This window comes from Psychrobacter sp. N25K4-3-2 (genome assembly GCF_015351755.1).
In the GTDB taxonomy this organism is placed as follows: Bacteria; Pseudomonadota; Gammaproteobacteria; order Pseudomonadales; family Moraxellaceae; genus Psychrobacter; species Psychrobacter glaciei.
This window is the reverse complement of record NZ_JADKLX010000008.1, coordinates 1-57,671: the sequence shown is the minus strand read 5'-3', so window position 1 is coordinate 57,671 and position 57,671 is coordinate 1. Positions and strand designations below refer to the sequence as shown.

40 protein-coding genes and 1 pseudogene are annotated in these 57,671 nt (G+C 41.1%); 22 read left to right on the top strand and 19 right to left on the bottom strand.

All coding sequences use genetic code 11. The annotated features are described in order from the left end of the window. Positions 1-237 precede the first annotated feature (237 nt). On the bottom strand, positions 238-2,985 hold the full coding sequence (gene glnD, locus IOD06_RS12980; protein ID WP_194621206.1) for a [protein-PII] uridylyltransferase: 2,748 nt from the start codon (positions 2,983-2,985) through the stop codon (positions 238-240). Between the two features lie 215 nt (positions 2,986-3,200). Continuing rightward, positions 3,201-3,995 carry a type I methionyl aminopeptidase gene (gene map, locus IOD06_RS12975; RefSeq protein WP_189586849.1) on the bottom strand — a complete coding sequence of 265 codons (795 nt, stop codon included), beginning with the start codon at positions 3,993-3,995 and terminating at the stop codon, positions 3,201-3,203. A gap of 296 nt (positions 3,996-4,291) precedes the next feature. Here map and IOD06_RS12970 point away from each other — a divergent pair, with 296 nt between their 5' ends. From IOD06_RS12970 to IOD06_RS12920, 12 genes are all read left to right on the top strand, one after another. Beyond that, a complete protein-coding gene (locus IOD06_RS12970; protein ID WP_010196527.1) occupies positions 4,292-5,368 on the top strand; it encodes a triacylglycerol lipase in 1,077 nt (358 codons plus the stop codon). 29 nt (positions 5,369-5,397) lie between these two features. Then, positions 5,398-6,501 (top strand): lipase secretion chaperone, encoded by a 1,104-nt coding sequence (locus IOD06_RS12965; protein WP_194621205.1) that lies wholly within the window; start codon positions 5,398-5,400, stop codon positions 6,499-6,501. A gap of 173 nt (positions 6,502-6,674) precedes the next feature. Further along, a complete protein-coding gene (locus IOD06_RS13765; protein WP_264623034.1) occupies positions 6,675-6,806 on the top strand; it encodes a hypothetical protein in 132 nt (43 codons plus the stop codon). A gap of 606 nt (positions 6,807-7,412) precedes the next feature. Beyond that, a complete protein-coding gene (locus tag IOD06_RS12960; protein ID WP_194621204.1) occupies positions 7,413-7,901 on the top strand; it encodes an META domain-containing protein in 489 nt (162 codons plus the stop codon). A gap of 250 nt (positions 7,902-8,151) precedes the next feature. Next, positions 8,152-9,153, top strand: a complete 1,002-nt coding sequence (locus IOD06_RS12955) for a PD40 domain-containing protein (protein ID WP_194621203.1) — start codon at positions 8,152-8,154, stop codon at positions 9,151-9,153. A 199-nt stretch (positions 9,154-9,352) separates the two neighbouring features. Beyond that, on the top strand, positions 9,353-10,003 hold the full coding sequence (locus IOD06_RS12950) for a DUF1449 domain-containing protein (RefSeq protein WP_189586854.1): 651 nt from the start codon (positions 9,353-9,355) through the stop codon (positions 10,001-10,003). 336 nt (positions 10,004-10,339) lie between these two features. Continuing rightward, entirely contained in the window at positions 10,340-12,415 is a 2,076-nt protein-coding gene (locus IOD06_RS12945) for a flotillin family protein (RefSeq protein ID WP_194621202.1), read from the top strand. Between the two features lie 317 nt (positions 12,416-12,732). Next, the gene (locus IOD06_RS12940) at positions 12,733-18,948 is read left to right on the top strand and encodes a DNA repair ATPase (protein ID WP_194621201.1); all 6,216 of its coding nucleotides are present in this window, start codon (positions 12,733-12,735) and stop codon (positions 18,946-18,948) included. 238 nt (positions 18,949-19,186) lie between these two features. Beyond that, a complete protein-coding gene (locus IOD06_RS12935; RefSeq protein WP_010196547.1) occupies positions 19,187-19,357 on the top strand; it encodes a DUF2256 domain-containing protein in 171 nt (56 codons plus the stop codon). A 51-nt stretch (positions 19,358-19,408) separates the two neighbouring features. Then, positions 19,409-19,564 (top strand): DUF2256 domain-containing protein, encoded by a 156-nt coding sequence (locus tag IOD06_RS12930; protein WP_194621200.1) that lies wholly within the window; start codon positions 19,409-19,411, stop codon positions 19,562-19,564. 33 nt (positions 19,565-19,597) lie between these two features. Continuing rightward, positions 19,598-24,343 (top strand): ATP-binding protein, encoded by a 4,746-nt coding sequence (locus IOD06_RS12925; RefSeq protein ID WP_194621199.1) that lies wholly within the window; start codon positions 19,598-19,600, stop codon positions 24,341-24,343. Then, entirely contained in the window at positions 24,336-25,199 is an 864-nt protein-coding gene (locus tag IOD06_RS12920; RefSeq protein ID WP_194621198.1) for a hypothetical protein, read from the top strand. The genes IOD06_RS12925 and IOD06_RS12920 overlap by 8 nt, the downstream gene beginning before the upstream one ends. A gap of 118 nt (positions 25,200-25,317) precedes the next feature. Here IOD06_RS12920 and IOD06_RS12915 read toward each other — a convergent pair whose 3' ends face one another. Together IOD06_RS12915 and metH are read right to left on the bottom strand one after the other, a co-directional pair. Further along, a complete protein-coding gene (locus tag IOD06_RS12915; RefSeq protein WP_194621197.1) occupies positions 25,318-26,247 on the bottom strand; it encodes a bile acid:sodium symporter family protein in 930 nt (309 codons plus the stop codon). Between the two features lie 208 nt (positions 26,248-26,455). Then, positions 26,456-30,262: a methionine synthase gene (metH, locus tag IOD06_RS12910; RefSeq protein WP_194621196.1), complete on the bottom strand. Its 3,807-nt coding sequence runs from the start codon at positions 30,260-30,262 to the stop codon at positions 26,456-26,458. A 536-nt stretch (positions 30,263-30,798) separates the two neighbouring features. Here metH and IOD06_RS12905 point away from each other — a divergent pair. Together IOD06_RS12905 and IOD06_RS12900 are read left to right on the top strand one after the other, a co-directional pair. Continuing rightward, entirely contained in the window at positions 30,799-31,353 is a 555-nt protein-coding gene (locus IOD06_RS12905) for a fasciclin domain-containing protein (RefSeq protein ID WP_194621195.1), read from the top strand. Between the two features lie 415 nt (positions 31,354-31,768). Next, entirely contained in the window at positions 31,769-32,380 is a 612-nt protein-coding gene (locus tag IOD06_RS12900) for a fasciclin domain-containing protein (protein ID WP_194621194.1), read from the top strand. 216 nt (positions 32,381-32,596) lie between these two features. On the opposite strand, the gene IOD06_RS12895 is transcribed toward IOD06_RS12900, so the two are convergent. Beyond that, positions 32,597-34,144 (bottom strand): sodium:alanine symporter family protein, encoded by a 1,548-nt coding sequence (locus IOD06_RS12895; RefSeq protein WP_010196574.1) that lies wholly within the window; start codon positions 34,142-34,144, stop codon positions 32,597-32,599. A gap of 1,013 nt (positions 34,145-35,157) precedes the next feature. On the opposite strand from IOD06_RS12895, the gene IOD06_RS12890 reads away from it, so the two are divergent. The 4 genes from IOD06_RS12890 to IOD06_RS12875 all read left to right on the top strand — a co-directional run bounded on the left by IOD06_RS12890 (position 35,158) and on the right by IOD06_RS12875 (position 38,992). Next, complete coding sequence (locus tag IOD06_RS12890) at positions 35,158-35,790, top strand: LemA family protein (protein WP_189586868.1); 633 nt, start codon at positions 35,158-35,160, stop codon at positions 35,788-35,790. Positions 35,791-35,931: 141 nt separating this feature from the next. Continuing rightward, on the top strand, positions 35,932-37,134 hold the full coding sequence (locus IOD06_RS12885; protein WP_194621193.1) for a YgcG family protein: 1,203 nt from the start codon (positions 35,932-35,934) through the stop codon (positions 37,132-37,134). Between the two features lie 120 nt (positions 37,135-37,254). Beyond that, the gene (locus IOD06_RS12880; RefSeq protein WP_010196580.1) at positions 37,255-37,779 is read left to right on the top strand and encodes a TPM domain-containing protein; all 525 of its coding nucleotides are present in this window, start codon (positions 37,255-37,257) and stop codon (positions 37,777-37,779) included. Positions 37,780-37,993: 214 nt separating this feature from the next. Continuing rightward, positions 37,994-38,992, top strand: a complete 999-nt coding sequence (locus IOD06_RS12875; protein WP_194621192.1) for an adenosine deaminase — start codon at positions 37,994-37,996, stop codon at positions 38,990-38,992. Positions 38,993-39,080: 88 nt separating this feature from the next. On the opposite strand, the gene IOD06_RS12870 is transcribed toward IOD06_RS12875, so the two are convergent. Further along, positions 39,081-39,881 (bottom strand): NAD-dependent deacylase, encoded by an 801-nt coding sequence (locus IOD06_RS12870; protein ID WP_194621191.1) that lies wholly within the window; start codon positions 39,879-39,881, stop codon positions 39,081-39,083. A gap of 35 nt (positions 39,882-39,916) precedes the next feature. Here IOD06_RS12870 and IOD06_RS12865 point away from each other — a divergent pair, with 35 nt between their 5' ends. Continuing rightward, positions 39,917-40,279, top strand: coding sequence for a hypothetical protein (locus IOD06_RS12865; protein WP_189586878.1), 363 nt, complete (start codon positions 39,917-39,919; stop codon positions 40,277-40,279). Between the two features lie 511 nt (positions 40,280-40,790). On the opposite strand, the gene IOD06_RS12860 is transcribed toward IOD06_RS12865, so the two are convergent. The 7 genes from IOD06_RS12860 to IOD06_RS12830 form a co-directional block, all read right to left on the bottom strand. Then, positions 40,791-41,591, bottom strand: a complete 801-nt coding sequence (locus IOD06_RS12860; RefSeq protein ID WP_194621190.1) for a hypothetical protein — start codon at positions 41,589-41,591, stop codon at positions 40,791-40,793. A 128-nt stretch (positions 41,592-41,719) separates the two neighbouring features. Further along, positions 41,720-43,360, bottom strand: a complete 1,641-nt coding sequence (locus IOD06_RS12855) for a HAMP domain-containing sensor histidine kinase (RefSeq protein WP_194621189.1) — start codon at positions 43,358-43,360, stop codon at positions 41,720-41,722. Between the two features lie 52 nt (positions 43,361-43,412). After that, a complete protein-coding gene (locus IOD06_RS12850) occupies positions 43,413-44,072 on the bottom strand; it encodes a response regulator (protein ID WP_194621188.1) in 660 nt (219 codons plus the stop codon). A gap of 149 nt (positions 44,073-44,221) precedes the next feature. After that, on the bottom strand, positions 44,222-44,821 hold the full coding sequence (locus tag IOD06_RS12845) for a PepSY domain-containing protein (protein WP_194621187.1): 600 nt from the start codon (positions 44,819-44,821) through the stop codon (positions 44,222-44,224). Positions 44,822-45,030: 209 nt separating this feature from the next. Further along, positions 45,031-45,756 (bottom strand): PAP2 family lipid A phosphatase, encoded by a 726-nt coding sequence (locus tag IOD06_RS12840; protein WP_194621186.1) that lies wholly within the window; start codon positions 45,754-45,756, stop codon positions 45,031-45,033. Positions 45,757-45,799: 43 nt separating this feature from the next. Further along, positions 45,800-46,273, bottom strand: a complete 474-nt coding sequence (locus IOD06_RS12835; RefSeq protein ID WP_194621185.1) for a diacylglycerol kinase — start codon at positions 46,271-46,273, stop codon at positions 45,800-45,802. Between the two features lie 451 nt (positions 46,274-46,724). Next, entirely contained in the window at positions 46,725-47,315 is a 591-nt protein-coding gene (locus IOD06_RS12830; protein ID WP_194621184.1) for a PepSY domain-containing protein, read from the bottom strand. Between the two features lie 274 nt (positions 47,316-47,589). On the opposite strand from IOD06_RS12830, the gene IOD06_RS12825 reads away from it, so the two are divergent. From IOD06_RS12825 to IOD06_RS12815, 3 genes are all read left to right on the top strand, one after another. After that, positions 47,590-48,570 carry a CorA family divalent cation transporter gene (locus tag IOD06_RS12825; RefSeq protein ID WP_189586894.1) on the top strand — a complete coding sequence of 327 codons (981 nt, stop codon included), beginning with the start codon at positions 47,590-47,592 and terminating at the stop codon, positions 48,568-48,570. 215 nt (positions 48,571-48,785) lie between these two features. After that, positions 48,786-49,595 (top strand): hypothetical protein, encoded by an 810-nt coding sequence (locus IOD06_RS12820; RefSeq protein WP_265087682.1) that lies wholly within the window; start codon positions 48,786-48,788, stop codon positions 49,593-49,595. Between the two features lie 23 nt (positions 49,596-49,618). Beyond that, complete coding sequence (locus IOD06_RS12815; RefSeq protein WP_194621183.1) at positions 49,619-49,996, top strand: phosphatidylglycerol lysyltransferase domain-containing protein; 378 nt, start codon at positions 49,619-49,621, stop codon at positions 49,994-49,996. 69 nt (positions 49,997-50,065) lie between these two features. On the opposite strand, the pseudogene IOD06_RS12810 reads toward IOD06_RS12815, so the two are convergent. The 6 genes and pseudogenes from IOD06_RS12810 to IOD06_RS12785 form a co-directional block, all read right to left on the bottom strand. After that, positions 50,066-51,022: pseudogene (locus tag IOD06_RS12810) on the bottom strand (sensor histidine kinase). A 486-nt stretch (positions 51,023-51,508) separates the two neighbouring features. After that, the gene (locus IOD06_RS12805; protein WP_189586900.1) at positions 51,509-52,195 is read right to left on the bottom strand and encodes a response regulator transcription factor; all 687 of its coding nucleotides are present in this window, start codon (positions 52,193-52,195) and stop codon (positions 51,509-51,511) included. A gap of 188 nt (positions 52,196-52,383) precedes the next feature. Then, the gene (locus IOD06_RS12800; protein ID WP_194621182.1) at positions 52,384-54,084 is read right to left on the bottom strand and encodes a phosphoethanolamine transferase; all 1,701 of its coding nucleotides are present in this window, start codon (positions 54,082-54,084) and stop codon (positions 52,384-52,386) included. A gap of 70 nt (positions 54,085-54,154) precedes the next feature. Continuing rightward, entirely contained in the window at positions 54,155-54,787 is a 633-nt protein-coding gene (locus IOD06_RS12795) for a DedA family protein (protein ID WP_194621181.1), read from the bottom strand. 161 nt (positions 54,788-54,948) lie between these two features. Further along, positions 54,949-55,401 carry an alpha/beta hydrolase fold domain-containing protein gene (locus tag IOD06_RS12790; RefSeq protein ID WP_320157441.1) on the bottom strand — a complete coding sequence of 151 codons (453 nt, stop codon included), beginning with the start codon at positions 55,399-55,401 and terminating at the stop codon, positions 54,949-54,951. Positions 55,402-56,077: 676 nt separating this feature from the next. Further along, positions 56,078-57,544, bottom strand: coding sequence for an ATP-binding protein (locus tag IOD06_RS12785; RefSeq protein WP_194621179.1), 1,467 nt, complete (start codon positions 57,542-57,544; stop codon positions 56,078-56,080). Positions 57,545-57,671: the final 127 nt, after the last annotated feature.

The window sequence follows — 57,671 nt, the reverse complement described above, 5'->3', positions numbered from 1 at the left end:
CTGTATAAAAAATAGATTGGTGCTAAACGGCATGACCTGCGTATCTATAGTCAGAGCACTTTTAAACCGCTACGGTGTTACCCGCCCTAGATGTACTCAGTGTACTATCTGCGGTCGGTCGCCTTGTAGCGATTCTAAAATTCCTTGACTATAGCACGAATCTACTTTTTACGTTAAAGCGCCAATCCCAATCCACAATATTCGTTACTCGTTAAACTTCTTAATAGACCACACTGCTTAAGTTGCAGCACTATCGCTATGTAAGCTCAGACTCGTTGTCAATGCCGTTTTTAACGTTTCTAGCTTGTCGGCAGATAAAGGCTCGTCATTTTGATCACTGATATAAAACATATCCTCTGCACGCTCGCCTAGTGTGGTAATGCGAGCCGCATGTACCTCAATTTTCTCCTGCAAGAATACTTGTCCCACCCGTGCCAGTAGCCCTGGCTGATCGAGGGTTTCTAAGCTCATAATGTGCTGACCTGATGCTTCATTAAACTCAAAATTAATCACCGTCTTCACCTCAAAATGTCTGAGCTGACGCGGCATTCGTTTATTCGTAAGCTTCAGTACGGTGGGGTCTTTAAAGGCATTGATTAAGCGCTGCTTAAGCTCTTGCTGACTGTCTTCATCAACCAATAATGTGCCACTAGGATCTAGCAGTACATAAGAATCCAACGCAAAATCACGAGTGGCAGTAATGATGCGTGCGTCTAAAACATCTAGATTCATTTGATCAAATACGGCCATAGTGACGGCAAATAGGTTTGTCTGATCTTGGGTGTAAACAAAGACCTGCACAGCATCCAGTGCCAGCTCACGATGCTCTCGTAGTACCACTAATGGTGGACTATCGGCATTAGAGGCAAGTCCAATCGGTGGATGGTTCAAAATGGCTTCGGTATGCCATAAGATATCTTCAGCAATCTCACGCAAGAAGTACTCATCACCTAAGTCATCCCACAGTCTAAGTACCTCACTGCGGTTCATGTGCTGATTATCGACGTTATCCAACATGACCATTGCTTGCTTGTGCGTGGCACTGATCATGTCTTGACGATTGGTTGGCGCATCGATATCAGCACGTAAAATACGACGCGTTTGCGAGTATAACTGTTTCATCAAGGTCGCCCGCCAGCTGTTCCATAACTGTGGATTGGTCGCGTTCATATCGGCGACGGTCAGTACGTACAGATGATTCAGGTGGGTGACGTTGCCAACCAAATCAGCGAAAAGTGTCACCACTTCTGGATCTGAAATGTCTTTTTTCTGCGCGGTCATCGACATCAATAAATGATAGCGGGTCAGCCAACCAACCAAATTGGCATCTGCTTTACTCATGCCATGTGCCAAGCAAAACTCAATCGACTCAGTTTCACCAAGCAAGCTATGATTGCCACCGCGACCTTTCGCAATGTCATGGAACATGGCTGCTAATACTAAAATTTCTTTGCGCTCAATACGCTGAAAGAGGGAACTGACCAGTGGAAAGTCTTCATAAAAATTCGGATCGGTAAAGCGGTGCAAGATGCGGATCAAAAACAACGTATGGGCATCAACGGTATAACGATGGAATAAATCATACTGCATCAGACCGGTGACTTGGGAAAAAGCAGGAATATAATTGCCCAAAACGCCATAGCGATTCATGGTACGCAGGCGATGAAACAAGTAGTTTTGTTCTTTTAAATTGGCCAAAAATAGCGTTTGGTGATTAGGGTTGTCGCGGTAAGTTTGATCGATACCGCGCGCGGCGATTTTTAGTGCTCGTAATGTATGCGTCCGAACGTTTTTGATACCGTACTGACCCATGAGTAAAAACATCTCTAAAATCGACTCAGGATGCTGAGCAAAAACGCGATGATGCGCCATGGCGATTTGGTCGCCAACTTGGTTGAAACGCGCATTAATCGGCTGCTTTTTCGGGCGCTCATCATCAGGTAGATTGGGCTCTATGATTGTCTCATAATAGTGATTGGTCAGCATCTCAGATAGTGTTGATATCTGCATGGCACAGCGATAATAGTCGCGCATAAAGCGCTCAACAGCGGCATTGGGTTGATCATCCGGCTGTGCCTCATAACCCATCAGCTGGGCAATGTCACGTTGATAATCAAACAGTAGCTTGTTTTCGTTACGTCCAGTCAATTCGTGCAAGTAATGCCGTATTTGCCATAAATAACCTTCGGCAAAGCTCAGCTCGTCGAACTCTTTTTCGGTCAAAAAGTTCTGCTGTACCAGATCATAGAGCTTAGTGACCCGAAAATAACGTTTGGTTACCCAGCCGATAATATGAATGTCACGCAGGCCACCAGGCGCTGTTTTGATATTCGGTTCTAGATTATATTCCGTCGCATTATGCTGCAAGTAACGCGCTCTGGCTTCCTCGGTTTTTACCTCAAAAAAAGCGCGCGGCGACCATTGCTTATTGACAATTTGAGCCGGAAAATCTTGTAAAGTATCATTACCAATCAGGAGCCGAGCTTCTAACTGCGCACTAGCAATCGTATGATCAAGCGCAGCTTCCAAAGCATCATTCACGCTACGTACAGAGAGGGCGGGCTCCAGCCCTATATCCCACAACAGCGCCACCAATCGATCGATTTTCCCACTGGCATCAGTGCCAACCTCATCAGGAGAGAGTAGCAAAATATCAATATCTGAATAAAGCGACAGCTCACCGCGACCATAACCACCAGTGGCAAATAATGCCAAATCGGTCTTATCCAGCTCAAACCATTTAAACAAGGCGATGAGTAAGCCATCAATAGCACACGCGCGTGCTGCCACTAATTGACGAATATTGACACCACGCTCAAGCGCGCGGCTGATATCCAAATTTATTTGGGTTAACCATTCAGGAATACCGAGTAGGGTTTTTTCCGTTGCATTCGTCGCCGGTTGCAAGGAGTCGACAGTCGCGGTCTTAGATGAAAATGAAGGGAGCGGTGTCAGATCAATCGATGCGGCATCACAAGTAAACATGAGTGTTATCCCGTTAAGAGTTTAAAAATAAAACATTTCAGCTGAAAAGCGTAGAATCACCAGTGTGCTGGTAGCTGATAAAAGCCACAAATAGAAGTTACTAATATAAGTTATTAAGTCATCAGAGTATAAAGATAAAAAGCGGGTAAGCACAATACTCAATATGACCTAATTATTGGCCAAAAAAAAGACCGCCTAAGCGATCTTTTATGATGTTACTGTGTTAAAAAACTTAAATCTTCTTCAGGGCGGGCAGTAAACACCTCACAGCCATTGTCTGTGACGACCATGGTGTGCTCCCACTGTGCTGATAGCTTACGGTCTTTGGTGATTGCCGTCCATTCATCAGGTAAGATTTTGGTCTGCCACTTACCTTCATTAATCATGGGTTCGATGGTGAAGGTCATACCTGTTTTTAGCTCGAACCCTGTGCCTTTTTTGCCATAGTGCATGACTTGTGGTTCGTGATGGAATTCATTACTGATACCATGCCCACAGAACTCGCGCACGATACTGAAACGCTCAGGCTCGACCACTTCTTGAATCGCAGCACCTACATCGCCTAGGCGTGCGCCATCTTTGACAACACTCATGCCAGCATAGAGGGCATCTTGTGCCACTTTACAGATACGCTTTGCCATAATGGAGCCATTGCCCACGATCCACATTTTTGACGTATCGCCATAATAGCCATCTTTGATAACCGTCACATCGATATTAATGATGTCGCCATCTTTTAGCAGTTTCTTTTCACTTGGGATACCATGACAAACCACATGATTGACCGAGGTGCAGATTGATTTTGGAAAGCCATTGTAGTTGAGAGGCGCTGGGATAGCACCTTGTACATTGACAATATAGTCATGAGCAATTTGATTCAATGCTTCGGTGCTGACGCCCACTTTAACGTGCTCGTCTAACATTACCAGCAAATCGCTAGCAAGTTTACCGGCCACACGCATTTTTTCTATGGCTTCTGGGGACTGGATAAGAGATTTTTTAATCATCATCATCTATCTTATAATTATGGGTTTAATGTGAGTAGATTATACCATAAATGGGTTGATGACAGTTTTACGTTAAGTGATAGCTAACCTATCATTGTGATTGATAATAATTGCTTTACAGCCAAATAAGGGCGGTTATGACTGTTCAGTCACGGTAATATATTCATATTTTGACAAATTAGTTGAATGTTACAGAATATATAAGTAATGTAATTTTGTCTGCTAAAGGGATTAGCAGCAATCTTTTCTCCTTTTGGGAGGTAAAGATAACCAAAATTATTGATGACAAGGATGTTGTTATGACTCTAAAGACCTCTTTTGCTGCAGCTGTTACGCCCAGCGCATTTTTACCTTCACTCGGTGCTATCGCTGCCGGCATCCTCCTGATGACCTTGCAAACCACATCTGCTCAAGCAGCTGGACAGTATTATAACTGTGCCAATGCCAACGGTTGCAAGCTAGTTGATAGTAAGTACTTCACCTCGAGCTACACTAAAACTCAGTATCCGGTCGTCATGGCTCATGGACTTGGTGGCTTCACTACGATGTTTGGGCTCGTTGATTACTTTAATGGAATACCTGGAGAATTGATGAAAGGTGGCTCAGAGGTATATACCACCAAAACATCAGCCGTCAATAACAGTGAGATTCGTGGAGAGCAGCTGCTGCAACAGGTCAAGACCATCACTGCCATTTCAGGCAAATCTAAAGTCAATCTATTTGGGCACAGTCAAGGCGGTATAGACATCCGTTATGTCGCTGGTGTTGCGCCAAAATATGTGGCGTCAGTGACAGCAGTATCAAGTCCAGAGCAAGGGTCAAAAACGGCAGATTTTGTCAAAAACACGCTTGAGCCAAATAACAATACTGGAAGCCCGTCAAACATCACCACAGAGTTAGTATCAGGGCTGTTTAATTTGATTGGTGGCTTTACAGATATCGGCTCTGGTATCAGCTTCTCAGAGATTCAAGAACAAGATGGCTGGCAAACATTGATGGCGCTATCGACCGATGGTGCTGCTCAATTTAACGCTAAATTCCCTGCTGCCATGCCAACCAGTTATTGTGGCCAGCCGACTAGCACTGCTGCCAATGGCATCAAATACTATTCATTTAGTGGTGTTGGACAAATAACGAGCGTACTTGATCCTAGTGATTATATATTGGCAGTAACGGGTGTACCGTTTGCAGGCGAGTCTAATGATGGTTTGGTATCTGCCTGCTCAAGTCGTCTTGGTTATGTGATTCGTGATAATTATAGAATGAATCACTTAGATTCAGCCGATCAAGTGCTAAGTTTGACAGCATGGGGAGAGTCTGAGCCAAAATCTATTTATCGTACTCAGGTTAATCGTCTTAAAAATGCCAACCTTTAAGCTGACTTATAAGATAAGAACTCTCATTTATGTCGAATAATCGCCGTCCAGCCTATTTATCAATCGTTATAATTGCCGTGGTCACCATAGTCGTGACGGCGGCGGTTATTATGTGGTTCAAACCTGATCATACGAGTATGGCTCTAGCGCAACCAGCATCCAATGCTCTGGGCGAGGAGGCTGAGGGTACTCTATCAACTGCGCTGGCGGCGGGTCAAATGCTACCAACGACTGCGACCCAAAGTCAGTCTTTATTTGTCACAGGATTGGAGCGTTTGCCGCGTTCCTTAAAAGGCACGCAAATTGATGGCGAAATCATCATTGATGAAAACAAACAGTTGGTCGTCACTCAAGGGCTACGGCGTTTATTTGATTATTTTTTATCCGCATTAGGAGAGGAGGACGAAGCCGTTATATTTGCGCGTGTTGAGAGTTACATTCGTCATCACACCCCAGAGCCTGCGGCCAGTCAAGCGGTCGCTATATTTGGCAAGTATGTTGCGTATCTCAAAGCACTTCCAGAGATAGAAAAGCGTTATGGCAATCTACAACTACAAGCGACAAAAAGTGGTGAACTGGATTTAAACGCTGTGGCACAGCAACAACAAGATGTGACCAAGCTACGTCAGCAATATTTTGCAAAGGACACCATTAGTGCGTTTTTTGGTACAGAGGATGACTATGATGACTATAGTGTAGAGATGGTCAGAATCAACCAAAACAAACAAACCTCTGAGGCACAAAAAGAAGCCGCCAGACAAGACTATATCAGCCGCTTGCCAGATAGTGTCACCAAAGCTAATATCGTGCAGCAAGCCAACCTTGGTGAGCTTATGGCTCGTACTGAACAAATGAAAGCTCGTGGCGCGACGCCTGAAGCACTATACAATATGCGCCGAGAGCTAGTAGGTGCGCCAGCAGCAAAGAGACTGGCGCAAGTAGACCAAGAGGATGCCAGTTTTGACCAGCGCTTTACTCAATATCAAACACAAAAACAGCGCTTGTTAAGCCAAAGTGCAGATCAAGCTCAAGCGCAAATTCAGGTAAACCAACTTGAGCAGCAGCTATTTGACGATGCTGAGCGTAAACGCTTGTCAGGTTATGCGGCTCTACAAGAGACGAAGACTCAATAAGCGTATTTCATTAACATTAATTAACTTACAGTGATGTAAGAGACAAGTATGCTAAAAGTGCAAATAAGTTATGGTCATTGGGAGAAGGACAGCCCACTATCTATAGCTTTAGTACAATGATATTTGTACTTCATTTGAACCAAAAGTGTTTTAAAACTATTCTAGGAGCTTATATGAAAAACATGACCAAAGCATTGATGACAGGTATTTTAATGGTGACAGTATTGGTAGGTTGCCAATCTATGTCAAGTATGACGGCACCCGCTACTGATCAGCCAAATATAACTGGTACAGACGTTATCTAAAGTGGTGGCTGATAATTTTACTGAAACCCAGATTGATTATTTAAGGTATCAGTAAGCGGCACTAGCAGTCATATGCAGTGCCACATTATAGTTATACGACATAAAAAAACCTCACTATTTAGTGGGGTTTTTTTATGTCAGCGCTCACCTGACACCATAGTCAGAGCACTTTTAAACCGCTAGGGTGTTACCCGTCCTAGATGTACTCAGTGTACTATCTGCGGTCGGTCGCCTTGTAGCGATTCTAAAATTCCTTGACTATAAGGTGTATCATCATTTTAAGCCCACTAAATATATCAATGTACTAATACGCCCTAGCTGCTTTAGACAAGACATCAGTAAGGTATTAGCATCGTTAGTGAATAAGGTCAATAGCAAACATCCGGTCAACTTCGCATTGCAACAAAACCTCCTTCAAGTAACCACTCAATGCATAATGACAGCTCATTGTGAGTCATACAAAATATCGCCATTGTTTAAAACAATGAATAAGACAATAAACGAATCATAATAAAACCAAAATTTTCACTAGGTCTGTAAAGGGTGCATCCAGTGCAAGATTTATAAGTAGTGAAAATTTTAGGTTCAATAAGACGAGGAACTTATATGAAAAGCATGACTAAAGTAATGATGGTAGCTACCTTGGCCGTTGGTACGCTTGCCGCTGGTTGCCAGACTACCGCAAATCTACCTGCTCCAGTTAGTCAGCCAATCACTTCAGATATTTTACAAGCTCATCACTGGCAGCTTGTTGATGCCAAACGCAGCAATGGTGATAAGGTAACTCAGCTGTTTGTTAATCCGGCAAAACCCTTAACTTTGAATTTCATGAATGACAACGGTAGAGATTACGTGGCATTTATGAACACCTGCAACAGCATGAGTGCTGGATATAGCGTTGTCAATGGCAATGTAGAGATCAAAAACGGCATCAGTACTATGATGGCGTGTCCTGAGCCGCAAGCAAGTTTTGATACGGCAACCATGGCAACCGTACAAGGTAAATATAGCATCAATAACAATGCGAACAATGTGCCTATCTTGACTATCCGCAATGACGATCAAGTTGCGTATTTCAAAGCTATTTCTAAATAATTTGATGATTGAGTAAAAAATTAGATATTTCGGCTGAATTTAATAATGCCTCACTAATCAGTGGGGCATTTTTTTATCCAAAATTTAGTCCAGTTTAGGATACACTAGAGTAATGTTTCTGTAATATATTTGATTTTTTTAGAGGGATAGTTTTGACTCTAGGCTCATCACTAGTGGTGCTCACTCTCTAAAACTCTCGACATGTTTATCATTAGGCTTTATTGGACATTACTCTATGCTAAGAACCTCTATGCTAAAAACATCTATGTCAAAACCCGTTATAAATAGACTGACGATAAAAACGCCCATTGCCATTACGCTGTTTGTACTCCTCACAGGCTGTCAGACATTGAACAGCACATCAGTCAATAAGCCTATTAGTACAGTTGAGACCAATCCGTTGACGGCTCGGATGCCTGCGATCGATCGTCAAGGGCGCATAGCCTACGTGGATGAGCAGGGCACAGGTGCCGCAAAAATATCGACACTGTATAGCATCCGTCCTGATGGTAGCGATCGTCAGTTGATTGATCAGTTGAAGGGTTATATCTATGCGCCTGCATGGTCTGCGGACGGTCAGTGGCTTGCTTATAGCAAACAAGCACCACGTCAAAACCCCAAAATTTATATCTATGACAGAAAAAGTAAAACCCAAAGTCTAATCGTTAATGCTGAAGGCAGTAACATGTCCGCGTCGTTCTCACCTGATGGTCAAAAACTCCTCTATAGCTCAACCGTCGGCGGCAACGCAGATATTTATGAGATGCGTCTCAGCGATGGCAATACCAAACAGTTGACTACACTATCAAGCACTGAGGTTCAGCCAAGCTATGCGTCTGATGGCAAAAGCTTTGTCTATACCAGTGATAAAGTCCGTGCTGGACGCCCAAGCATCTATCGCTATGACTTTGCCACTGGCAATGCGATGCCTATGCCGACTAGTGGCTATGTCGCGAGTCCTCAACTTAGTGCAGACGGTCAGCAGTTAGCGTATCTCAACGGTCGCAAGGCTGCGGTTATGACATTGGCTACCCGCCAAACCATCGATCTCGCAGAAACAGGACTTGATGAGCCTGCACGGTTATCACCGTCTGGACAGTATGCAGTTTATCCAATGCGCAGCTCGCAAGTAAGCAGCCAAGGCACTAGAAATATAGGCAGCCTCGTTATCCGCTCGTTATCTGGCAACACAAGCTACAGTATTAATAGTGACGCTGGCGGGATGGTGCGTTCACCGATTTGGGGACGCTAATGGCGAAATCTATGTATTATAGAATAAGATGTCTATATAATTAATAAAGAAACATAAGTTGATTCTATGGCTTAAGTCTTCATGAACATCACATAAATTTTATAAACGGCTCATCAAGATTCTGCGTATCAAAATACTATATATAAACATGCTTTATATACAGATACTGGATTGGGTGAGCAAAAGGAGAAAGTACGTAATGCAAGAGTCGTTTTTGATATTCATCACCAAAATCAGCTTGTACCCGACGATAGTCTTTACAGGATTGGTGATGTTTGTGACCTTGTATTGGATGGTTTCTCTACTTGGTATGGCAGATATGGATACAGTAGATATTGGCGATGCAAGTGGCGAGGGTAGCAATTTGACCTCATCAGGCTTTGTGTCGGGTCTGCTGCTCAAATTCGGTCTATATGGCGTGCCGCTTATCGTTATTCTTAGCCTAATCAGCTTAATTGGTTGGTTATTAAGTTACTTCTATACCAGTTTTTTACATCAAAATTTTGACTCAGGCATCTTATATTACCTATTCGGCACCGGAGCGCTAATCTTTGTATTGGTCATCTCCATGTGGCTGACAGGCATCATTATTTCTCCCATCCGCAACAAAATAGCCAAAATACCTAGACGCAATGCTGCTAGCAATATCGGCAAAATCGCGGTTGTGCGTACCCTTAGTGTCACGGACAAACACGGCGAAGTAGAATTGAATGATGGCGGTGCTGGATTGATACTCAAAATTCGCTCAGACATCAATGATGGCTCGCTGAAACAAGGCGATCGAGTGATGCTGGTGGAGTATTTAGAGGCTGCCAATACCTATCGCGTAACCCCTGTAAAAGACAAGTAACTCTCATCAATGATTTGACCATTATGGCTCTTTATCATTATTTTCAGCACATCATTATCGCTTTTAGCACAGAAAAAACTCATAGAATAAACAGTGATTTAGTCAGAGGTTTTAGAAGAATCTCTGGTTTAGGCATAATATTTTTAGCAATGATTTAAACGGTTTTAAATTTGGTTATAGTCGGTTCAGAATAATGCAGATATAAGAATGGTGCGTGATAGGGCTATAAAGCACACGTGCTATAAAAGGTGTTATAAACAGTAAATTTAACAAACCTGATAGCATATCTGATTTATATAGAATTGATTATGGAATGTTTTAATTAAAGGAATGGATATGGACACACTCATTATCGTCGGCGTGGTTGTAGTGCTGGCGTTTGTTTTTATGATGGTCGCACTACTGATGCTCAAGGCCTTTTACTTTAAGGTCGAGCAGGGCAAAGCACTCATTATCAACGGTGTGAGTAAAATTGCCGTACGTTTTGATGGTGGTTTTGTTTGGCCAGTCATCAACAAAAAAGAGTTGATGAGAATCTCGCTCATTACCTTAGAAGTGGACAGACGCGGTAAAGAAGGTTTGATTTGCGCAGACAACATGCGTGCTGATATCACCGTGGCATTTTATTTACGCGTTAATGAGACCGAAGAGGATGTGCTAAAAGTCGCCAAATCGGTTGGGGTAGAGCGTGCATCAGATAAAGTCGCTGTCAACGAGCTGTTTAATGCTAAGTTCTCTGAAGCCTTAAAAACAGTTGGTAAGCAGATTGATTTCGTCAAACTGTTTGAAAACCGCAGCGAGTTTCGTGACAGTATCGTTCAAGAAATTGGTAACGATCTGAATGGTTATGTCTTAGAAGATGTGGCGATTGATTATTTAGAGCAAACGCCAAAATCGTCATTAGATTCAAGTAATATCTTAGATGCTGAAGGTATCAAAAAGATTACTCAATTAACGGCCTTCCAGAACGTCATCACCAACGAGCTTGAACGTGATGAAGAGCTGGCTGTTAAGAAAAAGAATGTCGAAACCAGAGAAGCGATGTTAGAGCTAGAGCGTCAGCAAGCCGATGCCGAAGCCAAACAGCAACGTGAAATCTCGTCAGTGATTGCACGTGAAACGGCTGAAACCCGCAAGATTGAAGAAGAAGAGCGTAAAAAGTCAGAAACTGCCGTTATCTCGGTTGAGCAGGATTTGGCCATTCAGCGTGAAAATCAGCAGCGCGAAATCGAAGTAGCAGGTCAAAATCGTCTGCGTGCAGTCGTCATCGAAGAAGAAAAAGTGACGCGTGCTCGTGATTTAGAAATTGTCTCTCGTGAGCGTGAAGTTGACTTGCAACGTATCGAGGCTGAACGTGCGATTGAGCTTGAGAAAAAAGAAATCGCCAACGTCATTCGTGAACGTATCGCAGTAGATAAAACGGTCGCGCAAGAAGAAGAGCATATCAAAGAAGTTCGCGAAATTAGCGAGGCTGAGCGTTCTAAGCAAACACGTGTCCTAGCAGCAGAAGCCGATGCCGAAGAAATCAAAGTACGTCAGGTGAAAAAAGCCGAAGCAGAAGAGCTGTCAGCCAAGCATAAAGCCGTCGAAATCACCACGCTTGCCGCTGCTAATCTTGAAGCATCTGCCAAAGATTCAGAAGCCAAAATTAAAATGGCCGAAGGTACCAAAGCAGAAGAGTCAGCACATGGCTTCGCTGAAGCGGCTATCCAAGAAGTCAAAGCGGCGTCTTTGGAAAAAGAAGGCATTGCGAAAGCCAATGTTATCAAAGCGACTGGACAAGCTGAAGCGCAATCAGATCGTGAAAAAGGCATGGCAGATGCTGAGGTTATCGCGGCTCGTGGCGAATCTAAGGCAAAAGCTGAGCGTGATATCGGTATGGTCGATGCAGAAATCATCGCCGCTCGCGGTGAATCTACCGCCAGAGCTGAGCGTGAAAAAGGCATGGCAGATGCTCAAGTCATCGCGGCTCGCGGTGAGTCAAATGCCAAAGCAGAACGCGAAGTTGGATTGGCAAAAGCCGAAGTTACTCGCGCACATTTCCAAGCCGAAGCAGATGGTCTGGTCGAGAAATTCAATGCCATGGGTAGCATGAGCAAAGAGGCACGTGAGCACGAAGAGTTCCGCATGAGCCTTGAGACAGCATTGCAAGAAGCGCTTGCTTCGATTGACGCTGGTAAAGAGATTGCGAAAGAAAATGCTGAAGTATTGGCAGTGGCACTACAAAAAGCCAAAATTGATATTGTTGGTGGCGAAGCGCATTTCTTTGATAACTTTGCCAAGTCACTATCTATCGGCAAAGCCATCGATGGCCTAGCAGGTAAGTCAGATACGTTGAGCGGTATTATCAATGGCGTGATGGCTAGTCAAGCTATGAAAGCAACCAAGCAAAATGATGATAAAACCATTTAATATTAAGACATGTCTTTATAGATTGAAGACACGCGCCAAAATTAATGCATTTCTCCTTTGATAACTAGCCTGTCATTTAGGAGGCACGCTGAATCTAACCAACTCGTTCTATACATCTTCATAGAGCGATAGCCAAGTGCTTCTTTACTTTCAATGATTCTTTATTGCCCAAAATTCTCTTATAGTGGATTCAGTTTAAAAGAGATACAAGGCAACCGAGTGCAGATGTATATGTGATACTTCAAGCGAGGTTAACGCTGTAGCTCTTTTATAAAGGATTGACTATATTATGTAAAAACAGAAACGGACGAGTAACGATGGCGGACACGCAAAACTCAACAAATTCAGACAGCAACGATAACGCTAATCAAGCCAACCAAACCGATCAGGCAGTTGCTTCAGGCAATGCTTATGAGCTCATCAAAAAACGTCTGACCGAACAAGGCAGCCGCTTAGAGCAGCAGACAGCAACGCTAAATAATGCGCGTCTCGAAGAGTTTGGCAGCACCCAAATGCAAGTCATCGCCCGTACTCGTATTCGTACCGAGTACAACTGTGTGGCACAAGACATGGTGCAGGTCGGCGATTATTTGCTGTTTGGCTACAACGTTTTTATGGGGCTCAAACGCGCGAGCAATATTAAGGATGTGTTGTCGTTATATCGTCTGAACGAGCCAGCTGATAATGAAGAAGAGTATCAGCTCGAAGAGGTTGATTTAAAAGGGACGTTTTTGGCTCAAGACGCCTTTGTTCAAGACTTCAATGAGCTATATCGATACTACAAGCAAACACGCCTGATTCAAATAACGGTGAAAGACAGCAAATTGCTGTTGGCGTTTCAGATTGGTGAGCGCATCACTGATATTCGAGTGTTCCGTTTCGCGTTAGATTTTAGCCAAGGCACACCAGAGTCAGCGCAAGTCGCTTATGTGGACAATCGAGGCGAGCGTGATATTGAACTGCCACCTGCTTATGATTTTGACTGGATTGAGACCACACGCGATCAAATGGTGAATGGCAAATATCCCCATATGAATATCTTAGACACGATATTTGTGGAAACGGTCGGTGGTGATTTGACCATTAAGATTGAGGACAATACGCAATCCGGTCAGGGTATCTATAGCGAACCAGTCAATGACCGTACCCAGTCGCTGACGGATGCTGAGATTGCTTATGCCAAAGTGGGCAGTCTAATACTGCTTAAGATATTGCCCTATCGTGAAGAGGACTACCGTTATTTTGTTTATAACACCTTGACCGAAGCGGTGCTGCGTTTGGATGCGATTGGACAGTCGTGTGTTCAGCTACCAGAAGACCACGGCATCATGTTTCCGGGTGGTTATTATCTACAGACAGGTGAGTATAAGCTGTTTGATGCCAATAACGTTGGCGCTACTGACTTACGGTTTAAGCGTAAAATTGTATCGCCAAATGGGGAAGATGTCTTATTCTTATTTTACGACCGAGACTTGGGCGTCACAGGGCTGTTTCCTTATAACTTGATTAAAAAGCAGTTGGCAAATCCTATTTATTGCAACGGTATGGCTTTGGCTGAGAATGGCCGCTTGGTGCTGTTCAGTGACCAAAGTGAGCCATCTCGTATTCATCCGATGCAGATATGGCACACGCCTTATGCCTCACACGAGTATGTGAGTGAGTTGCCAGAGAGCACGAGTTTCTATGGCAAGATTGGCAATAAAGAACTGGTACGTGGTATCTCAGACCTATATAGCATTACTCGCCTGATTGATAATCAAAGCGTGTCACAGAAGCTCTATGAAGAGCTTACCAATAATACCAGCCGACTCTTTGACAGCTATTATTGGTTGTCTGAGCCTGAGCTGAGCGAAGTCGCCAGTAGTATTAAGGAAGTGACGGCAACGGCTGAGCTGATCATTGATGAGTTCGCCAAAGTACAAAGTATCCAGAAACAAACCCAAACCGCGCTAGCCGATGCTGATACTCAGCAAAGTGAGATTTTGCGGCAGATACGCGTCACTAGCTTTGAGTCGGCTAGTGATTATGTCGATCAGCTGTCAGCATTAAGACGCCAAAAAGGCCGTTTGGTCAGCTTAGAAGATTTACGTTATCTAGATGCTGACAAGCTACAAGCATTGCAGACGCAGCTAGAAGAAGCAGAAAGCGAACTGGCCGAAAAGACCGTAATGTTCTTAAGTGGCGAAGAAGCGCTTTCAAGCTACGAAGGCATATTGGTCGATGTCAGTGAGCGCTTAAATACGGCAGAAACCAATGCTGAGCTAAAACCCGTTCTAGAAAAAATCGATGAAACAGCGCAAGGGTTAGATTTATTAACCGAGCTGTTAGGTACATTAGATGTTGCCGATGCCACAGTACGCACGCAAATCATCGATGACATATCGACTATTTATGCCAGCCTAAACCAGAGCAAAGCCAAGCTCAATCATAAGCGCAAAAATCTAGGCTCTGCCGAGGCCGTCGCGCAATTTGGCGCGCAGTTTAAGCTGTTTGGTCAATCGATTGCCAATGCGTTATCGATTGCTAATACCCCTGAGAAATCAGATGAGCAAATGGCAAAGCTATTGGTACAGTTAGAAGAGTTGGAAAGCCAGTTCGCTGATCCAGAAACCAATAGTGGCGATCAGTTTTTAGCCGATATTATCAGCAAGCGTGAAGAGATTTACGAAACCTTTGAAAATCATAAGCAGCAATTGCTTGATGCTCGCAACCGTAAAGCGCAAAACTTAGGTGATGGTGCGCTGCGGATGCTTGAAAGTATTAAAAAACGTACGCAAAGCACTGGCGTCACGGGATTTACAGAAGAGGAAGCGCTGAATACGTATTTTGCCGCTGATGGTCTGGTGCAAAAAGTCCGTAATATCGCAAAAGAGCTGCAAGCGATGGGCTTTAGTGTTAAAGCCGATGACATCGACGCACGCTTAAAAGCCATTCAAATCGAGAGCTATAAGAGTCTAAAAGACAAGTCGGACTTGTTTGAAGATGGTGGTCAGATTATTAAACTGGGCAAGCATCGTTTTTCGGTTAATACTCAGCCATTAGATTTGACCTTATTGAGTCGTCAGCAGTCAGATGGCAAGCGTGTGCTGAATTTGCATCTAACGGGTACCGACTATTATGAAGTGCTCAATAATGCTGAGCTAAACGCCTTGCGCCCGTATTGGGATATGAATATCGCCTCCGAGTCTGACAAGGTGTACCGCGCCGAGTACTTGGCCTATAGCATTATCGAAAGTGCTAAGAGCAGTCAAGATGGCCTAACCGAAGAACGTTTATATCAAGCATACGATGCGACTATCATTACCCTAGATGTTAATGGTGACATTGATAATGACAGTCCATTGTCTAAACTGGTCAAAGCTTACGCCACCCCTCGCTATCAGCTTGGGTATGACAAAGGCATTCATGACCATGATGCCACGCTATTATTGATGCAAATACTACCGACGTTGCGTGAGGCAGGGCTACTGATTTATACCCCGCAAGTACGAGCATTGGCACAATTATTTTATTGGCAGCTAAACATCGTACAAGCGCTTGGTTTAGATAGTCTGCGTCAATTTGGTTATGACAATTGGTTAAATGAGTCAGTGCTGACACGCGCAAATAACTGGACGGATAGAGCCGCGACCGCCGAGCAACTGCGCCGTGCATTGGGCAGTGATACTGCGAAGTCTCTATTGGTCGAAGACATGAGCCAAGTAATGCATCATTTTGTTATGGCTCATAATGATGACAGTCTTAGCGCTGATAACGGTACTGGAATTAATAATGGCACTGGCAAGCAGTTAACATCAAAACCAGAGTCAGATTCAAATACCAGTGATGTTCATAATGCCAACATCTTCAAATCAAGCTACGTTCAGCTTGCTTGTGAATATTTGGTGAGCGTCATGGGGCAGTCGGCTGAATCGAATGCAGGCGCACATAACACAATAAAATGGCAAACCAGCCAACAAGCGCAGCAGTTGTGTGATCAACTAAGCCAAACATTGAATAGCGCTTCAGGCAGCACGCAAAATACGGCCAGTTTTGACCAACTACAATCTTCTATCAGTAAGCTTGGCTTCCAACCCAAATCAGCCTATGAGCTATTAGCCACATGGTTTCATGCACTACTTGATAAGACTTATGGTGGTACGGAGTCGGCTGATGGCACGGATGAGGCAGGCGAGACACTCAGTGAAGAGCAGCTTGCCGAGATTGAAACACAAAACGCGCTACGCAAGCAGCAATTAGAAAGTGGCCGTCATTATGTGCCCGAAGCCATTGCTGTCTTACTTACCCAGTTAAATGATGCTCAGCGTGAAGCCTTGGTGCAACGACTCATTGATTCAGGTGCTAGCTTTGATAAAGGGGCTTTTAATAAAGGGCTAAGTGCTAAAGGATTGGGCAATCAAGGTTTAAACAGTACAGGCGCAAATGCTACGCCATCAGCCTTGTCATTTTCTTCAATCACCTCGTCGGCTACGTCATCGACTACATCATTGACCAGTATTAATAATCCGCTCAATCAAGTGCAGAGCTTTGAACGTAGCACGGGTAAGGTATCGCTTGAGAGTCAGGTTAATAACTTACTGGGTGAGCATGCGCGTATTCATCAGCAGACCTTAACCTTTGCCGTCGATGATTTCTTAAATCGTCTACATCATCATGATACCCAAGTTATCCCTGCCTATAGACGTTATCTGGCCATGCGCTCAGAGATATTGCATGACTCAAAAGAGACGTTGCGACTGGACGAATTTATGCCGCATCCATTGTCCTCGTTTGTACGTAACCGTCTGATTAACGAGAGCTACCTGCCGCTCATCGGTGACAACCTCGCCAAACAGATGGGCACGGTCGGCGAGGATAAGCGTACCGATTTGATGGGTATCCTCATGATGATATCGCCACCAGGGTATGGTAAAACCACCTTGATGGAGTATGTGGCAAACCGTCTCGGACTTATCTTTATGAAGATTAACTGTCCGTCACTCGGTCATGACGTCACCTCATTAGATCCCGAAAAAGCACCTAATGCTACTGCGCGAGAAGAGCTGAATAAAATCAACTTGGCCTTTGAGATGGGCAATAACGTCATGCTGTATCTTGATGATATTCAGCATACGCATGCGGAATTTTTACAGAAGTTTATCTCATTGGGCGATGGCACACGCCGTATCGATGGTGTCTGGCAAGGTAAGACTAAGACTTATGATATGCGTGGCAAAAAGTTCTGCGTGGTCATGGCAGGTAACCCATATACCGAAAGCGGTGAAGCTTTTAAAGTGCCGGACATGCTCGCCAACCGTGCTGATATCTACAACTTAGGCGATATCATGAGTGGCATGGAAGAGGTGTTTGCACTCAGTTATATCGAAAACTCGCTGACCTCTAATACCGTCCTCGCACCAATGGCCAACCGTGACTTAAGCGATGTGCATCGTTTGATTAAAATGGCAAAAACGGACAATGCCAACCTCGCACAAGCACAAAGCAGCGATTTGACGTATCCGTATAGCACCTCAGAAGTTAACGAAATTATCGCCATCTTGCGCCATATGTTTAGGGTGCAAGAAGTCATTCTGGATGTCAACCAAGCCTATATTGCCTCCGCTTCGCAAGATGATAAGTATCGTGTTGAGCCGATATTCAAGCTGCAAGGCAGTTATCGTAATATGAATAAGATGACCGAAAAGCTATCGGCGGTCATGAATGAAAGCGAGCTGAACCAGCTGATAGACGATCATTATCTGGGCGAGTCGCAGCTATTGACCCAAGGCGCAGAGAGTAACTTGCTCAAGCTTGGCGAGATGCGCGGTGTCTTGACCGAAGCAGAAATGCAGCGTTGGGCGCAAATCAAAGCCGACTTTTTACGTAACAAAGCCATGGGCGGTGAAGATGGCGATACGGGCGCACGTATCGTTGCCCAGTTGGTCGACTTGGCCAGTGGCTTCAATGCCATCAGTAGCCAGTTTGAGACATACTTAACGAAAAACGATCCAGAGCAAATCGCTCGCTTACGAGAAGCAGGACAGCAAGCGCAACTCGATGCCCAGCTAAACGCCCAATTAGAAGCACAAAAAATACTTGCCGATAGCGTCGTTAATAATGCCAAAGTCGTCAGCGACAGTATCGATAATGGCTTTGAAAAAAGCGTGAGCCAATTGCTGCAAATATATAAGCATGATCACAATGCTGGAAAGGCAGAAGGCGAGTATCTTAAGCAAAATCAAGACGTACAAAAAGCACTGATGGTGCAGCTGGTCAATGCCGTTGAACAACTGGCACAGAAAATGGCGGATAGCTTGTCTAGTAGTTTAACTGAGACCCTAGCTAAGAGTGATGAGAATCAAACAGCCGATAGCGATATCCCTGATATTCATCAGCAAACGGCACTGATGGCAACTGCCCTCAAGCAAGCGTTAGAGCCATTGACGATGCGGATGGATGAAAAGCTGGCGATTGATACCAGCACCGATCAATCTGGTAAGTTAATCGTCAATAGCCTTAACAGACTTAATAAAATCTTTGATGACTATGATTAATTACTACTGATTAACAACTAATGATTGATTATTAACGCTTATGAGCAATGCTGATGATTAGCATCTATGAATAGCACTATAAATAGGGCTTATGATTAAGAGACAATGGTAATATAGTCGACAACAGCTACTTTGGATACAATGACGGCGAGTAAGAGCGCTACAAACAGTAGGTTAAGCGAGACTGACACCGTATCCGATGGTAGTGAATCGACTATATCAAACCAATGAGAAAATTATGGCGCACAAAAAGAAGAACGTCCGCAAAAAACTTTGCCCTGTCTGCGAGCGCGAGTTTAGTTGGACTAAAAAGTTGGATAAAAACTGGGAGAGCATGGTCTATTGCTCCGACCAATGCCGACGGGTGAAAAAGTATGAAGGGCTGGATCATCAAAAAGAAGATAAGTAGGCATTAAACATTAACCATAGATGTTAGATATACGGCAGAAAGGAGCAGATGATGGCACATAAAAAGGTAAACCTACCGCAAAAAATCTGCCCCGTCTGTCAGCGCCCATTTACGTGGCGCAAGAAGTGGGAGAAGGATTGGGAACAGGTGATTTATTGTTCGGAGCGGTGCCGTCGGGGTAGTAAAAATGAAATGCAAAAATACTAATCTTTATCAAATTTAGATTTAAGGAGTCATACCTTGAGCTTAAACAGTGCACACGAAGGCTACGACTATCAAGACTTAATTACAAGCTATTTCGTTCTAAAAGAAATACTAGAAGGTAATTTTGAAAGCGTTTTTACTATTGATAAGAAAAACACTTCAGATGGTGTGCTTGATAAGTTCGATGACTTAGTTATCACGAATGGAATAAAAATACAGCGTAAACAAATAAAGTATAGCAATGATTCTACTGATAAAACGCTAGTAAAGGATGATCTTGCTAATGATAGTGGCTATGGGTTAGCTATTTATAAGTTGTTTGAAGCATGGAACGACCTTAGAACGCCTGAAACGGAGTTCAGGTTATGCCTAGCGTGGAACGCACCTATAAATGAAGACATTAGACGTGCTTTAACTATTCAGAATACTAGTTTTTCATTTAATGATTACCCCACCAAATTATTTAAAATAAATTTAGATAATATTTGGAAAACTAAACCTGAAAAATTTAATCGTTGGACTAACTTTAGTAGATATGTTAAAGAAAAATCAGTAGATAGAAACCTTTTTCAAAAATTTTGTGATGAGCTGGTCATCGAGTTAGAGCTACCAAAAGCTAGCTTAGACTTTGCTAATCCTAGTTATTTGGAAAAAATTCTTATAGGACAAGCGAAGAAGCTAGGAATAGAACAGTACCCCAACGATGATATATACGTTATCGACTTTCTGGTAAGACTTGCCAAGTTAGTAGGAGATTATAGAAGTAAGTCAAAGGAGGTTTCCGTACAAGACATACTTAGTGACTTAAGATTGAGAACTGACTATGGAGCAATTGAACAAAAATTTAAAATAGATACTTCTAAAAATATAGTGATATCAAGTAAATATCAAGAATTTCTAGGCCAAATAATTGATAGCCATAAAAGCTTATTGATTGGTGAGCCTGGTGCTGGAAAGTCATGGTTTTTAACTAACTTTATTACATACCTAGAAGCCAAGGACAGTCAGGTCATTCGTCATTACTGTTTTACTAGCACAGAAGATGATTTATACGAAGATAGAATCACATCAAACGTATTTTTCGGAAATCTAATTAGTAGTATAGTAGGTTATTTTCCCGAATTAATAATGGAAAAGACAAGTTTGCTAACGGCTGATCTTGATGAGTTAAACCTGCTATTAGGAAAAATAAATATACCATTGGTTATTATCATAGATGGATTAGACCATGTTGAAAGAGTATTGAGTAACTCAACCTCACTTTCACAAGACAAAACTAGAATTATTAACTATATATCTCAAATTGTATTACCTTCTAACGTTTCAATAATCTTAGGTTCTCAGCCTGTAAATGAAGTTCAAACTTTAATAGAGGATTACAACTTTACAAGGATAGACCTACCTCGTTGGGATGAAGACGATACCAAGCTACTAATGGAAAGGTTTAGTGTCGATGATATTAAACTAGAAGAACAGTATTTATCGATACTGCTCACTCAAAAGAGCCAAGGAAACCCACTTTATTTAACTTATATTCTTAAATCTATTACTAACCAACCCAGTATTTCAATAGACTATATAGAAGACCTACCACCCTACGACTTTAATTTAAAAAGCTATTATAAATACTTATCTGACCAGATCATTCGAAATACAACCTCTGAAATTTTAGCCTGTTTAGAATTCTCAGTTACTAGAACTGAGTTAAAAGAGATAAGTCCTGTTAGTCACTATTTTGATAGTGAATTGAAAATACTCTCTCCTATCCTTTCTGAAAATGCAGCTAGAGGTGGAATTACTCTATATCATGACAGTTTCCGAAGGTTTACCCTTGAAAAAATGCCTCCTGAGGGTCCAAACAACATTTATAGAAGTATAATTCAATGGCTTGAAGAAAAAGGCTTTTATAATAATGCGAAATCTTATCGGTACTTATTAAAGTATTACATAAGGTCTGGTAGGCACAAAGATGTATTAAAATACGCAAATAATGACTTTCTGGTTGATAGCCTTTATCACGGTCATCCAGAAAGGATGATAAAAAACAATTTCAAAAATTTTTTGAGAGTAGCGGAGGCTTTGCAAGACTGGTCACTTTTTATTTATTTAAGTGAATTGAATCGGACGATCTCCACAACTAATACTGAAGAGCATCACAGCCAGTTTTTAGAGAATTTTGAGCTTTATTTTGAAGCTATTTGCTTGATTTATGGTACAGAAATAGCTAACTCACTGCTATTTTTTAATGGTGAGAAAAACTTTAATGATGAAGTGACAGCTAAGGCTTTTATTATTTTACAGAAAAATGGTTATTTACCAAGATGGGATGAAGTAAACAGTCTGTTTGACGACGAAATAGAACTAGAACACATTAAATATTGTACTTACAGTCTAATTGGAAATAGTGATAGGCTTAGAAAATTCTTCCTCGCTATAGCAAAAGACGAACATAAAGAATTCTTAGATGAAGTTGTAATCGCTTTAGTAGAAATTAGGCAAATAGATACCGTTCTAGAGCTTTACCAGTCTATTACCAACGACGAAGATGAGCGAGTTGCTAGAAGAATTAATCTTTTGTTAGAAGTACGTAATCTTCCACAAAGACTTAATTTAAAAAATACCGCTAATATCCAGCCTTTTGATAATCAGCCTCTAAGTATAGATTTCATTAATGACCATATTGACAGCAGCGACTTAAATGAATTTTATTTCAATGTCAGCCAATATGCTCAGCACGATATAAAAGCGCTAGTAGATTTTGAAAGCACTATTCCTCCGCTTAACTTCTTTTATAATTGGTTAAAATACTTTATAAATATTTTCATTATTGAATATACAGTAGAAGAGGATGAGCAAGAACAAAAAATCGTTGCTAACCTTAACTTCTTAGCAAGTGATGTAGATCGTTTTAAAGGCAGTCCTAGGGCTTTACACTTGGATCATTATATTAGCGAGTTACTAGACCGAACTATTAGACAATCCTTAAAACATATAGAGACGAAAAGTTACTGGAAAGATGTTATTGAGAATATAGTAAAACTCCCGTTTCCAGCACTGTCTATAGTAGAAAGAAATTTTATTAACGCAGACAACATGCCTTTTATCATCGAAGCCTATGATAAATTTGGCGAGTCAGCGGATTCAGAATATTATGAATATGTCGAGAACCATTTTAAAAAATCAATCTACTATGCTAAGTCAGAGAAATTAGAAAAAGCTAAAGAAGAATTAAAGAAAGCTACCGAGTATACAACTAAGTATACCTCTCGAAAAGATACTACTCTATCAGAGTTAATCGATCCCCTCACTGCTATTAACAGAATTGACCCAAACGTAGCTTTAAAGTATGCCAAAAAACTAAAATACTTAAACGATGCAGTAATGAAACATACAGAGGATGGGAAGGGTATTAGGTGGCTAGTCATAGCTTGGTTTAAAGAACTATTAAACATCGATTATCTTTTAGCTGTAGAGTACCTTATAGACCAACTAATTGAAGAGCCCTATTTTTGGAAACTTGACTATATGTTTGTAGAGGTTTTAAATACTGATAGAGGTATCAATCCTTTAATACTGAACTTTTTATACAAATTATTGCCTACTGATAATAGAGATGAATATTTAAGTGGGTTTTTAGATGTTATCTCGTCTATTAAAGATATTGATACGAGTTTAGCTAAATCGTCTCTGATTAACTTGCTAAGTAGAGACTGGAATGATAGTTATAACACTTTAGAAGCCAAAACTGAAATATGGTTCAAATCTATAGTAAATAATTTTGACTTAATATATAAAGCAGATAAAGAGAGATCTCGAAATACCAATACCTACTCAATGAATCTTAATGGCGGTTTAATTGAATTTTTAAATAAAAATCTAGATATTAATGATTCTATTATGCATAAGCCATTGGAAAAAATAATAGAGTTTTATGATAAAAAGAGCTATTTATCTGATAGCGACTTTAATTTTATCTACTTTTATCTTGAAGAACATAACGATGGCAATACTATAAAAAATCTACTTCTAAATCTGATTAGAAAAAGGAGTCCTAGAGAAGCAAGCAAATACTATGAAAAAATATTCTCCTTAATTGATCGATTACAGTTGAACGATCTATTAAAGGTTACTCTATTTGTTAATAATTTTGCTTACTCAACAGGTGGATGGCTTCAAAGATTTATAAATAAAGAATCCTTCAAAAAAGCAGTAGAAATAAACCTAGATCTGACTCTTGAAGAACTTTCTCATATAATATCTTCAGAATATCCAACAAATGATTATATGGCAGAATCAACTTCAAACCTCCTTATTGCCTTTGAATATGCAAGTATAGATAGTAAAACAATTATCAATATGTATGAGCGAGGCTACAGCTTTATTGAAAGCAGACTACCCGATGTGAATGATTTCAAGTGGGAGGATGTAGAAGACTCTCTATTAACTGCCATGAATCAGGATGAGTTGGCTATTGTACTAATGCTAAGTAAAACTAAGCATCAAGATTCTCATATTCAAAGAGAAGTACTGGTAGCGATTAGCTACTTAATTGCTTATGATCAAACACTTTTAATTAAACCTCTAAAGTGGTTGCTTATAAATAGTGAAAGATTTTATCAACTATCTATCGCTAGTATATTAGAGCTATTACTAGTTGAAAAAGAGCATTGTCACCAGATTTTGACAAGTATAGAGGTTGAATTACTTCAAGCTTCAAACATAGATAATTTATATATTAAGAATACTATTATTGAGTTACTAGAGGATATAAATAATGGATGAACACTGTCTATCAATAATAAAATCTAGTAAATTTCTTAAATATCTGCAAAATATTGGTATTAAGACTGATGTAATAAGAAGTACCATTTTTTCAGAGTTTAACAGGGATACGTTTGATAATTTTATTAATATTCACGAGCAGAGACTTTCGCCAAATATATATATCGAAAACCTCGTTTTTACTCAAGTCTGTAAATACCTCAATGATAACTACGCCGAATCATTTATTTTTGAGAATAACGGTAAGATTGACATAAAAAGTATTATTGCTTACTCTAAGTCTCTTATCCAACGTCCAGATATAACGACACCATTTGAAAGTGATGTAGGATTTAAAGAACCAGATAACTTTAATGGCTTTATAAGAATAGCTAGGTTTGAACAACAATTAGCAGAGAGAGACTATAGTACCAATGACACAAACCGAGGCGCTGTATTATTTGAAGGCTTACTACCGATAAAGATGCATACGAACCCGTTGTATTGTCAAAATGCTTCAGATGACATTTGGAATAATACATTCTGCTATGATGAGCCAAGAATTCAGGGTATATATCCTAATCTCCATAGTATAGAAGCTCCTAACGTTCTTTGGCTGAACAATGAATTGTTAGATATGCTTGGTTTGACTCTAGATATCTATAAGAATGGCTTGAGAGCTTTAGATAATAACCAAGATACAGTATTAATTTATAGGCAATGGAGAGAAGAGCTGATAGGCAATGGAGCGTCATTAGCTGGTACTAATGCTAATATCGCAAAATTGGAAGGATGTGACTTGATATTAAGAGAAGATTACTATGCTAAGCTGCATGGCTTTATTCCTGATATGGTTTTTTATACTTTTAAGTTGTAAGTTGTAAGTTGTAAGTTGATTTTGAAGCAAAGCAGAATTAACTACAAAAGCCAATTCCGCATCAAATATTTCTAACCAAAACCAAATCTATAAATTGGAATTCAATCATTAAAACCACCTAACTAGCATCTTTCTTCGCAAAAATATTCGCAACCAGCGCACCACTAAAGTTATGCCACACGCTAAATATCGCACTAGGTAAGGCCGCGACAGGGTTGAAATAAGTTGCCGCAAGGGCAGCGCCTAGACCAGAGTTTTGCATGCCCACTTCTATCATAATCGCGCGGCGTTGTTTCTCCGTAAAGCCAGACAAACGGGCGATCAAATACCCCAAGGTATAACCCGTCATATTATGTAAGGCAACCACGATAAATACGATAGCACCGCTATCCAATATAGTCGCTTTAGACACGGCAACCACCGCCGCTATAATGATTGAGATACCCAATACCGATACCATCGGTAATACCTCGGTGACGAACTCGATTTTTTTACCTAAAAATTTATGAAAGATAACACCCAGTAATATGGGCAAGATGACGATTTTCGTAATGGTGATCATCATACTGGCCAAATCGATATCAATCAGCTGCCCCGCAAAAACACTGAGCAGAATAGGGGTCAGAAAAGGTGCAAGCAGGGTAGAGATAGAGGTAATCGCCACACTCAAAGCGACATCACCTTTGGCTAAAAACGTAATCACGTTACTAGACGTACCACCCGGGCAACAACCAACCAAGATAACACCGACTGCTATTAAAGGATCGAGGTTGAAAATTATTGTCAATAAGTAAGCAATGAGAGGCATTAGCGTGAACTGTGCCAATAGCCCAACCAGTACAGGCTTAGGGCGTTTGACAATCTCTAGGAAATCTTCCGTTTTGAGCGTCATGCCCATCCCAAACATAATGATGCCAAGTATGGGAACGATCAAGAAAGCTAACGAAGCAAAAAATTCAGGAAAAATAAATCCCAAAACAGCACTGACCAATGCCCAGATTGCAAAGGTTTTGCCAATCCAACTAGAAAGTAATGCAATCTGATTCATAGCCTATCTCACAAAGATAAAAATAATAGAATAGACAATAATCTAGCATGGTTCTTGTTAGCAAATCATAAAAGTATTTTGCTATTAACGTAGCGATAAGTTTGCTGATGGTGGGCAAAATATAATGCGATAAAAAATGGCTTACTTATATTCAATAAGTAAGCCAAAAAATAACTATCAGGTTTCTATAATTGCATTAGCCAATCTACTATAAATTCGGATTTAACCACTTCTCAGCTGTTTTCATATCCCAGCCTTTACGCTCAGCATAACTCTCTAACTGATCACGACTGATCTTACCGACGTTGAAGTATTCACTGTCAGGATGCGAGTAATAGAATCCGCTGACCGATGACGCAGGCCACATCGCATAGCTTTCGGTTAACGTCGTACCAATCGCATCTACCGTACCGAGCCAGTCAAACAACTTGCCTTTTTCGGTATGCTCAGGGCAAGCAGGGTAGCCAGGCGCAGGGCGGATACCGACGTATTTCTCTTTAATCATCTCATCATTGGTGAGTGACTCAGTCGGTTGGTAGCCCCAATATTCTTTACGAATTAGCTCATGTAAATGCTCAGCGAAAGCTTCTGCTAAACGGTCAGACAGTGCCTGTACCATAATGGCATTATAGTCATCGCCTGCTGCTTTATACTTTTCAGCGAGTGCTTCTGTACCGACGATTGAGACGGTAAAGCCGCCCAAGTGATCAGTGTGGGTGTCCGATGGCGAGATAAAGTCCGCCAAGCTAAAGTTCGGCTTGCCACTGGCCCCCTCTTGTGAACGGTTGCTTTGCTGACGTAAGTGTTCAAACTGATAGGTTGGTTTGCCGCCATCAGCAGGCGTATTGTCGTAGACCGTGACCGTATCGGCACCAGTACGGCGCGCAGGCATAAGCTTAAACACCCCTTTGGCCACGAGTGACTTCTCATCGATCATCTTTTGCATCAGCTCATTGGCATTTTCAAATAAATCACGAGCCGCTTCGCCAACCACATCGTCTTGCAATATTTTCGGATACTTACCGACCAGTCCCCAAGAGATAAAGAACGGTGTCCAATCAATATATGGCAGTAGATTGGTGATAGGGTAATCATCCAATATCACTTGTCCTAATTTATTAGGCACTGGTGGCACATAGTTTTCCCAATCGTACTGAAAGCCAATCTTGACCGAGTTCGCATAAGAGATCTTAGCCGCTTTTGGCTGACGCTTGGCTAGACGCTCACGTACTTTGACGTACTCTTCACGTGTCTCATCGATTAGCGCTTGACGATGCTCTTTTGATAGCAGCTTGGTGACCACACCGACGGAGCGTGAGGCATCAGTGACGTAGATGACACCATCGTTTTGATACTGTGGCTCAACCTTGACGGCGGTATGCGCTTTAGAGGTGGTGGCACCGCCAATCATGAGTGGTAGCGTCATGCCGCGCTCTTGCATTTGCTTGGCGACATAGACCATTTCATCGAGGCTCGGGGTAATCAAACCAGATAGGCCGATGATATCGACTTTTTCTGCAATGGCGGTATCGAGAATTTTTTCACAAGGTACCATCACGCCCAAATCGACAATGTCATAGCCATTACAGCCAAGTACCACGCCGACGATGTTTTTGCCGATATCATGCACGTCACCTTTGACGGTTGCCATCAGGATTTTACCTTTGACTTCGCCTTCGACTTTTTCAGCCTCGATATACGGGTTCAGCCACGCAACAGACTGCTTCATCACGCGGGCAGATTTCACGACTTGCGGGAGGAACATTTTACCGGCACCGAATAAATCACCGACGATATTCATACCGTCCATGAGTGGGCCTTCGATGACTTCTAGCGGTTTGGGGTATTTCTCCCACGCTTCTTTGGTATCGGCTTCGATAAAGGTGGTAATACCTTTGACCAGCGCATGGGCAATACGGGCTTCTACTGTGCCTTCACGCCAGCTCATGTCGATCGTGCTTTCTTTTTTCTTGCCACCGTCTTGATAGTTTTCGGCTGCTGTCATCAGGCGTTCAGTCGCGTCTTGACCTGTTTCGCCTTGATTGCGGTTGAGCATGACATCTTCGATAGCGTCACGAGCTTCCTTTGGAATATCATCGTATAACTCAAGCATGGCTGGGTTGACGATACCCATGGTCAGGCCGTTTGTAATCGCATGAAACAGGAAGACGGAGTTAATGGCTTCACGAATCGGGTTACCACGGAAACTAAACGAAACGTTAGACACGCCGCCCGATACCATGGCGTTTGGCAAGTTATCCGTAATCCATTTAGTGGCGTTGATGAAATCCGCGCCGTAGTTGTTGTGCTCAGTGATACCAGTGGCAACGGCAAAGATGTTCGGATCAAAGATAATATCTTCAGAAGGGAAGCCAACCTCGTTGACCAACACATCATAGCTGCGCTGACAGATTTGAATTTTGCGCTCGTAAGTATCGGCTTGACCATCTTCATCAAATGCCATGACGATAACGGCGGCACCGTAGCGCATACACAGTTTGGCGCGCTCGACGAACTCAGCATGACCTTCTTTTAGTGATATAGAGTTGACGACAGATTTGCCCTGCGTGCGTTTTAGGCCTTCTTCGATGATGTCCCATTTAGAGGAGTCAATCATGAGCGGTACGCGGCTGATGTCTGGCTCGCCCGATACCAAGTTGATGAAGTGAATCATCGCCTGCTTGGAGTCGAGCATGCCCTCATCCATATTGATATCGACGATTTGCGCGCCGCCTTCTACCTGATCGCGGGCGACATCGAGTGCTTCGGTATAAGCTTCCGTTTTGATCAAGCGTAAGAACTTTTTAGAGCCTGTCACGTTGGTACGTTCACCCACATTGACGAATAAGCTGTCTGCTGTGATGGTAAATGGCTCAAGTCCAGATAAGCGGCAGGCAGGGGCGATTTCAGGAATCACGCGCGGCGCATAGTTTTTTACCATATTCGCGATTTGGCGAATGTGTTCTGGTGTCGTACCACAACAGCCGCCCACGATATTTAAAATACCTGCCTTTGCAAAGCCTTCAAGCAATGCTGTCGTCTCATCAGCGGTTTCATCATATTCACCAAACTCATTGGGCAGGCCTGCATTTGGATGCGCTGACACATAAGTATTGGCGATATTAGATAACGTTTGAATGTGTGGACGCAGCGCATCGGCACCAAGCGCACAGTTGAAGCCAACCGATAATGGTTTGGCGTGGCGAATAGAGTTATAAAACGCCTCAGCGGTTTGCCCTGATAACGTACGACCTGACGCATCAGTAATCGTACCCGAAATCATAATCGGTAATTCAAAACCAATATCATCAAACACGCCAGTAATGGCAAATATTGCTGCTTTTGCATTGAGCGTATCAAAAATAGTTTCGATTAGGATAAGGTCGACACCACCTTCTATCAGGCATAAAGTCGCTTCACGGTAGTTGAGTACCAATTCATCAAAGGTGATATTACGAAAGGCTGGATCATTGACATCAGGTGATAGCGAGCACGTGCGTGAGGTAGGGCCTACGACACCAGCGACGAAACGAGGCTTATCAGGTGTCTTGGCAGTGAACGCATCTGCTGCACTGCGGGCAAGTTGAGCTGCCGTCCTATTTAACTCAGGTACCAGATACTGCATATCGTAGTCGGCCATGGATAGACGCGTACCGTTGAAGCTATTGGTCTCGATGATATCCGCACCAGCAGTTAAATGATCGTTATGAATGTCTATAATCATTTGTGGTTGTGAAAGTACGAGCAAATCATTATTGCCGCGCACGTCTTGATCTATATCCGCAAAACGTTCACCACGATAATCTGCTTCTTCTAATTTATAGGTTTGAATCTGCGTACCCATCGCCCCGTCTAACATCAAAATTCTTGAGGCCATTTGCTCAGTGATACGGGCACGTGCTGTTAGCTGCTGCTCTTTGTACGGAAACACGGCAGGTGGCGTCAGTATAAAGTCATCAGCAGATTGTGATGAGATAGAAGTGGCATCAGTGTTTGAAGTCATTGTTTGGGTCATAGGAGCGCTGCTTATATCGTCAATGTCATAAAAGGAGGGGATAGCAAATAGGATGTAAATGTATATAAAAGTCGTCGGAAAAGTCGCATTATTTTAGCATGAAAATAATATCCCACGCGGGATAGTGCTTATTCCTCTTTGGCAATATGGCAGATACAAAATCTGCTTTTTGAGCCATCAAGTTTGGAGTTTATTGCATAAAATAAATAGGCACAAATGAATATCATTTCGTTTAAAGATTACATAAAGCTTTGTTTTTAAGGTTAAAACCTATCAAGACTATTAAAAGTCCGACAGAACTTACATGCCTACGACAAAAAGTAGCGTAAAAGTGAATTCATAAGGCTTTTCTATATGTTAATTTAATTTCAGAAGAATTGGCTGTTGGTAAGAAAAACTTACAAGAAAGTGTTCATTGTTATTACTATTTGATAAATATTATCAATAGCGCAATTAACACATTCTAAAGCCAATTATCTACTCTGTAAGTCAGTAATACAATAATCAAGAATGATTCAATCATTAAGGGATATATTATGAAAATTACTAAAATTGCTACTATCGGTACACTTGCTCTTTCAATCGCAGGCCTAAGCGCTTGTAATAATATGATGCCAAGCAAAAGCGCGGATATGAAAGCGCCAATGCACAGCCAATCTATGGCAAAAATGAATGTCGTACAAGTGGCGCAAAGCAATCCTGAGTTCTCAGTATTGGTAGAGGCAGTACAAGCAGCCGGTCTAGCAGGCATGTTGTCTGATCCTAATGCTCATTACACCGTATTCGCACCGACCAATGCTGCCTTTATGCAAGCATTACAAGAAACCGGTATGACCAAAGCGCAGTTGTTCGCTAACAAGCCTTTGTTAACCAAGGTATTAGGTTATCACGTTGTGAGTGGTGATATGGCCATGTACGCTAAAGACGTTAAGCCTGGTAATGTCATGACAGCCAGCAAAGATACCTTGATGGTAACTAAAGAAGGTAAGTTGATGGATGAAAATGGCCGCACAGCTAACATCTTGAAAACTGACATCGCTGCTAACAATGGTGTGGTACACGTGATCGATAAAGTATTGTTACCTAAATAAGAGTAATCAAAACCTGATATCTCTACTTTCTATAGGGTAGAGATTGAGCCAATAACAGCCGTTATCTGTATGAGTCAATAATCAGATAATGGCATTTTTAGATATATAGTATGTCAAATAGTGCTACTTCAAAATAGCGTATTAGCAATTATAAAGCAGTTGTATTGCCGATACGCCATATCTAGAATAAAAGTCAACAACAGCGTACACGTGATTGATACAGTGTTGCTACCTAAGTAAGTACCAATTAAAAATTAAACCGTTAGAATTATAGTTATCGATATAGCGAATTTGATATCAGGACTGGATAATAAGTAGTCAGTACTGTCTGCAAGATATCAGTCACTTTTATCTTTATTTAAAATGAATATTTGTTAATCACATTATTTAATTAATTATCTACAAGGAAATACCTATGTTAAAGAAAAACTTACTATCTATCGCCGTAGTTACAGCCGCCATGTCACTAGCCGCTTGTAGTGACAAAGAAGCCGCTACTGATCCAGTTGATCCTGAAGTTACCACTGAAGAAATGGCAGTTGAGCCAGTTGCTGAAGCTGATCCAATGGTTGAAGCAGAGCCAATGACTGAAATGGACATGGAAGCTACACAGACTATCGCTGAAATAGCGGCAGGCAATGAGAACCTAACTATCCTTACAGCAGCGCTTCAAGCCGCTGGTCTTGATACTATGTTGATGGAAGATACCAAATACACAGTATTTGCCCCAACTGACGATGCTTTTGCTCCAGTACTAGAGAAGTTAGGCGTGACTAAAGAAGAGTTATTGGCCAATACTGATCTACTTAAGAAAGTACTTCCTTACCATGTAGTACCTATGGAAGTTAAAGCCGCTGATATCCCTTACGCTACTGACATCAAAACCGCTAACGGCGCAACGATTTCTATTAGCGATGCTAACGTCATTACAGATGCTACTGGTGGAACGGCTAACATCACTGGTACTGACATCATGGCAACCAATGGTGTGGTACACACTATCGATGCAGTATTAATGCCTGAGTAATTTTTTACAGACTACTGGTCATGACTTATCAGTAGTTGACGTATAGATAATACTGAAAGAGCCTAGCCATTGAGCTGGGCTTTTTTGTGCCAATATATTTATCTTGGTATTTTTTACGACGATCTATAAGAGTATCGGCACAAAAAAGCCCGAGACAATAGTCTCGGGCTTTTTATACGCAATGAGTAGGGTGCAGCAGTACCAAACTAAAGAATATTATACGTTGTCTTTACGTAGTGGATCTGCGTTCATTCTTTTTTGTTCAGCTAGATGACGCTCTTCCCAATACGGTGCGTTTTTGATACCAAATTTGGCAGGATCAAAACTATAGCGTTTCACGCCAGCTTTACGCTGAGCTTCATAATCTTTTAGCATAGTCAGTGTTGGACGAGCCACAATGAAGATGACCAAGATACCAACAATATTGAGCCAAGCCATGAGGCCAACACCAATATCACCAATAGCCCAGATATAACCAGCTGAATTCAAGCCACCGTAGGCAACCATCACCATGATTAGAATTTTGACTAAGAATAGACCAGTTTTATTGGCACCGCGACCGAGGAAGCGAGTCAAGTAAGCCACGTTTACTTCAGCGATGTAGTAATAAGCCAAAATCGTAGTAAAGGCAAAGAAGAATACTGCGATGGCAATAAAGGTATTACCATAGGTGCCATAGACAGATTCCATTGCCATTTGCGTAAAGGCAGGTGAGTTAATCTCAACACCAGCTGCAACATTCTGTACGATGAACTGACCATCTGGAAGCGTACCTTGAATGTTATACATGCCTGTAGATAAAATCATAAAGGCGGTAGCAGAACAGACTAGCAACGTATCGACATATACTGAGAATGCCTGTACTAAACCTTGCTGTGATGGATGCTCAACTTCAGCAGCAGCAGCAGCGTGAGGGCCAGTACCTTGTCCAGCTTCGTTAGAGTAAATACCACGTTTTACACCCCAACCAATAGCAGCACCGAAACCTGCTTGTGCAGTGAATGCATCACCAATGATCATACCAAATACATCTGGGATCAAGCTGACATTAGAGAACATAATAATTAAGGCTAAAACGATATAACCTAGTGCCATAAAAGGTACAGCAAACTCGGTAAAAGTTGCAATACGCTTAATACCACCAAAGATGATGATACCTAGAACGACTAGAATGATACCTAGTGCCACTAAACGCATAGAGCCAACTTCTAGGCCTCCGACGTTCATGATAGTACCTTCACCCATCACCTGTGCGAATGCACTGATAACACCGTTTGCCTGTACGCCTGGTAAGAACATACCGCAAGCTAAAATAGAGGCGATGGCGAAGAGAATACCGTACCATTTTTGACCAAGGGCACGCTCAAAGTAATAAGCAGGGCCACCGCGATATTCGCCAGTAATCACATCTTTTTCTTTGTAAATCTGTGCAAGGGTAGACTCGACGTAGGCAGTAGATGCCCCTAAGAAGGCCACAACCCACATCCAAAATACTGCACCTGGACCACCGAAACCGATAGCAGCAGCTACCCCAGCGATGTTACCCATACCCACGCGTCCTGCGAGTGAGACGGCAAGTGCCTGAAATGATGAAATACCTTGTGCGCTAGATTTACCGGTGAATAGTAACTTGATCATTTCACCGAATAGACGTACTTGTACGAAGCGCGTCATAATGGAATAAAACAGACCCGCACCCAGACACAGATAGATCAGTGCAGGGCTCCAGATAATTCCGTTTACTAAATTGACTAAACCTTCCATATGTATATTCCTAATACTGTCTCAAAGTGGCTATTAATACTAATACTGGCGTCAACCAATTGCTCTAGTGGCTCACTTAGTTTGCCTGCATAGACTTACACATCTCGTTAAGTCTTATATGTACTTAGCCACTCAGAATGGACTGTAGTTGTCTGTATTTATCCGCTTGGCCTATTCGCAACACTGACCATGTGTATACCGCTCATCAGAGTCAATTTCAAAATGAGCTGCAGTTGCAATCCTTTGCTGTCTTCATTATGCGGTACATCCAGTCATTACGTCATTGACGCAATAGCTGTTATAAATGGACCAGCGGATAAAACAGGCGGTTATATAATTAAATACTTATCAGTAAAGTGATAGCATTCAACTTGCTATGAGTCGTATCGATTGGCTACACTGGTAAAAGCTTGTCGATTTGTAAGTTGAGGCTTTGGCGATCCCTGAACAGAGTTAACCAGACGTTCGTAATCCTCTAATACTAAACAAACGATAAGTCCACTACCAAATGTATTCAAACCGTACGGCTACGTAACTGCAATTTGCCATATTTTTGGCACAATTACTAGAAATTTCTTTAAGAGTAGCAGGATATCTCGATGTTTGAGACGACAGACCCCACAATAAATAGCGATGAAACAAAGGAGTTTTGTAACTGCTACATTATTGTTTTACCCGCAGTCCAGAGCGAAATGGCTTATTAGTCAACATAGTTAGGCTTTTGGATAAATATAACCATAGTGTACGCAAGTATAAATGCCAATATGATTAGGCGTGGCGGTTGTGTTTTGGTAACGATGAATTGTAAAAAGTGGGTTATATCGCCATTATTGGCAGAATGTCTTGTAGGCTATAAAATGTAACCGTTACTGACGACTATCATTCTATTGAATAAAGTAGCAGTTGATGGACTGGATAATAGACGTACAGGATGGTTGAACAAGTGGTTATATCAGCTGTAAAAAAACGTGTTACTAGGTATTTGTTATTTAACATTATTAGGAGAGACAACGATGACGCGTAAATCCATTGTAAAACCCATGTTGCTATCAGCAGTATTAGCGACTTCTACCGTTGGTTTGACGGGTTGTGGTTATAACAATCTGCAAGCACAAGATGAGCAGGTAACGGCTTCGTGGTCAGAAGTAGTCAACCAATACCAACGCCGCTCAGACCTAGTGCCAAACTTGGTCAAAGTCGTACAGCAATACGCAGAGCAAGAGCAAGAGGTGTTTACCCAAGTGGCTGAAGCGCGCTCACGTGCCGGTGGTATCACCGTGACCCCTGAGGTGCTCAACGACCCTGAAGCGATGGAGCGTTATGCGGCTGCGCAAGAGCAGATGACTGGCGCTTTATCGCGTCTAATGGCCGTCTCTGAGCGCTATCCTGAGCTCAAGTCAGATGCCTTGTTCCAAGATTTGCAAGCACAGCTAGAAGGCACGGAAAACCGTATCGCCGTTGCTCGTAACCGCTATATTCAAGAAGTACAAAGCTATAATACGACGGTGCGTCAATTTCCAACCAATATCACTGCCAAAGTATTTGGTCTAGATACCAAGCCAAACTTTACAGTAGCCAACGAAGAAGCCATTTCAACAGCACCCAGTGTTGACTTTGGCGACGACGATGCAGCAGCTGCTCAGTAAAGTATGGTGCATAAAAAATACGGTGCACAAAAAGTACGATGCATAATAAGGCTTGATGCTTAAAAGATAAACGAAGCTCATAGTTATTGCAGTAGTCGCCATTCATTCAGCACAGACGTCATTTGAGGTGGTATAGATTAGATGAATCATTCAAAAGCAATCTTATCAGTATTACTATTCACACTGAGCATCAGTAGTGCGCCAGTGCTGTATGCGGCACCTAATGATACGGCAGTGGCTACCGATAGTGGCTCAAACAGCCCCTCGAATCTGCAAAACCGCAGTGTCGAGGATTTGGTAGCCATTGCCAAAGCAGGCGAGTCCAACGAAGCCATCAATGATGCGGTATTGGGTAACGAGGCAATTAACGAAGCCATACTGGGCAACGATGCGATCAACCCTAATGCGGCTGACAATGACACGGCTAATAGTGAAAATCCAGCAACACGAGCGCCTGCTAAGCCAACTGTTCAATCAAATGCTGAAAGTGTCGATGCGAACAAGCTCATATTAAACAGCCCTGTTATTGACCAAGCCGATATTTTAAACCCGCAAGAAAAGCAGCGCTTAGAGGCGCAGCTCAGAAGTATCTATCAACAAGGTTTGGCGCAGGCAGCTGTCGTCATTGTGCCGACTACCAATGGTTTGCCTATCTTTGACTATGCTTTGCAGGTTGCAGAGAAATGGCAGTTGGGTGATAAAGATATCGATGATGGTTTGCTGATTGTCGTCGCAGTCAATGACCGTGATATGTATGTCCTAACGGGTTATGGGCTAGAGGGTGTGTTACCAGATGCTGCGGTCAACCGTATCATTCGTGAAGACATCACACCATTGTTTAAGCAAGACAACTATGGCGCAGGGATACTAGCAGGTGTCGAGGCATTTAAAACGCGTCTGACTGCTGATCCTGACGTATTGGCCCGTGCCGATGCTCAAGCTGCGGAGCGTAATGTCCAGCAAGGCTCAGATGAGCTACCATCACCTATTTTCTTATTTATTATGGCAATGATATTTGGTAGTTTTATTACCAATATTTTAGGCCGAGTATTTGGTTCTATCATTACCGCAGGTGGTTTTTTTGCTGGCTCGCTGGCACTGGGCGGCGGGTTCTTTATGACATTGATTATGGCAATATTTATATGGCTGTTTTTGATCTCACGCGGCGGCGGTGGTGGCAAAGGTGGCGGCGGTAAAGGTGGCAGACGACGCGGCGGTATGATTTTCTTACCCGGTATGGGTGGCGGAAGTGGTGGCGGCTTTGGCGGTGGGGGTTTCGGAGGCGGCGGCTTTGGTGGCGGCGGTGGTGGATTTGGCGGTGGCGGTGCTGGTGGCTCATGGTAAGTAACTATTAAAAATTGTAAGTAACTATTAAAAATTGGTTAGTAAAAACCAAGCAAATGAAGCCGCAGTAAAACAAACGCAAACAACCTGCAAAAATGATGTCTGTGAGGAAACAATTAAATGTCAGAAAACAATGCTCCAAAAGCCAGTTTTGCCCGCTGGTGGCGTCAGGTCTTATTCGTGCCTTTGCTGCACAGCAAATGGCTGACAGCAGAAGCCAAAGCCCGTTTGACAGATAAGGTCACTAGCGCAGAGCGTGGTCATCGTGGGGAAGTGTTTTTAATTATAGAAAACCACCTGCCGACTCAGGATGCTTATCATATCGACTGTCGCGAGCGTGCGGTGGATTTATTTAGCGAGTATCGAGTGTGGGACACCGAAGAAAACACGGGTGTCTTGGTTTATGTAAATATCTGTGAGCATCAATTAGAGATAGTTGCGGATCGCGGTATCAGCGCTCATGTGAGCCCCACAGTCTGGCGGGCGATGTGTGAGAAAGCCGTGTCGGGTATCGCCAACAAAAACACCGAAGAGAGCTTGGCTGAATTATTAGACGAAGTTGGGCAGGTACTGCGTCAGTACTATCATCTTGAGAATAACCCAGCAGGTAATGAGCTGTCCGATACGGTGGTGTTTTTGAAATAGCGTTTATGAAGTAGCATTTATGAAGTGATGCTTATAACAAGGTAGGACGTTTTGATCTTAATCTATAGGGTTTTAGGCGAAATCCAAATATAATAGACTTTTAAACAAGAGGGCGCTTCCAAACACATCTATAGCCAGACGCATTTATAGAGAGCAAGCCTCAGAAAGAAAGCCTTAAAAAAAAGCCTTTATCAAAAACCATTACTGGAACACTATGATCGAGTTAATAAAGAAGCTACCAAAAGCGGAACTTCATCTACATATTGAAGGCTCGCTAGAACCTGAGCTGATGTTTAGATTGGCGAAAAAAAACCAAGTAGAGATTCCTTATACAGACATAGAAGATGTACGCAGTGCTTATAACTTCACCAATCTACAGACCTTTTTAGATATCTACTATGCGGGCGCCAATGTCCTGCTCACAAAAGATGATTTTTATGATTTGACGTGGGAATACATTCTTAAATGTGTTGAAGACAATGTCATTCACACGGAGATATTTTTTGACCCACAGACGCATACCGAACGTGGTGTGTCTTTTGAAGCCGTAATCACTGGTATCAAAGAAGCGCTCGTAGAGGCTAAAGAAAAGTATGGTATTACGTCTTGTATCATTATGTGCTTCTTAAGACATTTATCACAAGAAGAGGCGTTTGAAACCTTAGAGCAAGCATTGGCGTTCAAAAACGATATCATCGGTGTTGGTCTTGATTCATCAGAATTGGGCAACCCACCATCGAAATTTAAAGAAGTATTCAAAAAAGCCAAAGAAGAAGGCTTTAAGCTGGTCGCTCATGCAGGCGAAGAGGCAGATTTTTCGTATATCTATGAAGCTTTGGATTTATTAGAGATTAATAGAATCGATCATGGTGTGCAGTCTATAAAAAGCCCAGAATTGATGCAAAGGCTCAAAGACGAGCAAATGCCGCTGACAGTTTGTCCGAACTCAAATATCGAACTCAAGGTCTTTGAAAACTATAAAGAACACAATATCAAAGAGCTGCTGGATTATGGTTTGAATATCAGTGTCAATTCAGACGATCCAGCATATTTCAAAGGCTATATGAATCAGAACTTTATAAATATATGCGAAAACTTACCGCTAACGGAAGACGATGTCGTTACTTTAGTAAAGAACTCCTTTAACTCCTCATTTATCAGTGATGAGTTAAAAGAATCCTACTTAGCGAAGGTCGATCTTGCGTTGAAATAAGCTTTAATGCGTTTATTTTTTAGTAGTGAAGGCTTAACGGTTGATACCAGTCGTTAGGCCTTTTTTATTGTTCATTTTATATCCATACTTATAAAGCAGTAATTTCTTCTATAAGTAACGGCAAAATCACTCCAGCCTTTTCTGCTAAAGTGATATCAACGATGGTGTTTGGCGTCGGGTCGGGGTTTATCTCTATAATCTTGGCACCATTTTGCTTGGCTAGCTGTGCGAGACCTGCGGCAGGGTAAACAAGGCTTGATGTGCCAATACTGATAAATACCTCGCAATTAGCCGCTGCTTCTTCTGCAATTTGCCATGCTTGTATGGGTAAGGCTTCTCCAAACCAAACAATATCCGGTCTAATATAGCCACCACAATGCAGGCAGGTCAGCAGTGCCTCATCGAAGCTCATGGTGTTTCGGTTATCGTATGAAGTTCTTGGTTGATCTTGATAGGGTGTCTGACATTGACCACAGCGGTTGCGCCACAGATGACCATGTAAATGAGTCACCGAGCTACCAGCTTGCTCATGCAAATCATCGACATTCTGAGTGATGAGAGTCACTTGCTGATCAGAAGTTTGCGCATGGTATTGCCACTGAGCCAACGCATGATGGGCTGGATTTGGCGCTTTATCTGCTACCAGCTGTCTGCGCCATTGATACCATGACCACACTAGCTTTGGATCACGAACGAACGCTTCAGGTGTGGCCAAATCCTCAACGCCGTAGTTCTCCCACAATCCGGTCTGCTTGTCTCGGAACGTTGGAATGCCGCTTTCTGCTGAAATGCCAGCGCCAGTCAAAATGCAAATATGCTGTTTCGCTGCCAACAGTTTTGCCGCAAGCTTTACTTCTGCTATTAACGCTGGTGATAATTCTGCTAACATGAGCCAACCCTTGTTAATAATGGATATTTTTTCTTATGATAGACGGAATTTGGTGGCTTGTCATATTGTTCGCTGTCATCGCAGCCTTATGGTTCGCGGCAAAATCGCGCGGGGCAAAAGTAGGAGAAAAGCATAGTGGCGCAAAATCAAAAAATGCCACACCTAATGATGCTCTGCAAAAAACAACAGCGCTATTAAAGCAGTACTTTCCTGATTATCGAGTCACACGTAAGGCAAATCATTTACTCGTTAGCAAACAAGGCAAGAAAGTCGCAATGATTACGATTGATAAGAAGATTGCTGCAAGTCAGCGCCGTCTAGGTGAGATACCAGTGATTAATTACCACCGAGTCCCCAGCCGTGACCAACTGACTGCAAATCTACAAGAGGCGGAGTAAATTTTGCTATATAGCCAATTCTCTATAAATTGGGTACGGTGTCAGTCTCGCTCAGTCTACTATTTATAGTATTTTCACTCGGCTTCCTTGTATCCAAATTATACCGAACTGACTATAGGTGAGAGCCTCAGAAGTATACGGGCACAGAAAAACCGCAAACATTCTAAAGTGTAGGTTTGATAGGTATAGACAGTTTATTTAGGGTAGTGCTAAGGACGTGATAGAGTGAGGTTGTAAACAGTATGATTGGTGCGCTCGGCGGGAATCGAACCCACGACCCTCGGCTTCGGAGGCTAGAACCACCATATTTCATTAAGTTATATTAATGTATAATAACCTAACATACTATACAAATAAAGGGGTGTAAAGGATTGATCGGTATGACGTTTAGCGTATTTTAAAGGAGTTTATAGCAACATGAATATCAATTTTGGTCACTAGTTAAGTATAAAATTTAGACATTATTAATTTACTTAATGTACATATTTCGTACTTAACTTTTTAGAAACTATCAGTGAGCCCTAGCACTAGCTCGCTGCTTAAAAACTAATAAGCAGATAATGATGAAAACTAATAGTGCTGCCGAAGCTCCAAAACGACTAAGTGCAAGACCGCCATGATCAAGCGGCTTATCTAAGAAATCGCCTAAGACTGCTCCTAAAGGGCGAGTCAAGACAAAGGCACTCCAGAATAGAAGCGTTTTAGATATTTTAGTGCCAAAATGCATCAAAGCGATAAGCGCTAGTAAAGAGCCAAAAATGATAGCACTCGTTGTATAGCCCATGCCTTTAGTGTCTGCTACCCAGTCACCAAGTGCGGTACCTAATGTTTGTGAAAACATGATGGTCGTCCAATAAAACACTTCCGCCTTAGGTTTACTAATGCTATCGACAGCGATACTTCCCATCGTTTTCTGCCATATAATTAGGCATACCCCAAGTAGAGCTACCAGCAGCGCTGACCCGCCAGCGTAGCCAATGCCTAATGACCTAGTCACGTAATCTGCTATCGTTGTACCTAAGGTCGTCGTCGCTATAATGGTGGTCCAATATAACCATTTATTAAAGGAGTTAGCTTTGATCTGGGTGGCTACTGCTATAGCAAACAATACAGCGAATATACCAGTACTGACAATGTAGCCTAGGTTTAGCGACATTGATAAAGCGTCGCCTGCCGTTTCACCTAGTGTCGTCGCAGCGATTTTAATTATCCAAAAAAGTAGGGTAACTTCCGGAACTTTGGACAAAGCGTTTAGCACTGGATCATTACTAAAACCAGTGGGTGAATATTGAGTGTTCAAGGTTGTATTCATAGGTGGATTCACTCTATTGAGAAGCAAATTTAATGTTACGTTGTAGACGTCACTAAATTATCAATAGAGGTGTTAAGAAAACGTGAAGATATAGCCAATTAAAGCTATTAAAATTTCTATGTATAAGTTTAGAAGACTAGCGTGATACAAAGTCCTTGATTACCATTTAAGTTTAAAATTTCAGAAGTAGAGTCATTCATAAAAACATCGATACCTGCCTGCTCACAGATTGACTTGACGATAGAGAGCCCAAGTCCTGTACCTTCTATTTCCTGTGATTGCTTACTGGCGCTATCTGATCTTGGAGCGCTTATAGTATCGCTGAATTGATCAATAGTACCTGCCAACTGGTTAAGCCGTACAAAGGGTTCAAAAGCATTCCCATAGTCACTAGAATCAATGCCTGCACCTGAGTCCACTACTTGTAACACTAGTCTGTTATCTTTGACCTTGTTAAAATTGTTTGGTTTTCCAGATTGAATTACATGTGAGCCAAAATTGTATTGAGTATTTAGAGCTAATTTATCTGATTTGTCTAGGTCTTGCTCAAGTTGATATAGTTTAACCATGACTTGACCACCAGCTGGCGTGTAAATAATGGCGTTTTGAATAAGGTTTTTGATCAGGATCAATAACGACGTCTCGTCCATATTTACTTTATTATTAGACTGCATATCAAGACTTAGCTCGATATTTTTATTATCAGCAATAGGAATGAGTAATCCTATGACTTGTTCGATAATAAATTTAACGCTGGTGGGGGTTTCTTCAGGATCGAGCACTGTATTGATATTGCCAGCTTTAGCAAGCGTCAATAATTGCTCAACCAAACTTTGATTACGTTTCAAGCGAATAGCCAGTTTATCAAGACCTTCCGACATAACATTATTATTACTAATACGCTGCAATCGTTGTAGCTGTAATGAGATAGCAGTGAGCGGCGAGCGCAGTTCGTGAGCAGCATCAGCGATAAAACGTTGTTGACGCTCTATACTAATCTTCACTAAGGCTAATAACCTATTTAGGGATTCTGCTAGTGGCAGCAACTCAGAGGGCAGTCTACCAATCGATAAAGGACTTAGGTCATTCTCATTACGTGCGCTTATCTCATAGTGTAATTGGCGCACAGGTTTCATCATTCGCCACATGATAAAAGGGAGTAAAAGCAATAATAATGCTATACCGATAATAAGGGGTAAAAAAGATTGCAAGGCACTGGCTTTGGCTAAATCATCCTGTAAATCTGTCTGCTGGCGTAAGATTAGCGCCACTTCTTCATCAGTATCTAAAGACTGAATCTTGACATCATTTCTATAAGTTCGCCAAGAATGGCCGTCAATATCTTGATCGCTTATTCCTTGTGGAATGCTATCTACTAATGCCAGCGATATAGGTTCTGAGTAATCATGCTCGTCATCGCTTTTATCATTCTGATAATCTTGTACCCCGTTACTGAGTGAGGCGGAGAGTATGACGATATCAACGGTGATCGCACCATCATCGTCATCGGTATCAAAATGAATGTTACTGCTGGTATGCTCTTCATTGTCTAAAGCAGCTGCATTACTATTTAAACCGCTAATATTAAGCGACTGCTCCAATAAGGCGGCAGTATTTTTTAAGTTATCATCTTGAAAGTCATTTATCTCGTTATAGCTGTACCAAAATCCATAACCGCCAGCCACTATTGCCAGTAGCAATAATGACACAACAGACCAAAAGATAAGTTGGAACTGTAATGAGTTAAAGAGCTTACGGAATTTAGGCATAGCATTTAACTTTTATAGATAATAGCGAGTGTTTTGGGTTATTCATTTAAAGTTAGGTATTGCTGATATACCAGCCAAGGCCACGAATATTTTTGATTCTATCTTGTCCGACCTTTTTGCGTAAACTATGAATCAAAAACTCAATGGCGTTACTCTCAACTTCACCGCCCCAGCCATATAGCGAATCTTCAAGCTCATTTTTGGACATGACTTTTTCAGGCGATAGCATGAAGGTGATCAGGAGCATGTACTCTTTGGCGGTCAAATCTATAGGGCGACCATCCATCATGACCCGTTTGTGTGCGGTATCTAAACTTAAATTGCCAACGGTTACTTGATTGTCAGCCTTGCCTTGAGCACGGCGAATAAGCACTCTCATGCGTGCAAAGACTTCTGCTAGCTCAAAGGGCTTAACGACATAATCATCAGCCCCTGAGTCTAGACCTGCCACTCTATCTCTTAGTTGATCACGTGCAGTTAATATCAATACTGGCGTTTCAATTTTAGCATCACGAATAGCAGTTAATACGCCCATCCCATCTATTTCGGGTAAACCTAAATCTAATAAAACGATGTCATAAGGTTGCACCCTTAATGTCAGTATGGCTTGGCGACCATCTTTGACCCAATCAACCGTATAAGCCTCATCCTGTAAAGCTTCACATAGACTTTCGCCAATCATTAAATCATCTTCGACTACTAATACTCTCATTAGATACCCTTATTGTGTGGCTATTAGGATTAAAAAATATTTATCTATAGTGAAAATTTTTATAGTGTCTTTAAACTAAAAAGCTCTAATCAATACCAGTGTACAGAGTAGAACCGTTGTTAAGCTATATTCAACCAAGTTTTAAAATATTAATCATCATCGTCTAACTGACTGCTGATAACCTGACCATTCGTGCTATCGATTATCAGTTTATGTATGTCCATCCCTTTAGCTATTTCAATCTCGTAAGCGGGTATACCGTTATCAAAATCAAACTCTGCTTCAGTAATTTTGCCACCAACACTTTGCGTTGCTTTTTGCATGGCTTGGGTTAGGGTTTTCTGAGCTTGCCTCATAGCGTTATATTCTGCTAAATCGTCTTGATCCATTTTTCCCTGCTTAGATTTTAGGACTTTGCCGCTACTGGCATCAACTTTTACTTTATGCTCCATGCCACTATCGATAAGCTCGATTTCATACTCACCACCTTCTATATAGTCGTTTTGGTCAAACTCAGCACTGATTAAGTCTCCTTCGACTGTTTTTTGTGCAATAGCGACGGCTTGCTCTAGACTGATTTTACTCTGTGCTATTGCGACTGCGTCACTCGTCTTTGCGCCTGAAATAGCAGGTATTTGACCTGAGGCAACAGCGAGCGTACCAATACCTAGAACGCTAAGAGCAATAAGTAGGGATTTGCTTAGGGTTGATAGTTTTTTTATCGTGTTTACTCCGTATTTAAGGTTCATGTCTGACGACTTATTATCAAAGTTGTCAGAAGTGTCGATATGAATCCATCATACAAAAGAAGACATAGGAGAAGCTTAGCGTAGAATAAGCGTTTGATTAGATGTTAAAACTTACAGGTAAAAAAACCTATAAATTATAGGCAGAAGTTTTAGGTGGTTTAATCCTAATAGTAATCGGTGTGACGATGATTGTCTAAAGTATGATTATTTTATTTGACATTAGTTGTTCTTTTGAAAAACACGCTAGCAAGCGCACAAACTATCGTTAGTGAGAGCAGCATTGATACTAAAGTATGACTAAAGAAATGATCACCAAACATCATTTTGTAGAGTCCCATTGACCAACCTAATACGGTTACGGTTTCAAATATTCTGTAGCGATACTTATAAAGAGCAGGTATAAATACTAAACCATATAAAGAAAATCCTGCGCTAGCATGAGCCGCTGGGAAGCATTTTGCATCGGTTTTAGCGAGCATGCTTTGCCAAAGATTAAGATAGGGTAGATCCCCACCGAACAAGGTTAAATGATTAGGGCAACTAACATGTGTGACCCCTTTTAATAGTGCGATAGTACTAGGTACTGCAATAAGAATAATCAGTAAGTAACTTATCTCACGAATTGAGAAAGGTACAATATATTTATTCAGATTACTATAATTGGTGATAAAGGGTCTCTTTGCAAGACGTTTATATTTGACAAGTAATATGGTTAATAGATAGATAGCTGATAAAATTAATAGCGCTTTAGGGCCGTCGTAAAAGATAAAAGCATAAGGCTGAGCGCCTTTTTCTATAAGCCACTGACCATTATTATAAAAAAACTCACTGATACGAATATCAAATTGGCTATGCTCAAATGTCAAAGTCGTAATGATTGTTAAGCAAAATAGCTTGAGCCACATCCAATGAGAGAAGTTATTGTCTAGAGTCATCGAAACGCCTTATTGATCAAATCGCAAAAAACATAAGCACTATTCAGTATGAAAGACTGGATAACGCCATCAACCATAAAACAAAAAGTAGCAACAGTGCTAAAAATTGCGCAGCAGAACCGACATCTTTGGCTATCTTCGCTAATGGATGCTGTTTGGTTGAGGTATGATCGATACTTGCCTCTATTCCCGTATTAATAAGCTCCACAATCAGGGATAAGAATGAAGCAACCACAAGCACCATTTTTAGAATAACTCCAAAAGGCATAAATACGATGACAGTGAAAAGTACAAGATTAAGCCATATAACTTGTCGAAATGCGGCCTCATACTTATAAGCCGCTTTAAAACCATCTATAGAATACCCCGTAGCTTTTACAATACGAGCTAACCCTTTTTTACCTTTAACCTCATTTGCAAAACTATCCGCTATAAAAGTATCATCAGATACGGGCTGATTTTTATAATCAAGATTTTTATGTTCGTGGCTCAGAGCAGTAGTCTTGGAATTATTCATATCGATAGCTTAGTGTTTATTAAGATTAGAATAGCTGGCAGGTCTTAATGATATGACAGTGCATGTTAAGATCGCGTTAAGGTAAATTTCACAAACTAAAAAGCAGTAGCTGATACCTAGTTTTACTGCGGTATCAGCTACTGCTGCTTGTCAAAATTGAGATGCGAATAAAAAGTGCAATCATCGATTTAATTATTATTGTAATGATCCCAGTGTAGGAGAAGGGCACTGGTTAGCACTTGGGTATCAGTATGAGCTTATGGTTGTTAAGAAAACGTTAAGAGCAACACTTTTCAAAATTTATAATTAGCTGAGATATTATAAAATTTTGGTAACTTTCGTAATAATGAGATGCTTGTCATTAAAAAAGCTGACTCCTTAACGATCTAAGGTGTCGGCTAATTTACATCTTGTTAAATGCGTATTGGTCTAAAACTAGTTCGATAAACTATTAATCATCATCCTCCATATCAACTTGGCTGATTAAAACCTTGCCAGTATTGGCGTCTATACTCACATCATATATCTGATTGTCTTTGACAACTTCGATGTCATATAGAGCTTGGCCTTTTTCAAGCTCGAACTCAACACCGATCACTTGACCATTTACGCTTTGAGTGGCTTTTTGCATAGCACTAGTTAGCGTCACTTTGGCCTGCATCAGCGCGCTGTATTCAGCCATGTCCTTTTTGTCTAACTTTTCTTCATCAGTCTCGATGACTTTACCAGTATTGGCATCAATTTTGATCTCGTAAGCCGTACCGTTAGAGATGAATTCAACTTCGTATTCACTAGTTGCAGCACCATTGCCATCTTCATCGTCGTAATCAAACTCTGCGCTGACCAGATCACCTTTAGCATTTTGTTTAGCTATATCGATTGCTTGCGTTAAGCTGATCTTACTTTGCATAGCACGGACGGCTTCACTTGATCCAGTTACGGCTTTGGTATTGGTAGCAGGGGCGGCTATAGCGGTTGCACCTACGCTTGCAATAGTAAGGGCGATGATTGCTGATTTGGTTAGCGTTGATAAGTTTTTCATAATAGTTATCCTTTGTATTCAATTAATTTCTGATAAAATCATAAGTGGTTTTGACAGCTACCTTTTGGGTATGAGTCTATGATACAAGAGATGACATAGGAGAAACTTAGCGGGAAATAAGAGTTTAATTAGCAAGTGAAATATAATAACTATAGCTTAGTTTTTTGAGTTAAATCATTGTTAAAAGACTATTAAACGTTTAACACAGCTAATATTCGTTCTAGATACTAGGCTTGCTAAGTTTTGATTAAAGGAGTGTCTATAGGAGGAAAGGATGTCAGAAAAGTTCTTACGAAACACCACACTTATTACTTATTCACCTTCAAAAGTGTCAATAGTACCTTGCGAAGATATCTTGATTTTGAACTTTGAGCCTCATGGAGATGAAGTTTTTTGGCTCAATACCTATGGATTGAGTGAATTAGATGAGATGGAACAAGTAGTTATCCAAAACCAGTTTGATGACTTCTTAATTAAATTACTGCAAGATGATGAGCATGCCAATAAGGTTATTGAACTCGATAACGTATTATTTATCGCCTTGAAGGTGCTGAAAACTGACGATAAAAATCTAAATAATGAACAACTGATTTTTGTTGTATCGTCAAATATGTTATGGAGTTTGCAAGAGAGTATTGACGACCATTTCCAGTGGATTCGTGATCGCTTGATTCAAGGTAAAGGGCAAGTTCGAAGCAAAAGAGTTGATTACTTAATTTTTCTTTTGATTGAATCACTGATAGCAAACTATGAGGAAACGTTTGAAAAATTATTGAATGCTGACAGTGACTCTATAAAGGTGACGAATATTAATCCAACACCTTATTTCACTGAAAAGGTTGAGGAGCAAAAACGTCGCATGTTGAATTTTAAGAAAGCGACGCTAAGCTTGCGTAATACTATTGTAAAACTGAAAACGATTAATATCATTCCTATGGACAGCAAGTATTTTACAGAGCTAAAAGAGCAAGCCAACAATTTGATTGATGAAATTGATTTTGAGTTGTTTGAGCTTGATAGTAAAACCAATCTGATATTCTCAATTCAGGGCCATCGTTTGAATGAAATCATGCGTACCTTGACCTTAATGTCAGTGGTATTTATACCATTAACCTTTTTGGTAGGCGTTTATGGCATGAATTTTGAGTACATGCCTGAGTTAAAATGGAAGGAGGGTTACTTTGCCTTATGGGGTGTAATGGCAATATTGATTATGGCCATCGTTGTGTATTTTAAACGTAAGAAATGGTTTTAAATCAGTCGTAGTCTAGCTTTTTATATTTTGAGATATGCAAATATGACGTAGGGAAGGCTTAATAAGAGGTAATAATTTAATTAACGAAGATATATTTAAATTAAGAGGTAACTGATGAGGTCTTAACACTTTCTTAATAGCTGGGTAATTACTATAGGTTAAGGATGTAGCAAATACAGTGCTATCTCCCAACTACTCTAAAAAGGAAAGCACTCATGTCTATCTCTCCTCAACTACTCGTATCAGAAAACAGCCTATCCAAGTCATCAAAGTATGCCAACATGTTCAATAAAGTGCCACAAATCACTTTAGTGTTTTGGCTGATAAAAATGATGTCAACCACAGTAGGTGAAACAGCTGCCGACTTTATGATCTTTAACTTTAAGCTAGGCTTGCCAGTCACTTCTCTTATCATGACCGTACTGTTTTCAATCGTATTAGTGATACAGCTAAAAGCCAAAGACTATATACCGTGGAAATACTGGCTAACGGTAGTGTTTGTAAGTATCTTAGGGACACTGATTACCGATAATATGACAGACAACCTTGGCATTCCATTATCTTATTCCACAATAGGTTTTAGCATAATACTGGCGGTAGTCTTCGCTATTTGGTACGCACGAGAAAAAACTCTATCCATTCATCATATCGATACCTTTGCTCGTGAATTATTCTATTGGACAGCTATTTTGGCTACTTTTGCGCTCGGAACTGCCGCAGGAGATTGGTTTGCAGAAGGGCTTAGCATTGGCTATCAAAACTCTACATTGATATTTGCGATAGGAATAGCACTCATTACCGGAGGGTTTTACGTGCTTAAGTTAAACGCCGTATTATGCTTTTGGTTGGCTTACATTTTGACACGCCCCTTGGGAGCTGCACTTGGTGATTGGTTATCACAACCGATCAAGAATGGAGGGCTGGATCTAGGCGTCACTAGCATAAGCGTTGTATTTTTACTAATGATTGTGGGTCTGGTAGGTTATGAGACATATAAAAAAAGCAGAAGGATAGGTAGGAACTAATAAGTTAACAATTTAGTTTGGGTATGGCACCCTTTACTGGACTTGAAGCAACGACTGAATCTGTGACAGACAGTAATGATTTAAAAGATAATCACTCAAAAGGTAAAGTTCTAGAAGCTATGAACCAATCTAGAGTAGATGGCCAACACGTAGAGACTGCAGTAGAAGCTGACGTTATCGGACCAAAATGGCGCTATGTTACTAATACTGTTACCAAGTATGGTAAAACTTATTATAATTTTACGGGACTGCGTCATTTTAAAGAAAAATTCAATCCTGATTGGGAGCCACGCTATATAGGCATCGAAACGGGACTTAGAGCGGGTATGAAACCGATTAAAGGCTTAACAGATACAACCTTAATCATATCAGGTGGTCTTAGTAGTTTGGTAAGGAATTGAAGTTAATTAATATCATCGTACAGCACTATTTATTAATAGCGTTTGAGCGTAATTGCAGCACTATCAACTTTATTTATAATAAATACTAAAGGTACTGCCACCAGTAGGATTGTTATGATGAGTAAGTTGCCAGCCCATGTGCGTCATTATGCGTTGTACGATGCTAAGGCCCAACCCAGTACCCTCAACCTTATAGCTTGCCTATTCCTTTGAGGCAGATGCAGTAGCCCAAGGCTTATTATTGCTCTTTTGTTCCAGACGCTCAAACCTTTCATAGAGCAGAGGCATCATAGCTTCAGGAATACCTAAACCGGTATCTGTAACGGTTACCTTTTCATCATCAATAGTGACTCTTACTTCACCATCATCTGTATATTGAAAGGCATTTTTAATTAGATTGCCTAACGCCATTTTTAGTAGTTCAGGTCGCACGTATGCGAAATGCTCTTGTTCAGCGGCTACGGTATAGTTCACCGTTTTATAACGTAGTAAGTACTTTAAGCGGTCTACTTCACTTAAAGCAATGCTGTTGATAGAAGTTCTCGGAGCATCTAGTTTTTCAGGAGCACGCGAAAGTAATAATAGCGCACTAATAATTTCAGAAGTTTCCTTGGCCGTAGTGCTAATACGGTCGGTGAACTCGCTCAAACGATTATCGCTTTCTAATTGAGAAGCTAGTACTTCTGACGCGCCCATAATGATTGTTAAAGGAGTACGTAGTTCGTGACTGACATCACCCGTAAATAACTGCTCACGTTTAAGATACTGCTCAAGCTTATGGTTTTTATCGTCAATAGCACGGGCTAACACACCGACTTCCGATGGTAAATGAGTCAACTCAGTTAAATTCTGATGGTCGTTTTCTACCGCACTTTTTAAGTCTAATAAAGGCTTAGTAATCTGCCTAGAGGATAGTTGAGAGAATATAACAGCAATAAGTAAACTTAGAATAATAGCCGCGTTCAATGCGTTAGAGAACGTATCCTCTAGTTGTTCAAAAATTGCCAAAACAGGATAGTTTTCCATTACCATCTCGTCATCTTCTAAATAGGTCAAAATATAATTCTGCTTACCTTGCTTATAATTAAAAAAGAACATTTCAGACTCAGTGTATCCATCATCTGTAGCTACAGTTACATTTATATCTTTAACGGTCTCAGTCGCCAAAGTTTTTAAATCATCAGGGGCGTAATCGTAACTATAGATTTTAATACCTGGATCTACAGTGTAAATAGGTTGCTCGCCCCGTTTTTCTTGACTAAGCTCTAATTGTTGTAACAAACCCGCTTTAACTAGTTCTTGTTCCATTCTAGTCTCAGCATATACATAAATGCTAATAAATACAGAGCAAAGCATTAGGGCAAAAACTAAGTATGATAGTCGAAATTTATTGGCGATTGATTCAATATAGAACATAGTAATTTCTTAGTGATGAGAAACAGCAAATAGAGAAGAGTAGATATAGTTAAGGTGACTTAATGAAAGAAGTGTCGAAAATTTTATTGAGATACTTTATGCTCTATTTGGATCAATAATTTGATAACCTACTCCAGGCATTGTGATTATCATAGGTTTAGCAAATGGCTTATCGACTTGTACACGTACACTGTGCAAGTGAGTCCGCAACGCATCACTGCTAGGAATATCTTCACCCCACACCTTTTCTTCAAGCTCATTCTTGCTAACGACTCGGGGCGATGCACTCATTAAAGCTTCTAATATTTTAAACCCTGTAGGTGTCAGTTTTAACGGCTGATTTTCGCGTGCGATAGTATGCTCATTAGCATTTAAGGACAAGTCGCCAATAATTATACTATGCTCAAAAAGATCATCTTGATTTCGACGTATAAGCGCCTTGATACGTGCCTCTAACTCAACGAGTGAGAAGGGTTTGACTAGATAATCATCAGCACCACTATCAAAACCTGCAACTTTGTCTAAGACCGTATCGCGTGCGGTTAGCATCAATACGGGAGTTTTATTATGCAAGTCTTCTCTGAGCTTTTTACATAGTTTTGTACCATCCATACCCGGTAACATGACATCTAACAAGATAACGTCATAACGATTGTTCGCAGCCAACGTTAGGCCACTAATGCCATTATGAGCATTGTCTAACTCAAAACCTTTGGGTTCAAAAAAGGCATAAATATTGGCAACGATGTCAGGGTTATCTTCAACAACAAGTATCTTGTACATAGGGGTCTCGTGTATAAATGCCATAGTTGATACTAAATAAAATAGATATGTTACTTTATGGCGCGTGACTGGGATAAATTTTTCTAGCGTGCTGTGCCTACGCAGACAGAGGCTGCGAAATATTTATCCCAATCACGCTGTAGCGTTTTCATATTGAACTGACTATAGCAGTACTTAGTTTTCAAACTTTAATAAACAGATTTAAAAAAGGTCGGCGCTCCTTTTACTTCCTCAGTAGTAATACCGAAAAAGTTAAGCAGAGTCGGCGTAATAAAGTCGTGTGATACGGGCTGATCAATCATACCAACGAGGCTACTTTTATCAATATTATTACTAGTAGGCGACCAAATAATGACGGGCACCTGCTTTTGGGCGTCGGGTGCTATAGCGTAGGGCATACCATGCAAGTAGATATTGTTCTCGCCTAAGCTCTCTCCATGGTCGCTGATGTATACCATCACCACATCATAATTTTGCTCGTAGGGTTTTAGCGTATCAATAACATTATTTAAGAAATAGTCGGTATAACGAATAGCGTTGTCATAAGCGTTGATAACAGATTGATCATCACATTTAGAGAGCTCATTGGTCATACATACTGGCTTATACTCTTCAAACTCTTTTGGATAGCGTTTGTAGTAAGCAGGACCATGATTGCCCATTTGATGTAATAAAATAAGCGTATCTTTAGCAGGTCCTTCTGATTTTACCTCTGCATCTGACTTAACTAAAGTACTAAAACCATCAAGCATACCGATGTCACGACACTCCTCATCACAATTTGGGTTGACATTAGCGGTTTTAAAATCCTCAAAGGTCACTCGATCCGCGACCCCTTTAGAGCTCGAATTATTATCTCGCCAAACCACACTGACGCCTTGCTTATTTAAGGTATCTAGTACGTTTTCATTATAGTCTGCACTTTTAGAATCGTAATCTTCTCTATTAGAATAGCTAAACATGCAAGGTACAGAATAGGCAGTAGAGGTTCCGCAAGAGGTGGCCTTTTTAAAGCTATAGACATCTGGCTGGCTGGCAAGTAGGGGCATATTCTCGCGCTTATAGCCATTTAAGCCGATGTGATCAGCACGAACTGTTTCACCAACGACGAATACCATAAGTTTAGGTTTTACAGCTTTAGTACTGACTGTAGGAGTTATTCGTTTTGCATCTGTTGCGTGCAATGTCAAAGTATCAGGACGGCGCAATTCATCAACGTAATCGCTACCCAACTTGATGACAGAATAGATAGGAGTAATAGGGTTAGTGTAATTACGCACTATTTTATGTTGACGAAAAAAAGTAGCGTACTGATCACCGAATGGTAATAGGCAAGCAGCTATTACGGCGAAAGATAGAATTAAAGTGACTGCCTTTTGCCACAATGCCCTACGCAAAGGTATGCGCTTGATATTTAGTTTAGCAATAACAACAGAGGGTATAACGCCTAATACAAACACTCGTACAAAGAAACTTAGCGACATCAATCCCATCGCTTCGCCTTGATCAGTTTGCATGCTATTGATAAGCATATTAGTATCAAATATAGTGCCATAGGCATCAGTAAAATAGGAACATATGGCAGCTATCGTAACTAGAGCGATTAGTACGGGCTTGGCAATGGGTCTGTAGCATAACAATTGAATGAGTAGCCACATTAAGCCGAACAATAAGCCTGTGATCGAAATCATGAAGCCAATATTATCGCCAAGAGGATAAATGCTTAGTACTTGTGAGAAAAAGCCAAAATTCGCAGTAGCGACTAAATAGAGCGCAACGATGATAATTAAAAAGCTAAGATTAATCTCACGATCAAAGATTTTACTAAGATATCTTGATTTAGTGCTGGTTTTGGTAATTTCAGTGCTAAGTGCTTGAGAGGTTGACATAAACAGGCTTCTCAACAGGATGATAAGGAATTTGATTTCCTACCATAACAAGTGCTCTGTTAAGAAGACGTTAAGGTGAGATATTACCTTTTTTATAGCTGGCTAATCGACGCCTAATAAACCAACCAATAATAATGATTATAGTAAGCAGTAGAAAAATCTTTGAATAGGGTGATAATGCCGTTTCTATAACCTCATAGTTTTTGCCAAAGTGATAACCTGCAAGCGTCAGCACGGTTGTCCATACACTAGAACCTAAAGCAGTTAATGCTATAAACGATAAGATGGGCATTTTGTTCATGCCAGCAGGAACAGAGATAAGTGAGCGAATACCAGGAACCATACGCCCAAAAAACACCGCTTTTTTACCATGCTTATCGAACCAATCGCTAGACGATAATATATCTTCAGGTTTAACAAACACGTATTTACCGTACTTGTCAGTAAAAGCCACTAAGCGCTCTTTATTAAATAGACTGCCAAGATAATATAGAGGTAGTGCGCCAAGTACGCATCCTAACGTACCTGCTAGTATGACTAGTATTAAATTAAAATCACCTCGTGCTACCGCAAAGCCTGCCGCTGGCATGATGACTTCTGAAGGGATCGGCGGAAAAACGTTTTCGGCAAACATAGCAAAGACAATACCTAAGTAGCCGAATTTTGCCATGACTGCAAGCACCCATTCACTAATCTGGTTCATTGAAAATCTCGCTGAGCGTATAGTTGGAAAAGGTAGCGTAGCAAGGGAGATGTTAAGAAGAGGTTAAGATGGGCAAGATAAGAATCATTAAATTGTTATTGAATATAATGAAACAACTAGTCACTTATTTAATAATAGTTTAGATATTCACTCTTATGCTGTTATTTCGATCTCATGACCTTTGTTTCTGTATTGATTATCTGACGTACAAATATGGCGAACTTGTCAATGATATTATATGTTTCTCGCCCAACACTTCGATGCACACTCATTAAATCTGTAAAACTATGCGGTGCACCAAGTACAGTATGAGTCTGTACATTGATACCATTATCTCGTAGCTGCTTGGCATAAACTAAGGCTTCATCACGTAAAATATCTAATTCAGCGGCGATGACATAGCTTGGGCATATTTGTGTGTTATCACCATGTATGAGTGAAAGAAGAGCATACGGTTGCGTTAAGGAGCTATCTTGTAGATAAGTGGTATGAAACACTTTAATGTCGTTATAATTCAATTGATATGGATAAAATGAGTTTTTATATGAGTCAAGATGGCATGAGGAATGAGGCAGGATTCTACTTGAGTGTAAGACCAGAACAGTATTTATCACTATAATGGTTAACTATTATATCTACTAAGGCCACAAGGAAATATTATTCAAACGGCAAATCATTTCCGATCGTGATCGCTAAATTCATTCGACAACTTTATTAAAGTTGACATTATTTTAAACGATTATTCAGCACTGATACTATAGATTTGATTTGGCTTGACTATTCAATGTGTCACGTGTCTTATCAAGACAATCGGCGACGTTATTTAGTTACCCTCGGCTTCGGGGGTTAGAACCACCATATTTCTTTAAATAACTTTAATGTATATAAACCTGATATATTATTATAAATAAAGGGATAGGAAGGATTTTATGCCATGACGTTTAGCGTATTTTAAAGGAGTTTATAGCAATATAAATATCAATTTTGGTCACTAGTTAAGTATAAAGTTTAATCATTATTTATGGTTTTAATGTATGTATTTTATACTTAAATTTTTCATAAATTACTGATTAAGCGAATTATTAACTCATCAAAGTAATATCGGAATAAATTACTGTAGAAATGGGTTGCTATAATTTCGAAAAAATAGTCAGGCATTTCAGCCGTAGTTTAGATCTTAACGAGTTTTCGAATGCGTTGAAGAAACTGTTCTGGACTACACTTGCAAATACTCTGATATTGAGTTCTTGACAACAACGTTTTTAGATTACCTTCTTTTGATTTACCTTGTTAAGCCATCAACAATTCTACACTGACTTGAAAATAATAGTCATCCTTAATCATGATGCCAACCTTGCCTTTATGAGCATTAGCGATAGCCTGAACGATAGACAACCCCAATCCTGTGCCTGAATGCTGATGACTAGTCTTATCATGACGATAGAATCGCTCAAATAACTTATCAGCTTCACTCTGGTTTAGCGGTTTATCTAAGCGATTGGTCACTGTTATTAATAACGACTCTTTTGAAGATAGCGCATCTTCCTTTGCGATATCTATGATGCTGCCTGAGGTGATGACGGTAGCGGATATCATGATAGTACTATCACTAGCTGCGTAATAAATGGCATTTGACATCAGATTAGCAAACAGCCGCTGCAATAGGCCTTCATCACCTAATACTGTCTTAAATTCGCCTGATCTTTCAAAAGTTATCCCTCGATCCTCTGCAATCATTTCATAGTAATCAACGAGCTTGGTGATTAGGTTTTCAGTATCTACGTGATTAATTTGCGAGTCACTTAATCCTTTCTGAGTTTTTGCCAGTAGCAACATATTGTTTATCATGGCTGACAGCTGCTCTAACGTATCATGCTGATGATGCAGTTGCTCGATGTATTCGTTGCCTTCTCTTGGCTTAGTTAGCATGACCTGCGTTTGTGTACTCAGTGTCGCTATTGGGGTGCGGAGCTCGTGGGCGATATTGTCTGAAAATCGTGACAAAGATTCAAAATTGCTTTCAAGCTTGACCATCATCGAATTATAAGACTCTGCTAGTGGCCGCAGTTCTAACGGCATATCGTCAACCCCAACTCTTTCGTCTAACCTTTGGAGGTTTATGCCTTGCATTTTTTGTACGATAGTGGCCAGAGGAGCAAAACCCCAATACACACTTAATGCCGCTACTGAAACCAATAATAAGGTGATGGCAGTAAGTATCAAGGTCAGCTGGCGATTAAACTGGATAAGATATTGATGATGCACATCGATAGGTAATGCAATAAACGCCAAAACCTCTTGATTTCGAATAATAATTGCTCGGTAATGCCTATTATTTATCTTGAGCATAAACTGCTGATCGTGATGATCCTGCCATAGTGATAACAAGCTAAAATCGGGCGGTAAATTATGAATGAAATTACTAGGGTCACTGGATAATAATTTGCCTTTTTTATCTGCTACTAAGGTTTTTAAATCATAATCTAGCCAAGAGGAATGCAAGTGATTGTCATTAATGAGTGATTGGGACTTTGACACTGTGAATGGTTCTATGTGATCGTTAACATCACCCATGCGTTTACGCAGGTTAAAAGCCGCATGGGTGATAATCTCTGAGTCCATTTGCTCAAAGTGTCCACTCACAGAGCGCTGCACCCACGCATAGATGATGACCTGAGAGATAATAACGAAGACTGTCAATAAGAAAATAGTTCGCCATAGCAATGACCAGCGCCGATTTTTGAGTTTATAGTTCATGCTATTTAGAATAGTCTCCGTCCGCACCACTTTGGACTTCAGTAGCTAGCGCCTCCAATCGGTAGCCCATACCACGCACAGTATGAATCAGCTTTGCCTCATGCTCATCATCTATTTTTATGCGAAG

What these genes read in the sequence shown, in the direction of transcription:
- glnD (WP_194621206.1), bottom strand. Translation starts at nt 2,985, where the DNA reads ATGTTTACTTGTGATGCCGCATCGATTGATCTGACACCGCTCCCTTCA.
- map (WP_189586849.1), bottom strand. Translation starts at nt 3,995, where the DNA reads ATGATGATTAAAAAATCTCTTATCCAGTCCCCAGAAGCCATAGAAAAA.
- IOD06_RS12970 (WP_010196527.1), top strand. Translation starts at nt 4,292, where the DNA reads ATGACTCTAAAGACCTCTTTTGCTGCAGCTGTTACGCCCAGCGCATTT.
- IOD06_RS12965 (WP_194621205.1), top strand. Translation starts at nt 5,398, where the DNA reads ATGTCGAATAATCGCCGTCCAGCCTATTTATCAATCGTTATAATTGCC.
- IOD06_RS13765 (WP_264623034.1), top strand. Translation starts at nt 6,675, where the DNA reads ATGAAAAACATGACCAAAGCATTGATGACAGGTATTTTAATGGTGACA.
- IOD06_RS12960 (WP_194621204.1), top strand. Translation starts at nt 7,413, where the DNA reads ATGAAAAGCATGACTAAAGTAATGATGGTAGCTACCTTGGCCGTTGGT.
- IOD06_RS12955 (WP_194621203.1), top strand. Translation starts at nt 8,152, where the DNA reads ATGCTAAAAACATCTATGTCAAAACCCGTTATAAATAGACTGACGATA.
- IOD06_RS12950 (WP_189586854.1), top strand. Translation starts at nt 9,353, where the DNA reads ATGCAAGAGTCGTTTTTGATATTCATCACCAAAATCAGCTTGTACCCG.
- IOD06_RS12945 (WP_194621202.1), top strand. Translation starts at nt 10,340, where the DNA reads ATGGACACACTCATTATCGTCGGCGTGGTTGTAGTGCTGGCGTTTGTT.
- IOD06_RS12940 (WP_194621201.1), top strand. Translation starts at nt 12,733, where the DNA reads ATGGCGGACACGCAAAACTCAACAAATTCAGACAGCAACGATAACGCT.
- IOD06_RS12935 (WP_010196547.1), top strand. Translation starts at nt 19,187, where the DNA reads ATGGCGCACAAAAAGAAGAACGTCCGCAAAAAACTTTGCCCTGTCTGC.
- IOD06_RS12930 (WP_194621200.1), top strand. Translation starts at nt 19,409, where the DNA reads ATGGCACATAAAAAGGTAAACCTACCGCAAAAAATCTGCCCCGTCTGT.
- IOD06_RS12920 (WP_194621198.1), top strand. Translation starts at nt 24,336, where the DNA reads ATGGATGAACACTGTCTATCAATAATAAAATCTAGTAAATTTCTTAAA.
- IOD06_RS12915 (WP_194621197.1), bottom strand. Translation starts at nt 26,247, where the DNA reads ATGAATCAGATTGCATTACTTTCTAGTTGGATTGGCAAAACCTTTGCA.
- metH (WP_194621196.1), bottom strand. Translation starts at nt 30,262, where the DNA reads ATGACCCAAACAATGACTTCAAACACTGATGCCACTTCTATCTCATCA.
- IOD06_RS12905 (WP_194621195.1), top strand. Translation starts at nt 30,799, where the DNA reads ATGAAAATTACTAAAATTGCTACTATCGGTACACTTGCTCTTTCAATC.
- IOD06_RS12900 (WP_194621194.1), top strand. Translation starts at nt 31,769, where the DNA reads ATGTTAAAGAAAAACTTACTATCTATCGCCGTAGTTACAGCCGCCATG.
- IOD06_RS12895 (WP_010196574.1), bottom strand. Translation starts at nt 34,144, where the DNA reads ATGGAAGGTTTAGTCAATTTAGTAAACGGAATTATCTGGAGCCCTGCA.
- IOD06_RS12890 (WP_189586868.1), top strand. Translation starts at nt 35,158, where the DNA reads ATGACGCGTAAATCCATTGTAAAACCCATGTTGCTATCAGCAGTATTA.
- IOD06_RS12885 (WP_194621193.1), top strand. Translation starts at nt 35,932, where the DNA reads ATGAATCATTCAAAAGCAATCTTATCAGTATTACTATTCACACTGAGC.
- IOD06_RS12880 (WP_010196580.1), top strand. Translation starts at nt 37,255, where the DNA reads ATGTCAGAAAACAATGCTCCAAAAGCCAGTTTTGCCCGCTGGTGGCGT.
- IOD06_RS12875 (WP_194621192.1), top strand. Translation starts at nt 37,994, where the DNA reads ATGATCGAGTTAATAAAGAAGCTACCAAAAGCGGAACTTCATCTACAT.
- IOD06_RS12870 (WP_194621191.1), bottom strand. Translation starts at nt 39,881, where the DNA reads ATGTTAGCAGAATTATCACCAGCGTTAATAGCAGAAGTAAAGCTTGCG.
- IOD06_RS12865 (WP_189586878.1), top strand. Translation starts at nt 39,917, where the DNA reads ATGATAGACGGAATTTGGTGGCTTGTCATATTGTTCGCTGTCATCGCA.
- IOD06_RS12860 (WP_194621190.1), bottom strand. Translation starts at nt 41,591, where the DNA reads ATGAATACAACCTTGAACACTCAATATTCACCCACTGGTTTTAGTAAT.
- IOD06_RS12855 (WP_194621189.1), bottom strand. Translation starts at nt 43,360, where the DNA reads ATGCCTAAATTCCGTAAGCTCTTTAACTCATTACAGTTCCAACTTATC.
- IOD06_RS12850 (WP_194621188.1), bottom strand. Translation starts at nt 44,072, where the DNA reads ATGAGAGTATTAGTAGTCGAAGATGATTTAATGATTGGCGAAAGTCTA.
- IOD06_RS12845 (WP_194621187.1), bottom strand. Translation starts at nt 44,821, where the DNA reads ATGAACCTTAAATACGGAGTAAACACGATAAAAAAACTATCAACCCTA.
- IOD06_RS12840 (WP_194621186.1), bottom strand. Translation starts at nt 45,756, where the DNA reads ATGACTCTAGACAATAACTTCTCTCATTGGATGTGGCTCAAGCTATTT.
- IOD06_RS12835 (WP_194621185.1), bottom strand. Translation starts at nt 46,273, where the DNA reads ATGAATAATTCCAAGACTACTGCTCTGAGCCACGAACATAAAAATCTT.
- IOD06_RS12830 (WP_194621184.1), bottom strand. Translation starts at nt 47,315, where the DNA reads ATGAAAAACTTATCAACGCTAACCAAATCAGCAATCATCGCCCTTACT.
- IOD06_RS12825 (WP_189586894.1), top strand. Translation starts at nt 47,590, where the DNA reads ATGTCAGAAAAGTTCTTACGAAACACCACACTTATTACTTATTCACCT.
- IOD06_RS12820 (WP_265087682.1), top strand. Translation starts at nt 48,786, where the DNA reads ATGTCTATCTCTCCTCAACTACTCGTATCAGAAAACAGCCTATCCAAG.
- IOD06_RS12815 (WP_194621183.1), top strand. Translation starts at nt 49,619, where the DNA reads ATGGCACCCTTTACTGGACTTGAAGCAACGACTGAATCTGTGACAGAC.
- IOD06_RS12805 (WP_189586900.1), bottom strand. Translation starts at nt 52,195, where the DNA reads ATGTACAAGATACTTGTTGTTGAAGATAACCCTGACATCGTTGCCAAT.
- IOD06_RS12800 (WP_194621182.1), bottom strand. Translation starts at nt 54,084, where the DNA reads ATGTCAACCTCTCAAGCACTTAGCACTGAAATTACCAAAACCAGCACT.
- IOD06_RS12795 (WP_194621181.1), bottom strand. Translation starts at nt 54,787, where the DNA reads ATGAACCAGATTAGTGAATGGGTGCTTGCAGTCATGGCAAAATTCGGC.
- IOD06_RS12785 (WP_194621179.1), bottom strand. Translation starts at nt 57,544, where the DNA reads ATGAACTATAAACTCAAAAATCGGCGCTGGTCATTGCTATGGCGAACT.